We start from the raw sequence: 56,048 nt of genomic DNA, 5'->3' as shown, positions 1-56,048 counted from the left end.
GTCCGCGGCCTGCTCCGTGGCCGACAGCTTCACGCCCCACTTCTGCATGTTGTTGTGCGCGACGGTGGCCACGGAGTGGAACGTGATCAGGATGTCGCCGTTGCTGATCGGCTTCGGCTCGTCCGCGGTCGCCATGTAGTGCGACGAGGTCGGCAGCAGGTTGCGGACGGCCGAGTGGACCAGGCGCGTCTTGTTGGCGCTGACGACGAAGTGGCCTCCGGGCTGCCAGGCGGTCTCGCTGTGCAGGTCGTAGCCGAAGGTGAAGGTCTTGGCCGCGCGGGCCTTCATGTCGGCGCCGCCGGCGGACCAGTAGACCGCCCTGGACTCCCGCGGGATCACGGTGCTCAGGATGCCGCTGCCGAGGCTCTCGGACACGAACAGATAGCTGCTCAGGCGCTTGTAGAGCTTCTCCGATGCGGCGAGCAGGGCGGGGTCGGCCCACGACGGCAGCCGGTTGACCTCCTTGAGGTAGGCGGTCAGGTAGTCCGGCATGCCGGACGGCAGGGCGTCGCTGTTGTCCGCCCACGACTCCCAGGCCTTGTTGACCGCCGGGATCGAACCGTCGGCGAGGAGCCGGGCCGCGACTTCGTCCGCCGTGGGGTCCCAGACCGAGAACGGGTCGGTGACCGAGTCGGTGCCGGCGATCGAGCCCGACGACGACCAGGACCAGGCCTGGGACACGTCCGTCACGCCCACGAGGCCCAGCGCGGCGCCGAGCGTCAGGATGCGCCTTCTGCTGAGATTTCCCATTTACTTACCCACTTTCGAAGCGGAGCGGATGGCAGCTGTCACCTGCGCCTGAAGGCGACCTGACGCACAGGGTGCGAGCTGGCTTCATGGTTGCCCATGGATGTGATTTCTGATTAACATAACGATGCGTTACCTCGACGGCAAGACCTCTGCGCGCCCCGTGGAGCCACCGCATCCGTCCGGCACCCCAAGGAGCCTCATGAGCACGGAGCAGGACCAGATCGAAGCGCCTCCGCCGACGCCCTGTGAGGCGACGAGGCCTCGACCCGCATGGGTGACCGACGAACTGATCGGGCAATGGACCGCATGGATCCACCGGGCCGAGACGCGCGAAGTGAACGACAAGGCAGCGCCGTTGACGGCCCTCGCCCCCTACGACCTCTCCCCGATCGCCCCCGTCCCCTCCTGCACCCCCCAGGACGTCGAGTCCGCGGCCGCCGCAGCCCGCGCCGCCCAACTCGACTGGGCCCACACCCCGATCGCCCGCCGCGGCGCCGTCGTACTCGCCTTTCACGACCTCCTCCTGGAACGCCAGGACCAGGTCCTCGACCTCATCCAGTGGGAGACCGGCAAGGCGCGCTACCACGCCTGGCAGGAGGTCGCGCAGGTCGCGGCCATCGCCCGGCACTACGCGCGCCGCGCCCGCCGCTACCTGTCCACCCGTCACGTACGCGGGATGGTGCCCGGCCTGACGAAGGTCAAGGAAGTCCGGGTGCCCAAGGGCGTCGTCGGCGTCATCTCCCCCTGGAACTACCCCCTCTACCTCGGAGTCGGCGACGTCCTCCCGGCCCTCCTCGCCGGCAACGCCGTTGTCTCCAAGGCGGATTCGCAGGCTGTCCTGACCATGCTGTGGACGCGTGCCCTGCTCGCCGAAGCCGGTCTGGCCGCCGATCTGTGGCGGATCGTGGCCGGAGACGGAGCCGTGGTCGGGACGGCCGTCGTCGACACTTCCGACTTCGTCTGCTTCACCGGCTCGACCGCCACCGGACGTGCCGTCGCCGAGCGGGCCGCCCACCATCTGGTCGGCGCCTCACTCGAACTCGGCGGAAAGAACCCCCTCATCGTGCGCGCGGACGCGGACGTCACCGCCGCGGCGGCGGGCACGGTCGTCTCCGCCTTCGCCAACACCGGCCAGATGTGCATCCACACCGAACGCGTCTACGTCCACGAGCAGGTCTACGACGCCTTCCGCGACGCGCTCGTACAGGCGACGAAGGCGTTGCGCCTCGCACCGGCCTACGACTACTCGGCGGACATCGGCTCACTCGTCTCATCGGCCCAACTCGCCGCCGTTCAGGACCATGTCGACGAGGCGGTGGCCAAAGGCGCGACCGTACTCATCGGTGGCCGGACCCGGCCGGACATCGGCCCGCTGTTCTACGAACCGACCGTCCTCGAAGGCGTCACCCCCGAGATGGCCGTCTGCACGGCGGAGACCTTCGGCCCGGTCATCGCGCTTTACCCTTACGGCACCGACAACGACGCGGTGCGGCTCGCCAACCAGGGGACCTACGGCCTGTCCGCGTCGATCTGGTCCAAGGACACCCGCGAGGCCGACCGGATGGCCGGGCTGATCCGCGCCGGATCGGTCAACATCAACGACGGCGCCGCCGCCGCGGCCGGCAGCATCGAGGCCGGTATGGGCGGCATGGGCGACAGCGGACTCGGCCGACGCCACGGCGCCGAGGGGATCCGCAAGTACACCGAGAGCCAGACCGTCGCCGTACAGCGCCTCATGCCGCTCGGCCCTTCACCCGAACAGCCGGTGGAGAGCTTCGTCCGCCGCACCAACGGCCAACTGGCCCTGCTGCGAAAGCTGCGTGTGCGATGAGCGACCACGAAATGACGCCGTCCGTTGTAGAGCGGTGGCGCACCCTGCGCACAGCAGCCGGCCCCATCGACCCGACCGAACTCGACGCGTTGTGGGCGGACCTCAAGTCAGTTGACGTATCGTCAATCCTGGGCTCCTGGCGTGGGTTTGCGTTCCCCACGGGCCACCCCGTCGAGCGAGTCCTGGCCCGCAGCCGGTGGCACGGCAAGCGATTCCTCGCCCTCGATGACGCCCAACCCCTCATCTGCCGTGCGGAGGACAGCGAGGGCGGCGGGCTCTACTCCGACACCACCTCCGGCCGCGGCGAAGCCAGCCTCTGGAACATCGAGTTCCGCGGCGAGGTCACCGCCACGATGGTCTACGACGGCATGCCGGTGTTCGACCACTTCAAGCAGGTCGACGACGACACCCTCATGGGCGTGATGAACGGCAAGGCGGCCACCGTGGCCCCCGACGGCCACCTCTTCTACTTCGGCCTGGAGCGCGAGTGAAAATCTCCGCGCTGCTCACGCGCGGCACCGCGCCCAGCGAACTCGTCGAGGCCGAACTGGACGACCCACGCCCCGACGAGGTGATCGTCCGGATCGAGGCGGTCGGTGTGTGCCACACCGACCTCGTCACCCGCACCGAGCTCGGCGACCAGCCGGCGGTCCTCGGCCACGAGGGCTGCGGCACGGTCGAGCGCGTAGGCTCGTCCGTCGATCAACTCGCCCTCGGGGAAAGGGTTGTGATCTCCTTCGCCTCGTGCGGAGGCTGCACCCAGTGCCGGGCCGGCCACCCGGGATACTGCGCCTGGGCGACCGCCCTCAACGGCTCCGGACGACGCCTGGACAAGTCCTCGACCCTACGCGTCCGCAACGAGCCGGTCTTCAGCTCCTTCTTCGGCCAATCTTCTTTCGCCACGGCCGCGTTGATGGCCGCCGCGTCCTGCGTTCCGGTCGGCGACGTACCGCCGGAAGCCGTCGCACCCCTGGGCTGCGGCTTCCTCACCGGCGCGGGCGCGGTCCTCAACGTCCTGCGACCCCGGCCCGGTGACCGCCTGCTGGTGATCGGCGCCGGCGGCGTGGGCGCCGCCGCAGCGCTCACGGCTCGCTCCGAAGGCGTCGAGGTCATCGTCGCGGAACCCGTCGCCGCACGCCGAGCCCTCCCCGCCCGGTACGGCGTCACGGCCGTAGCGTCGCTGGACGATCCGATCCCACCGGTGACCCACGCCCTGGACACCACCGGCAGACCCGGGTCCATCGCCCGCGCACTCGCCCTGCTCCAGCCGCGCGGGGTGCTGGCCCTGGTCGGGCTGGGCCCGGCCGAAGTCACCTTCGACGTAAGGACGTTGATGCTGCGCGGGCTCCACGTACGCGGCTGCGTGGAGGGCGACGCCGATCCGTCGGTCCTGATCCCCGAACTCATCCAGCGCTACCGATCCGGCCTCCTGCCCCTCGACCAGCTGGTGACCACCTACCCCCTGGCCGCATTCGACCGGGCCGTGGCCGACCAGCAGGCCGGCCGGACGCTCAAGCCGGTGCTCGTGCCGACGAGTTGAACCCACAGCCGCCGGCCGCCCCTCGCTCGCGCCCTTCACCCCACCGACCGCGATCTGGAACAGGAACCTTCATGGCCGATGTGATCTCCGCGAAGCGGTCCCTCTACGACGACGAGCACGAACTCCTCCGCGAGACGGTCCGCGCGTTCGTCGACAAGCACGCCGCCCCGCACGCCGAGCGCTGGCGGGCCGAGGGCAAGGCCGACCGCCGGCTGTTCGAGGAGGCCGCCCGCGCAGGCATTCTCGGCTTCAACATCCCCGAGGAGTACGGCGGTGGGGGTGTCACCGACTTCCGCTTCAACGCCGTGATCGGTGAGGAGTTCTCCCGTCATCCCGTCTCGGACGGGCTCGCCGGGGTGGCGCTGTCCAGCGACATCGTCGTGCCGTACTTCACCGACCTCACCAACGAAGAACAGAAGGCCCGCTGGCTGCCCGGCATCGCCGCAGGGGAACTCGTCGTCGCCGTAGCGATGACCGAGCCCGGCACCGGCAGCGACCTGGCCGGCATCAGCACCGCCGCCGTCCGCGACGGCGACGACTACGTCGTCAACGGCAGCAAGGTCTTCATCTCCAACGGCCAGAACGCCGACCTCGTCGTCACCGCCGTCCGCACCGGCCCGGACCGCCACGGCGGGATCAGCCTGCTGGTCGTCGAGGCCGACCGCCCCGGCTTCTCGCGCGGACGCAACCTGGAGAAGATCGGCCTGCACGCCCAGGACACCAGCGAGTTGTTCTTCCAGGACGTGCGTGTGCCGGCCGCCAACCTCCTCGGCGAGGAGGGCTCCGGCTTCCAGGCCCTCATGCGCAACCTGCCGCAGGAGCGGATCTCGATCGCCGCCAACGCCGTGGCCTCCATCGAGGGAGTCCTCGAACGCACCCTGGAGTACGTCAAGGAGCGCAAGGCGTTCGGCAAGCCGATCGGCTCCTTCCAGAACACCCGCTTCGAACTGGCCGAGATGGTCACCACCGCCCGGGTCGGCCGCGCCTACCTCGACGACCTGCTCGCCCGGCACACCCGCGGCGAACTGACCGCGGTGGACGCCGCGGCCGCGAAGTTCTGGGCGACGGAACAGTACGTCGCCATCGTCGGCCGCTGCCTCCAACTCCACGGCGCCTACGGCTACATGCTCGAGTACCGCATCGCGCACGACTACCTCGACTCGCGCATCACCACCATCTACGGCGGCACCACCGAGATCATGAAAGAGATCGTCGGCCGCGACCTGGGCCTGTAGCCATCGGCCCCCACCCCTCTTCGCCCCCGCCTCCGCATCAAGAAAGGGTCCGTCGTGCCCGACGCCTACCTCTACGACGCCGTCCGCACCCCGCGCGGCAAGAACCGCGGCGGCGCCCTCCACGGCACCAAGCCCGTCGACCTGGTCGTAGGACTGATCCACGCGATCCAGGAGCGCACCCCCGCCCTCGACCCGACCCGCATCGACGACATCGTGCTCGGCGTGGTGTCCCCGGTGGGCGAGCAGGGAGGCGACCTCGCCCGCACCGCCGCCCTGGTCGCCGGACTGCCGCACACGGTGGCCGGAGTCCAGATCAACCGCTTCTGCGCCTCGGGCCTGGAAGCGGTCAACCTCGCCGCGCAGAAAGTCGCTTCGGGCTTCGAGAGCCTAGTCCTCGCAGGCGGCGTCGAATCGATGTCACGGGTTGCGATCGGCTCGGACGGCGGGGCCTACGCACAGGACCCCACCACCGCCTACGACGCCTACTTCGTGCCCCAGGGCATCGGCGCCGACCTGATCGCCACCCTGGAAGGCTTCGGCCGCGAGGAGGTCGACGCCTACGCCGCCCGCTCGCAGGAACGGGCCGACACCGCCTGGCGTGAAGGCCGCTTCGCCAGGTCGATCGTGCCCGTACGCGACCTCAACGGCGTCCTCGTCCTCGACCACGACGAACACCGCCGTCCCGGCACCACCGTCGAGAGCCTCGCCTCGCTGCCCGCGTCCTTCGCCGCCGCCGGCGCGCAGGCCGGCTTCGACGCGGTCGCGTTGCAGAAGTACCACCACCTGGAGCGCATCGACCACGTGCACCACGCCGGCAACAGCTCCGGCATCGTCGACGGCGCCGCGCTGACGCTGATCGGTACCCGGGAGATCGGCGAGCAGCTCGGCCTCGTCCCGCGCGCCCGCATCGTGGCGACCGCCGTCACCGGCGCGGAGCCCACCATCATGCTCACCGGTCCCACACCGGCCACCAGGAAGGCGCTCGCGGCCGCCGACCTGGACGTCGACGACATCGACCTGTTCGAGCTGAACGAAGCCTTCGCCGCCGTCGTCATGAAGTGGCAGCGCGACCTCAAGGCCCCCGACGAGAAGGTCAACGTCAACGGCGGCGCAATCGCCCTCGGCCACCCCCTGGGCGCCACCGGAGCCATGATCCTCGGCACGCTTCTGGACGAACTGGAACGCACCGGCGGACACCGCGGCCTCGCGACGCTCTGCGTCGGCGCGGGGATGGGCATCGCCACCGTCATCGAGCGCCTCTGACGCAGAGAAGAGAGCCACAGACACATGACCACGACCACAACCACGACGACGTCCACGACCAAAACCGACTCCGCCCTCACCTATGCCCGAGACGCGGACGGCGTCGTCACCCTCACCCTGGACGACCCCACCTCCTCGGTGAACACCATGAACGACGCCTTCATGACCGGCCTGGAGCGCTGCGTCCCACGCCTCGAGTCCGAACGCGACGACATCACCGGCGTACTCCTCGTCTCCGCCAAGAAGACCTTCTTCGCCGGCGGCGACCTGAACCGGCTGCGCGCGGGCAGCGCCGACAAGGCGGCCGAGGAGACCGCGTACATCAACCGTATGAAGGGCTGGATGCGCCGACTGGAGCAACTCGGCAGGCCCGTGGTCGCGTTGCTCGACGGCACCGCGCTCGGCGGCGGCCTCGAAGTCGCCCTCTGCGCCCACCATCGCATCGCCACCGACCTGCCCGGCAGCCGCTTCGGCCTGAACGAGGTCAGCTTCGGACTGCTTCCCGGCGGCGGAGGCATCACTCGCACCGTCCGCATGTTCGGCCTGCACAAGGCGCTGTCGGAAGTGATCCTGCCCGCACGGAAGTTCACGCCACAGGCGGCTCTCGCTCTCGGCCTCGTGGACGAGTTGGCCGTGGACCCGCAGGAGGCCGAGACGCGGGCCCGTGCCTGGATCGCCGAACACCCCGACGCGCGACAGCCCTGGGACGCCGAGGGCTTCGGCCTCCCCGGCGGAGACGTCCGCAGCCCAGCGGTCGCCGCGACCCTGCCCGCCCTGTCGAGCCTGTTGCGCCGGCAGACCAAGGGCGCACCGATGCCCGCGCCGCGCGCCGCACTCGCCGCCGCCGTCGAGGGCGCCTACGTCGACTTCGACACCGCCTCCCTGATCGAGACCCGGTACCTGGTCAGCCTGCTGACCGGCCAGGTCACCAAGAACATGATCAAGGCGTTCTTCTACGACCTCCAGCACATCACCTCGGGCGCCGGCCGGCCCCAGCACTTCGAGCGCCACACCACCCGCAAGGTCGGCGTCATCGGCGCGGGCATGATGGGAGCGGGCATCGCCCACGTCAGCGCGAAGGCCGGAATCGACGTCGTCCTCAGGGACGTCACGCTCGACGCCGCGGAGCGGGGCAAGGACTACGCCCGCGCCCTGGAGGCGAAGGCGATGGCAGCGGGCCGCACCACGCAGGACGCATCCGACGCCCTCCTCGAACGGATCCAACCCACCGCCGACGCCGCGGACTTCACCGCGGTGGACCTCGTCATCGAGGCGGTCTTCGAGTCGGTACCGCTCAAGCAGCAGGTCTTCCGGCAGATCCAGGACGTCGTGGAACCCGACGCGGTACTCGGCTCCAACACCTCCACCCTGCCGATCTCCCTGCTGGCCAAGGGAGTTGAGCGCGAGGGCGACTTCATCGGCATCCACTTCTTCAGCCCGGTGGACAAGATGCCCCTGGTCGAGATCGTCCGCGGCGAGCAGACGAAGGACGCGACCCTGGCCAAGGTCTTCGACTACGTCCTGCAGATCGGCAAGACGCCCATCGTCGTCAACGACTCGCGCGGCTTCTTCACCTCACGCGTCATCGGCCGCTTCATCGCCGAGGCCGTCGCGGCCGTGGGGGAGGGCGCCGAACCGGCGAGCATCGAGCAGGCCGCGCTCCAGGCGGGCTATCCCGCCGGCGCCCTCCAACTCCTCGACGAACTCACCCTGTCGCTCACCCAGAAGATCCGCATCGAGACCCGCGCCGCCGAGGAAGCCGAAGGCAGGACCTGGGTGGCGCACCCGGCGGACGAGGTCGTCGACTGGATGCTCGAACAGGGACGGATCGGCCGACGCGAGCGCGCCGGCTGGTACGACTACGACGCGTCCTCCGGCAGACGACTCGGCATCTGGCAGGGCGCCCGCGAGCGCTACGGCTCCGGACAGCGCGTACTGCCGCTCAAGGACCTCCAGGAGCGCATGCTCTTCGCCGAGGCCCTCGACGCCGTCGACTGCCTCGACGCAGGCGTCCTGACCAGCGTGGCCGAAGCGAACATCGGCTCCCTGCACGGCATCGGTTTCCCCGCCTGGACCGGCGGCGTCCTGCAGTACGTCAACCAGTACGACGGCGGGCTGCCGGGCTTCGTCGCCCGCGCCCGCGAACTCGCCGCGACCTACGGAGAACGCTTCCTGCCCCCCGCATCACTGGTGGAACGCGCCGAACGCGGTGAGTCCTTCGTATGAGGCCATGCCTTCCGCATCCCCCTCTCCGAGGCAGCCGGCCTGGGCGTCATCACGGCCCTGACCCGACCCACCCCGGCCGAGCCGGCGGTCCCGGGGCGATCCGACGCACCCGTATCGACGCCTTTCCCCGGGCCGCTCCTGCCGGACCAGGCGTAGTCTGAACGTACCGAGAGCTCTTCGCGCAGCGCGCCCGGCGGTGCCGTTCCCGGCGAGTGACGTCACGGGCGCCCGCCCTCGGCTCCCGGAACGGGACCGCACGATGGAACCCAGCAGCACCCCGGCCGAGGCCGCGTTCGCGGTCGACGCGCACACGTACCGCATGCCCCTGCCCCGCCTGGTCCTCACGCCGGGCGTCGGGCACGGCCCGCTGGACGGGGTGTGGTGGCCGCGCTGCGACGCACTGGAACTCGAGCTTCCCGCGCTCGTCGCCTCGCTGGAGCCGGGCCGGGGCACGACCGTACGCGTCACCGTGGACGCCACCCAATGGCCCGGCGCACCCCACACGGTCATGGCACCCGGTCGGGTGATCGCCGTGGAGCCGACCGAATCCGCCCGCGAGGCGCACCTGATCACCCTGGACTGCGACATCGTGGGACGCCAGGTGCTCCTGGTCGTCCCGCACAGGGAGTCTCCCGCCACAGCCGCACGGCTGCTCTCCGCCGCAGCCGACCCCACCGCGAGCACGCCGCCGACCCGCTGACGAAAACTGAGCTCTCGAAGGCAGAAATCGACAGGTGGAACGGGGAATATTCCCTCGCCGGCCGGTGGATGGCCCTTTTCCGCGGCGCACTGACGACTACGCCGTGCTACTGTCGAATCAGGTTGCAGTTGTGGTTGCCAAAAGGGTTCATTTTCCGACGGGTTGATCATCACGGCGACACGGAGTCCGCACAGGGCGGACTCTGAGCACCGTTTCCGAAGGAGAATGACATGGCCACCGGCACTGTGAAGTGGTTCAACGCCGAAAAGGGCTTCGGCTTCATCGAGCAGGACGGCGGCGGCGCCGACGTCTTCGCCCACTACTCGAACATCGCCGCCCAGGGCTTCCGCGAGCTGCAGGAAGGCCAGAAGGTGTCGTTCGACATCGCTCAGGGCCAGAAGGGCCCGACCGCCGAGAACATCGTTCCGGCCTGACACCGGCTCTGACGCATACTTCGCAGCTGGGGCCCGCACCTTGGGGTGCGGGCCCCAGCTCGTGCCATTTTCAGGGGGATTCTTTCCCGCTGTTTTTCGCTCGTTCTCGCGATTCTCTGCGCCGTTGACCGTGCTGCGGGAATTCCTTGGTACGCGCCCGCACCGAGGAAGGTTCGTAGCAATCGGGCGCGCGTTTTTCGTGCCGTATGCACCGCATCCATCACGCGCACCACCCGCACGTACGACCGCTTCGAGGGTTCTGCCCGCACCGATGCCGGCCGCCGGCCCGGGGGCGCCGTTCATCGAGCTGCGGCCTGTGCAGAGTCATCACGATCCGAACGTCAGCTCGTACCGCAGGAGGCAGCTGTGACACCCGTTCACACGCAACGACACCCGTCCGCTCCCGACGGCATGGCCAGGTTCGGGCATGTGGAAACGGCCGAGCTGCGAGTCCATGACGACATGACCGTCGAGGTGGCCCTGTCCGTCATGGCCGGTGCCGGTGTGGAGTACCTGCTGCTGTGCGACGGGGACGACGAGCGCACCGGCTCGGTCACCAGGGCCGAACTCGCCGTGCACCGCGACAGCTCCGCCTACACGGACCGCGTCCGGCTGCGGGACGTCCTCGGGGCACCGCGCCCGGTCGTGAGCCTTTCCACCTTCGCCATGTGAGGCTTCTCCCCGGGCTTCTCCTGAGGCTTCCCCCTGTGAGGCACCATGCGCCGCGTCATCGCCCGATACCCGTTCGAACATTCGGTGACCGTCGGCCGCCGCCGCTGTCCCGTGACGCAGGTCGGCGAGGTGACCGGGGCCATGTCCCGTCTTGGCTTCGCCCGCCACGGCCGCCCCGGGACCGTGCCACCGGCGGCCCCCGGTGCCCGCGACCCCGTCCAGGGAGCGTGACGTGCGGCGCCCTGGGGCGCGGCGTGCGGCGTTCGGTCGCGTGCCGTGAAGTGCTGATCGCACAGAGGAGTTGGGCCGCATGCGCCCTTGTCCCGACACGCCCGAGCGCTACCGTGTGCCGCCCGACCTGTTCGACGAGTGCCGGCTGGTGCGCGCCCACGGGGAGCTGAACCCGACCACCGTGGCGCCCCTGGCGCACGCCCTGGAGGAGGCGCGCACCGGACACGGGCGCCTCTTTCTCATCGTCGACCTGAGTGAAGTGACCCTCACCGACGGAAGCATCCTTCAGCCGCTGTGTGCGGCATGGGACGACTGCAGGGCCCGGCAGGGCTGGGTCCGGGTCGTCCACAGCAGCACGGCGATCGACCTCGTCCTGCTCGGCGGCGGCGTACTCGGCCGCTTCCCCGCCCATGCCAGCGCCCAGGACGCCTGGCGGGGGAGGGCTACGGCAGGGCGTGGCGCAGGACGCGCCCCCACATCGACGCGTACTGCCGGCGAAGAGGCCCCGTGACGTACGGCAGCCCGTACCGGGCGCAGATCTCGCGAACCCTGGGTGCGACCTCGGCGTAGCGGTTGCTGGGCAGGTCGGGGAAGACGTGGTGCTCGATCTGGTGGCTGAGGTTGCCGGTGAGGAGGTGCAGGAGCCGCCCGCCCTCGATGTTCGCCGAGCCCTGGATCTGGCGGAGATACCACTCGCCCCGGGTCTCACCCTCGATCTCGTCCTCCGTGAACGTCCGTACGTCGCCCGGGAAGTGGCCGCAGAAGATGACCGTGTGGGCCCAGACGTTGCGCAGGGCGTTCGCCGTGAGGTTGCCGAGCAGGCAGGGCAGGGCGGAGGGCCCGGCGAGGAGTGGGAAGAGGACGTAGTCCTTGGCGCACTGGCCCACCGCCTTACGGGCCAGGCCGGCGAGGTCGCCGAGAAGGGCCCGTACGCTCTTGCGCCCGGCCGGCACCGCCTCCGCCTCCAGGTCGTACAGGGCGATGCCCCATTCGAAGACCGGCGCGAGCAGGGCGGTGTAGAGCGGCTGGAACACGTACACCGGATGCCAGGGCTGGTCGGTGCTCACCCGCAGGATGGTGTAGCCGAGGTCACGGTCACGTCCGACGACATTGGTGTAGGTGTGGTGCAGGTGATTGTGGGTGCGTTTCCAGGCGTCGGCGGGGGTGGCGAAGTCCCACTCCCAGGTGGTCGAGTGGATCGCCGGGTCGCCCATCCAGTCCCACTGGCCATGCAGGATGTTGTGACCGAGCTCCATGTTCTCCAGCGTCTTGGCGACGGTGAGCATCGCGGTGCCGGCCAGCCAGGCGGGCGGCAGAAGCGAGACGGTGAGCGCGAGACGGCCTCCGGTCTCCAGGGAACGCTGCAGGGCGAGGACGGTATGGATGTAGCGAGTGTCGGTCGCGCCCCGCGATGCGACGACCTCGGAACGGATGCGGTCGAGTTCACGACCCAACGCCTCGGTCTGGTCGACTTCGTTGTTCGGCAGGGCAGTTGGTGCGGACATGGTGGGCCTCCTCGGGAGGGCCTAGACGTCGAGGACGAGCGGACCGGCGGCTCCGTTGACGCAGGTCTGGATCAACTCGCCCGGTGTTCCGTGCAGTTCGCCGGTGCGTAGATCGCGGATACGGCCGTCGAGAAGCGGAACGAGGCAACCGTGGCAGACACCCATACGGCAGCCGTACGGCATCGGCACGCCCGCGCGCTCGCCGGTCACCAGCAGTGGGCCGGATGCGGGCGCTTCGGCCTCGACGCCGCTGCGGTCGAACGACACCCTGCCGCCGATGGCAGCGGCGGACTGCGGCAGCGGCGGGACCAGCCGGAAGCGCTCCGTGTGCAGCCGCTCGCGCGCATCCGCACGCTGCCAATGGTGTTCGGCCGCGTCGAGCAGTCCCGCCGGGCCGCACATCCACGCCTCGCGCCGCCGCCAGTCGGGACAGAGCGCGGTGATGCGCTCCGGGCTGAGCCGGCCGTCCGCGCGCGTGTACGTCAGTCCGAGCCGGAACCAGGGTGACCGGGCCGCCAGTCCGGTCAACTCGTCGCGGAAAATGCACTGTTCGGCGTCGGGCGCGCTGTGCAGGAGTACGACATCACCGGGTGGCCGGCGCCGCCGTGCCAGCGTCCGGAGAATGCCCATCACGGGGGTGATGCCGCTGCCCGCCGTCACGAACAGCATCCGCTCCGGAACCGGCTCGGGCACCGTGAACTCCCCTTGTGCCGGGCCGAGTCGCAGTACCGTGCCGGGCGGAGTGCGGTGCACGAGGTGGGGGGAGACCCGTCCGCGCGGGTCCGCCTTCACGGTGAGGGTGAGCGTGTGGCCGCCGGGTCGTGCGGTGATCGAGTAGGTGCGCCAGTGCCGTACGCCGTCGATCTCCACCCCCACCGGCAGATACTGCCCGGCCCGGTGTCCGGTCCAGCCGCGCCCCGGCCGGATCGTCAGTGTGGCCGCGGCGGGACCTTCGGCGCGCACGGCGACGACCCTGCCCGCGGGCTGCCGGGCGGACAACAGCGGGTCGAGCAGGGCGAGATAGTCGTCGGGGGCCGAGGGGCTGGTCAGCGGGGAGACGACCCAGGACGCGGCCGTGAGGATCCGACCGCCGGTCCGTCCGGCACACCACCCGGTGAGCCGGTCCACGACGGGTGACGGCGACCGGAAGCTCGACACGGGCATACGGACGCCCCTTCTCATGGGTGTGGTCATCACGACGCTTCCCGGTGAGTGTCCGGGTCTCGCTGCCCGATGGGTCTCCGGGATGCGCATACGGCGGCGTGGGACCCGTCTGTCACGTACGCCCACGGATTGCCGGTGCCAGGGGCGACTACCCCGCACAAAGCGAAGCACACCGGACGGCCGGTCGACGATCGGGCGGAGACGGACTTTCGGTCACATTGCGCACGTCACCCATCGGCGGTGGCACGGAGCCCGTCCGGCGCGGGCGCGCTGACCTGGGCCGGCCCGGCATGCGCGGAAGGGCGGCCGCTTCTCGGAAGACCGAATCGCGGCGGGCGCAGGGACGCGGTCAGGAGAAAGCGGTGGAGGCGCCGATCACCCACGTCCGTCGGCCGTCACCGATGAGCATCCGGCCCGGCGGAGAGCACATTCTCTGCCGCGCGCTCCACGTCCGCCTCCGACACCAGCACCAACTGCGCGGCCTTTCCCAGGGGTACGAAGCTGTCCGCGCTCGTGACCCGGCGGATCGGGCCCGTGAATCCGGCGTCGACCAGGGCGGTGACGACTCCCTCCGAGACGCCACCCGTACGGCGGGTCTCGTCGACCACGAGGACGCGGCCCGTCGCGCGGGCCTCCCGGAGGAGGTCGCTGACGGGGAGGGGGGAGAGCCAGCGGAGGTCTACGACGCGGCAGCCGATGCCTTGTTGTTCCAGGTGGCGGGCGGCTCTCAGGGAGATGGGAACGCCGTTGCCGCACGTGACGAGGGTCAGATCGTCGCCGGAGCCGTAGGTGCGGGCGCGGCCGATCGGTACGTGCTGTGCCGGTTGCGGATATGCGGCCAGCCAGGCGTTGTCGCCCTCCTCGTGGAGGTCCCGCGTGTGGTAGAGCGCGATCGGCTCCAGGAAGGCGCAGACCGAGCCGTCCACCTTCGCCGCCGCCACGCACGTCCGCAGCATCGCGGCCGCGTCGTCGGGGCGGGAGGGGGAGGCGACGACCAGGCCCGGGATGTCGCGCAGGGCGCCGACCGCGTTGTCGTTGTGGAAGTGGCCGCCGAAGCCGCGCTGGTAGCCGTAGCCGGCGATGCGGACCACGAGCGGATTGCGGTACCGGCCCTGCGAGAAGAACTGCAACGTCGCTGCCTCGCCGCGCAGTTGGTCGGCTGCATTGTGCAGGTAGGCGAGGTACTGGATCTCCGGGACCGGAAGGAGGCCGGACAGGCCCGCCCCCAACGCGAGTCCCAGGATGGACTGTTCGTCGAGGAGCGTGTCGAAGACCCGCGCCGAACCGAAGCGGCGCTGCAGACCGCGGGTCACTCCGTACACGCCGCCCTTGCGGCCCACGTCCTCGCCGAAGACCACCATCTCCGGGTGGGTGCCCAGGAGATCGGCGAGGGTATGGGTGAGGGACTGGGCGACCGTGACGGACTCGCCCACCGGTGCGGTGGGCGGTTCGGCCGTACGGCGGGCCGTCGTCGCCACGAGGGCGGGGCGGCGAGGTGCGATGGGGGCGGTGATCTGCTCCGCCGTGGTCAGGGGCTCGCTCTCCAACGCCTCCTTGGCCACGGCGAACACCCGTCCGCCCACCTCGTCGTAGCGGTCGAGGACCTGAGGTGGGGTGAGGACTCCGGTCGCCGTGAGGAGGCGGGCCGTGGCCAGCAGCGGGTCGCGGTCCAGGTCCGCGGTGACCTCGGACGGTGTCCGGTAGGCCGCTTCGGCGTCCGAGCCCGCGTGGCCGAGGAAGCGCACCAACGACAGGTGCAGGAAGGCGGGTCGGCGGGTTCCGCGGACGTGGGCCGCCGCCTCTTGCGCCGCGTCGAAGGTGGCCTGCGGGTCGCAGCCGTCCGCGGGGAAGTAGGCGAGGCCGGGCCGGTCGCCGTACGCCTGCCGTACCCAGTCGTGGGGTGTCGGGACGCTGATGCCCAGGCCGTTGTCCTCGCAGACGAACAGGATCGGCATCGGCAGGCCCTGATAGGCCGCGTTGCAGGCGCTGTTGATCGCGCCCGTCGCCGTGGAGTGGTTGACCGAGGCGTCGCCGAAGGAGCAGCAGACGACGGCGTCTGCGGGCCAGGCGCACTCGGTGCCGAGGCGCCTGGCGCGGGCGATGCTCCAGGCCACGCCGACCGCGCGCGGGAGATGGGAGGCGATGGTCGACGTCTGCGGGATGACGGCGAGTTCGTGGCGGCCGTAGACCTTGTGCCGGCCGCCGGCGATCGGTTCGTCGGCTCCCGCGGCCACGCCCAGCAGCATGTCCCGGACCGCGTCCACACCACCCACTTGTCGGGCGCGGGCGGCGTAGAAGGCGCCGGAACGGTAGTGCAGCAGGGCCGGGTCGGTGGGGCGCAGCGCGAGGGCGAGCGCGGCGTTGCCCTCGTGGCCGCCGGATCCGATGGTGTAGTAGCCGCGGCCCTGCTGCTGCATCCAGCGCGCGGCGAAGTCGGCGTGTCTGCTGGTGAGTTGGGCGTCGAACAGCTCCAGTGCGGTGTGGGCGTCCAGGCCGCCGGCGGCCGCACGCGGCGGCGCGTCGGGAGACCGAAGACCGGCCACTGCCTCGCGGAAGTGCCGGTCCAGGTCGTCCACGGCGTTCACAGGCGGAAGGAGAGGTCGGGCTCGAGCGTGGCCACGTCCATCTGTGCCTTCTGCAGGCGCCCTGAGTAGTCCCAGTTCATCGACTGCCAGCGGGTGAACTGGTCGAGCACCCACTGCCCGGACTGCCGACTGCCGTTGCCCGACTTGCCGTTGCCGCCGAAGGGCAGGTGCGCCTCGGCGCCGGACGTCGTGTTGTTCACGCTCACCATGCCCGCCGAGATGCCGCGCCGGTACGTCCACACGTCGTGCGGATCGGTGGTGTAGATCGCGGCGGACAGGCCGTAGCCATGGGCGTTGGCTAGATCGAGGGCCTCGTCGAAGGTGCGGTAGGTGGTCACGGAGACGATGGGGCCGAAGGTCTCGTTGAGGAACAGGTCGTCGTCGCGGCGCACCCCGTCGACGATGACCGGGTGGTAGAACATGCCCGCCTCGGGGTCGCCCACGAAGCCCTTGCGCGGGTTGGCGGCGGTGATCCGGCCGACGCCGTCGGAGCCGTACGTACGGTGATGGTCCTTGATCCAGCCGAGGAAGGACTCGTAGCGCTCGGCGAAGCGCTCGTCGAGCATCGGGCCGTAGAGGACGTCCTCGAAAGCGTCGCCGACCCGGGCCGCGCGGCTCGCGGCGTCGAAGCGGGCGAGGAAGTCCTCGTGCACCGACTCGTGCACGATGAGCGTGCCGAGGGAGGTGCAGCGCTGCCCCGCGGTGCCGAAGCCGGAGAACAGCGCCCCCTCGACCGCCAGGTCGAGCTGCGCGCTCGGCGTGACCACCTGGGGGTTCTTGCCGCCCAACTCCAGGCAGGGGGTCTGGAGATGGCTGCCGCACAGGGCGCCGATCTTCTGCCCGACGACCGTGGAGCCGGTGAACCCGACCTTGTCGACGAGGCCGGCGTCGAGGGAGGCCTCCAGGCCGGCGTACGTCTGCTCGCCGTCGGCGAGGACGAGGTTGAGTACGCCGTCGGGCAGGCCGCCTCCGTGCACGAACAGGTCGAAGAGGGCCTTGGCGCCGGCGGCGGCGTACTCGGCGGGCTTCCACACCACGGTGTTGCCGGTCACGAGGGCCGGCACCAGGTACCACGACGGCACGGCCACCGGGAAGTTGCCGGCGGTGATGACCGCGACCGCGCCCATGGGGTTGCGGAAGGTGAAGAGCTGCTTGTCGGGCATCTCGGACGGCACCGTCTGGCCGTAGAGCCGGCGTCCTTCGCCCAGGAAGAAGTCGCAGGTGTCGATGATCTCCTGGACCTCGCCGAGCGCCTCGGCCAGCGGCTTGCCGATCTCCTCCGTAACGATGCGGGCGAGGCGTTCCTTGTTGGCCTCGACCAGCCGGCCGATCTTCCCGATCGCCGATCCGCGCACGGGTGCCGGGACGTCCGCCCACGCGCGCTGGGCCTCCTTCGCGGCCTTGGCGGCCTCGACGAAGGTCGAGGCGTCCCCGAGCGAGACCTCGCTGACCACCTCGGCGGTACGACCGGGATTGGGTCGCCGAAGAGTCCCGCCGGGAGCGCCGGCGACCGGGTGGCCGGCAACGATCGAGGCGACGGAACGGGCCATGTGTGTGCTCCTTGTCGGCGGGGCGGTGTTCTTGCGAGGTGTCGGGGCGGTCAGCGCAGACCGGTGAGGACCCGGTCGAGGGCGCGCAGGGCGAAGCCGAGCTCGTCCCGGGTGACGGACAGGGCGGGGCGGAAGCGCACCGTACGCTCGCCGCACGGCAAGGCGATCACCTGCTCCTCGGTTCGCAGGCGGCGCACCACGTCGTCGCGGACGCCGCCGTCCGGCAGATCGATGGCGCACATCAGTCCGCGTCCGCGTGCATTGGCCGCGACCGGTGTGTGCCGGGCTTCGAGATCACGTAGTTCGGTCAGGAACCACGCTCCCACGTCGGCGGCGTTGGCCACCAGATCGTCTCTCTCGATGATCTCCAGGATACGGCGGGCGCGCACCATGTCGACCAGGCCGCCGCCCCAGGTGGAGTTGATCCGCCCGGAGACCTGGAGGACGTTGTCGGGCACCAGGTCGACCCGGCGGCCGGCCATGATGCCGCCGAGCTGGACCTTCTTGGCGAAGGCGACGATGTCCGGCTCGAGACCGAGCTGCTGGTAGGCCCAGGTGGTGCCGGTCATCCCGACCCCGGTCTGCACCTCGTCGAGCACGAACAGCGCGTCGTACTCGTGGCAGAGCGCCTGCATCGCCTGCAGGAACTCGGGGCGCATGTGGTTGTCGCCGCCCTCGCCCTGGATCGGCTCGGCGATGAAGCAGGCGATGTCGTGCGGGTTGTCCTCGAACGCCTGGCGCGCCTGCGCGAGGGCGGCGCGCTCGGCCTCCTCGACCTCGGCGAGGTGGCGTTCGAGGGGGAAGCGGACGGCGGGTACGTCGATGCGCGGCCAGTCGAACGTGGGGAAGCGGGCCGTCTTGTTGGGCTCGGTGTTCGTCAGCGAGAGCGTGTAGCCGCTACGGCCGTGGAACGCCTTGCGGAGGTGGAGCACCTTGGTGCCGAGATCGGGGGAGCGGCCGGCGGCCTCGTTGCGGCGGCTCTTCCAGTCGAACGCCGTCTTCAGCGCGTTCTCGACGGCGAGCGCGCCGCCCTCCACGAAGAACATCCTCGGCAGGTCCGGGTCGCCCAGCACGCGGGCGAACGTCTCGACGAACTCCGCGTAGTGCGTGGTGTAGACGTCGGGGTTGGCGGGCTTGTTCGCCGCCACCTGCGCGAGCAGCGTCATGAACTCGGGGTCGTCCACGATGCCGGGGGCGTTGAGCCCGAGCGGCGCGGACGCGAAGAAGGAGTACAGGTCGAGGAACTTCTCACCGGTGCGCGCGTCCACGATCCACGAGCCCCGACTGGCGAGCGGGTCGAGCACCAGCTTGAAACCGTCGGTCAGCACATGCCGACCGAGTCTCTCGTGCACCTCGTCCGGGAGGACCGTCGACACAGCGGCAACCGTCATGGAGGCACCTACTCTCGTGAGCCGTCTACCGAAGAAACTTCGTTGAACGCGAGAATCAGCGAAAATATTTTAGATATGGGACGGGAGGGGCCGCAAGGTTTCGTGCAGTGGTGGGTGTGGGTGTGTCGGGCGGGGGTGCTGACCGCTTGGCGGCGGAGCTGCCGGCGGGCTTGGCGGGGACCCGGCTGCGGACCTGGGGAAGCCGGCGGGAGGGGGGCGACACGGGCGCCGTCAGTAGATGATCGACACCATCTGGCACGCGGCCTCGGCGAGTCGCCGATCTCCGTGCACGTGGGCGCGGGCCAGGGCGTCCGCGGGATCGATGCCCCGCGTGGCCAGCCGCCAGACGGTCTCCGTGTCCAGCAGTACGGCCGCGGCCGGCCGGCCGCTCGACGCTTCGGCCAGCGACCATCCCTCCGCCGTGGCGGTCGCCGTCCAGCTGCCACCGCCGGAGCCCTCGGCGACCACTTGGACCTGCGTCCCGGCGGGCGCGGACGTGTGGCGGAGCGTGTGGGGCAGGGCCCGCATGAAGGTGTCGAGGACCATGGCCAGGGCGCGCGGGTCCGGGTCGGTGTCACGGCCGGCGGCGTGGCGGATCTGCTGCCGGTGGGTCCAGTGCTCGGTGAATTCCCGGGCGATGTCCAGCCACGCCGGCGCGGGGTCGACGCCTGCCCACGACACGCCCAGAGCGGCGGCCGCGGCAAGGTCGGCCGTGGCGAATCGTCGGGCGAGCCGGGTGCCGGCCTCCGCCAGAGCGTCGATGAGTGAAGCAGGGCTGTCGTCGGCGTGCAGCTCGACCCATTCCTGATTCGTGCGGTGGATGAACGCCTCGAGCGTCTCGCCGTCGGCGAGGCCGTTCCGGTGGTCGTGGCCGAGGCGGCCGTAGTAGTCACCCAGGAGATGGGTGGCGACGTCGTGGACCGTCCAGTGCCCGGCCGCCGGCCTGCTCCAGTCGGCGGGTGCCAGACCACGCAGGGTACTGAGCAAAGACCTGAGCTCCGGACCGAACATCGCACGGGCGTCGACGGGGTCGCCCAGCCAGGGGATGTCGGCCGCGCCGTTGGACTCGGAACTCATGGCGGAAGCCTGGCAGGCAGGAACCGCGGCCGCCATCGAATACCCGCGGCCGGTGCCCCCGCGCGCCCACGCGCGCCGGGAACGATCGTCAATTACAAGTTGACGATAGAGAATCGTCAACTTAAGATTGACGCATGAGTCCACTCGACATCAGCCTCGCCGACCTGATCGCACGGCTCGACGAGGAACTCCCTGAGGCCGACCAACTGGCCCGTATCAGCGAGGCGCGACTCCGCGCCCAGACCCTGTCCGACCTCGGTGACCAGCTCATCGACCACTACGTCAGCAAGGCCAAGCGGGACGGCGCGTCGTGGACCGAGATCGGCGACGCCATCGGGGTGTCCAAGCAGGCCGCCCAGCAGCGCCACGCGCCCGCTGCGTTCGAGCGGTTCACCAACCTGAACCGGCACAGCATCGTGCTGGCGCAGGAGGCGGCGCGGACGCACAAGCACGACTTCATCGGCACCGAACACATGCTGCTCGGCCTGCTCGGCGAACCGCGGGGCCTGGCGTACGAGGTGCTGGTGGCGAAGACCGGGTCTGAGCAACGTATCCGCGAGGCGATCGAGCAAGCGCTGGCGCCGGCGGGGAAGAAGGCTCTGCGGGGGCACATCGCCTTCCGGCCCGAGAGCAAGGAAGCGATCGAGCAGGCACAGCGTGCCGCGGCCGACCTCGGCCACGACTGGGTCGGCACGGAACACACCCTCCTGGGCCTGATCCGCACCGAACAGGGCCTCGCCGCCCAGATCCTGCGCAACCTCGGCTTCACGTCGGAGGAGCTGCGGGAGACGGTCGAGGCCGAAATCACCAAGCGGCTCGCCGCGCGCGGGGAGTAGACAGGCGGACGACACCACCAGTCGTCATTCGAGCAGTCGTCATTCGAATGGGCCGGGCTGTCCGCCCGTCAGGACGCCCCCAGCCCCTTCAGCAGCGTGTCGACCACCACGTCCGCCGCCTGGCCCGCGGTCAGTTCGGGGAGCTGGCGGTTGACCAGGTGCATGAGTTGGGGCATGAGGGCGGCGGCCCAGCCTTCGGGGAGGTTGGGGCGGAGCAGGCCCTCGTCGGTGGCGCGTCGGAGGAAGACGTCGACCTCGTGGACGGAGGCGTCGCGGCGGGCGCGGACGTCGTCGTCGGCGAGCATGCGGGTCAGGTCGACCGGCCAGGTGCGGTTCACCGTGATGATGTTCTCGACGTAGCGGTGCAGGGCCACGGCGACGGGTGCCTCGCGCAGCCGTGCGTCCTCGATGGCGTGCTCGATGGCCGTGAGGCGGGATTCGTAGATGGCCGCCAGCAGGTCTTCGCGGGAGGCGAAGCGGCGGTAGACGGTACGCCGGTCGACGCCAGCCTCGGCGGCGATGCTCGCGATGCTGGCGCCGGGGTCGGCGGCGAGCATGCGGGCTCCGGTGGTCAGGACGGCTTCCAGGTTGCGCGCTGCGTCGGCTCTCACCGCACTGATTCTAGTGGCCGAATGTGAAGTCTGAGACATCTAGCGTCTCTGGGGAGTAGAGCCATGGGTAATAAGTGCTACAGTTAAGTGACAGATAAAGGCCTTAGTGCCAGGGCTGTGGGGTTGTCGCTCCGTGGTCGCCGGCGCGACGGCCATGTGTGGTGCGTCGTCCATCGCTCGCATGTATCGCGTCCAGAAAGGCACGTTCCTATGTCGAAGCAACGCAAGTCCTCCTCACCCAGGAAGGGCGGTGTCGCCGCTGCGATGAGTGCGCTGGTCCTGGCGGTGCTGCTCGCGGCCCTGGATCAGACGATCGTCTCGACCGCGCTGCCGCGGATAGCGCAGGACCTGAACGGGTTCGACGACATCGCGTGGGTCAGCGCCGCGTACCTGCTCGCCTCGACCGCGGTGACCCCGCTGTGGGGCAAGCTCGGCGACATGTTCGGCCGTAAGCGGCTGTATCTCGCCTCGACCTCGGTCTTCCTGGCCGCCTCGGTGGCCTGCGGCCTGGCGCGGAACCTGCCCGAGCTGATCGGGGCCCGCGTACTGCAGGGCGTGGGGGGCGGCGGCATGATCGTGCTGACCTTCGCCCTCGTCGGCGACATCGTCGCGCCGAGCGAACGCGGCCGCTATCAGGGCATGTTCGGCTCGGTCTACGGCGTCGCCAGCATCGTCGGCCCCCTGCTGGGCGGTATCTTCACCGACCAGTTGTCCTGGCGGTGGGCGTTCCTGATCAACCTGCCGGTCGGCATCGTCGCCCTGGCCATCGCCGCTCGCGCGCTGCCCGCGGCCACCAGGGGCGCGAAGGCCCGGATCGACTGCCTCGGGTCGCTGATCCTGGCCTCCATCGCCACCGGACTGGTCCTGATCACGTCCTTCGGCGAGCGCTGGGGCTGGGGCTCGCCGGCAATCGTCGGGCTCGTCGTCGCCACGGTGGCCTTGGCCGTGGTGCTGGTGCCGGTCGAGCGGCGCGCCGCCGCCCCGGTGCTGCCGCCGGCCATGTTCGCCTCGCGGACCGTCGTCTTCTCCTCGCTGATCGGGTTCTTCGCCAACGCCGCGATGTTCGCCGTGCTGGTGTACCTGCCGACGTATCTCCAGATCGTCCACGGGATCTCGGCCACGCTGTCGGGCGTCCACATGCTGCCCCTGGTCGCCGGTCTGGTCGTCAGCCAGTCCCTGGCCGGACGCTGGGCCGCCCACGTCGAACGCCTGCGGGTGATCCTCCTCGCGGGCCTGCTCGCCAACCTCGCCGGGCTGCTCCTGCTGGGCACCATCGGCGCGGCCACCAACGGCCTCGTGCTCAGCGTCTACTTCCTGATCACCGGCGTCGGTATCGGCATGGTGCCCATGGTCGTGCTGACCACCGTCCAGAACAGCGTGCCCGCCGCCGATCTCGGCGCCGCGAGCGCCGTGGTCACCTTCGCCCGTTCGATCGGCGCGGCCTTCGGTGTCGCCGTCTTCGGCACCCTCCTCAACGCGGGATTCGCCGACCGCACCCGCGGTCTGCCGACCGGCGGCGGCTTCGACGCCGCTCGTCCCGACACCGTCGGGCGGCTGCCCGGCGCCCTGCGCGACACCGCTCTGGACGCCTTCGCCCACGCCACGGCCATGGGTTATCTGTGGATTGCCCCGACCCTCGCCGTCGGCACCCTTCTCGCGCTGTTCCTCCGGAAGCCGGCCCGCCGGACGGAGGGGGAGGGCAAGGACAGCGGCAACGGCAAGGACGGCGGCCAGGCCAACGGCCAGGGCAAGGCCGAGGCCGAGGCCGGTTCTACGGCGTCGGTGAGTGCCGATGACGTTGTTCCGGCCGCGTGATGCACCGGACCCGAACGCCGCGACCGGCATGCATCCCCATTCGGGTGCCGGCCGGTCGCGGCGTTCGGCATGCGGTTCTACGGCGGCCCGCGGTCAGCGCACCGTCGCGTGCGCGGCCCGCTCGATCACGCCGGCCACCAGGTGGGGGTGCGAGACGGCGACCGAGTGGGAGGCGGCGACCTCGGTGGTGTGGGCGTGGGCGCGCTCGGCCATGAAGTGCTGGACGGCGGGCGGGATGTTGAGGTCCTGGGTGGTGACGACGTCCCAGCTGGGCTTGGTCTTCCAGGCCGCGGTGGTGGCCTTCTCCTCCAGGGCGGACTGGGCGATGGGGCGCTGCTCGGCGGCCATCAGGGCGGCCTGCCCCGCGGGCACGTCCGCGGCGAACTGGTGGTGGAACTTGGCCTGTTGGATGTACAGGTCGGTGGCGGTGGAGCCGTCCGGCTGCCGGTACGTCACCGGGTCGAGCACGTCGGGGAGCGTGGAGCCCGGGTACTTGCTGGTCAGCTCCAGCGCGCTCTCGCCAGGCGCGGGCAGGAAGGCCGCGACGTAGACCAGGGCCTTGACCTCGGTGTCGTCGGTGGCCGCCTGGCTGATGACGCTGCCGCCGTAGGAGTGGCCCACGAGGATCTTGGGGCCCTTGACGTGGTCGAGGACCGTGCGCAGGGCGGCGGCGTCGGAGGCCGGGCCGCGCAGCGGGTTGGCGGCGGCGACGACCGGGTAGCCGTCGGCGCGCAGGTCGTCGATGACGCCGTTCCAGCTGGAGGCGTCGGCGAAGGCGCCGTGCTCCAGGATGATCGTGGGCTTGGTACGGGCGGCGGTGTCCGCAGCCTCGGCGATCTTCGTCGCGCCGTCGGCGGTGCCGCTGAGGGCGAACGCCCCGAGCGCCAGCCCCGCCGTGACCGCCGGGACGGCGCCCGTCACCAGCCGCTTGCGGCCACCCTTGATGCTCATCACGACAAACCCCTCTCCAGCGTTCTGTCCATGTCCGTGTACGGGCGGTCGCGCCGGGCTCACCGATCCGACCGGCGTCACGGTCCTTACAGGTGGTCGGCGTCAACCACCGCCTGGGCGAAGGTGGTTGGCGCTTCCTGCGGAAGGTTGTGGCCGATGTTCGCGATGGTGCGGTGCTCATAGGCGCCGGTGAAGTGGTCGCGGTAGGTGGAGCCGTCGCCGGGCGGGGTGAAGGGGTCCAGGGCCGGGTCGAGGGTGATCGTGGGGACGGCGATGGGAGGCTGGGCCGCGAGCAGCTTCTCGTAGCGGTCGTAGCGGCGTTCGCCTTCGATCAGGCCGATGCGCCAGCGGTAGTTGAAGAGGACGATGGCGGCGTAGTCGGGGTTCTTGAAGGCCTCGGCGGTGCGCGCGAAGGTGGCGTCGTCGAAGTTCCAGTTGGGGGAGACGAGCGTCCATACGTAGCGGCACAGCGCGATGCGCTGATCCTCGTTCTCCATGGCCTTCTTGCCGCGGTCCGTGGCGAAGTACCACTGGTACCACCAGTTGTGCTCCACGGCCGGGAGGGCCGGTTCGAGCTGCGCGCTGACCTTGGTGATGACGTAACCGCTCGTGGAGACAAGGGACTTGACCCGATCCGGCCACAGCGCGGCGATGATGTCGGCGGTGCGTGAGCCCCAGTCGAACCCGGCGAGGACGGACTTCTCGATCTTGAGGGCGTCCATCAGGGCGATGATGTCCAGCGCGACGGCGGACTGTTCGGCGGTACGGGGGGTGTGGCGGGACAGGAAGCGGGTGCTGCCGTGGCCGCGCAGGTACGGGACGATGACGCGGTAGCCCAGGTCGGCGAGGAGCGGGGCGACGTCGACATAGCTGTGGATGTCGTACGGCCAGCCGTGCAGGAGGAGGACGACCGGGCCGTGGGCGGGGCCGGCCTCGGCGTAACCGATGTCCAGCAGACCCGCCTTGACCTGCTTGATCGTGCGGAACTCGGTGTGGGTGCCAGGAGTGATGGTCGGCACGGTGATTCCGGAGGTGCTGCCCTGTCCCTGCCCGCCGGCGCGTGCGGAATTCCCGGTGGACGCCGAACCCCCGGCGGGCGCGGCGGATGCGCCGGACTGCAGGCCGGACAGCGAGACCGCGGCCGCGCCGGTGCCCAGACCGACGGCCTTGCTGAAGGTGCGCCTGTTGATCATGAGAAGCCTTCCGTCATGCGATTCCGGTGACCCGGAGCCCTGGCTCGATGACCTTCGCACAGCGTGCGTCACCTGTCAAAGAGGTGACGCATGGCGGTGGCGCGTGTCGCCCGTGGGGGAGAGGGTGCGGGCGCCGATGCCCTGCAGATACATGTCGACCGCCATGTCGGCCGCCCGTCCGGGGCTCAGGTGTGCCTGCTGGTGCGATGCGAGCCTCACCAGTTGTGCCAGCAGTACGCCGGCCCATCCCTCGGGGAGGTCGGGCCGCAACAGGCCGTCGTCGGTGGCGCGTTGGAGGAAGACGTCGACCTCGTGGACGGAGGCGTCGCGGCGGGCGCGGACGTCGTCGTCGGCGAGCATGCGGGTCAGGTCGACCGGCCAGGTGCGGTTCACCGTGATGATGTTCTCGACGTAGCGGTGCAGGGCCACGGCGACGGGTGCCTCGCGCAGCCGTGCGTCCTCGATGGCGTGCTCGACGGCCGCCAGACGGGACTCGTAGATGCCGTCCAGGAGCTCCTCGCGGGAGCGGAAGCGGCGGTAGACCGTACGCCGGTCGACGCCCGCCTCGGCGGCGATGCTCGCGATGCTGGCGCCGGGGTCGGCGGCGAGCATGCGGGCTCCGGTGGTCAGGACGGCTTCCAGATTGCGCGCTGCGTCGGCTCTCACTCCGTAAAGGTACCTCCCGCGTAGAGGAACAGATGGTTGGCAGCTCTGTGGTGTGCAGCTAGCCCAATAGAAGTGCTACATTAATGTGACAGTTGATTGACGGTGTGGGTAGACCCCACCCGAAGCACCGGAGGAGAACGCACGTGATCACCTACGACCGGCTCTTCATCGCAGGCTCCTGGGTCAAGCCGAGCAACCCCGAGCTGCTCGACATCGCCTCACCGCACGACCGGACCGTGGTCGGCCGTGCCGCGCAGGCGCAGCCCGCGGACGTCGACCGGGCACTCGCCGCGGCGCGGGCGTCCTTCGAAGCGGGCGAGTGGCGGCAGACTCCACCGGCCCAACGAATCGCGCTGCTACGGCAGTTCAATGCGCTCCGCGAGGAGAACGCGGAGAAGATCGCACACCTGATCTCGCTGGAGAACGGCTCGGCCGGCTGGTTCACCCGCGCCGGACAGTCCGGCCTCACACGGCAGGCGAACGCCTACCTCAAGGCGGCGGAGGAGTTCGGCTGGGAGGAGACCCTCGTGCCCTCCGACCCCGCGTCCCCGGTGCGCAGCGTCGTGCGCCGCGAGGCGGTCGGTGTCGTGGCCGCGGTGATCCCGTGGAACTCGCCCTTCTCCTCGGCCACTTCGAAGATCATCCCTGCCCTGCTCGCCGGCAACTCCGTGGTTCTGAAGGTGTCTCCGGAGAACTCGCTGAGCATGGGCTTCCTGGCCGAGCTGCTGGAGCGGGTGGGGCTGCCCGAGGGCGTGATCAGCGTTCTGCCCGCGGACCGGGAGACCAGTGAGTACCTGGTGTCGCACCGGGAGGTCGACAAGATCGCCTTCACCGGCTCGACGCGCGCCGGCCGCCGTATCGCCGCGATCGCGGGTGAGCAACTCAAGCGGGTGAGCCTGGAGTTGGGCGGCAAGTCCGCCGCGATCATCCTCCCCGACGCGGACATCGAGAAGGCCGTCGCGGGCGTGAGGTTCGGCTCCCTGCTCAACAACGGCGAGTCCTGCATCGCCCAGACCCGGATCCTGGCCCCGCGCAGCCGCTACGAGGAGGTCGTGGCCGGACTGAAGGACCTGGTGGAGTCGCTGAAGGTCGGCGACCCGAACGACCCCGACACCTTCATCGGTCCGATGATCCGCCCCGACCAGCAGGAGCGGGTGCGCGGTTACATCCGGCTCGGCATCGATGAGGGTGCGCGCCTGGTCACCGGCGGCCCGCAGATCCCGGAGGGCCTGGAGGGCGGCAACTACGTCACGCCCACCGTCTTCGCCGACGTCGACAACTCCATGCGGATCGCCCAGGAGGAGGTCTTCGGGCCGGTCCTGGTGGTCATCGCCTACGACGACGAGGACGACGCCGTACGTATCGCCAACGACTCCGAGTACGGCCTCTCCGGCGGCGTCTGGTCCTCCGACGAGGCGCACGCGCTGGCCGTCGCCCGCCGCGTCCGCACCGGCACCATCACCGTCAACGGCGCGTCCGTCGCCTTCGACGGCCCGTTCGGCGGCTTCAAGGCGAGCGGCATCGGGCGCGAGTACGGGGCGGTCGGGCTCGGGACCTACACCGAGTACAAGACGATCACCGTCTGACGGCGGGCGAACCGTCCACCCGGCCGGCCGGCCGAGTGGCGTCACTGGCTTGACCGGTGACGAAATTTGCTGCCATGATGACGTCACCGCCTGAACAGGTGACGCATGAAGCGTCATGGTGCACAGGCGTGTGAAGACTTTCCACGTCACGTCCGATCAGCCGGGAGGCCAGTCATGGCAGTCAGCTACACCGCCGTTGTCGACGTCGAGGGGGAGGGCCGGAACGGCGGGCACGTCCGTTCCGCCGACGGTCTGCTGGAGACCGGCCTCGCCCTCCCCAAGGAACTCGGCGGCGCAGGCACCGCCACCAACCCCGAGCAGCTCTTCGCCGCCGGCTGGGCCGCCTGTTTCCTCGGCGCCCTCCGCCGCGCCGCCACCGTCCGCAGGATCCGGCTCACCAGCACCGACATCACGGCCGAGATCACGCTCACCCACGGCGACGACGACGAGTTCACCCTCTCCGCGGTCCTCAACCCCGTACTGGGCGGTGTCGACCAGGCGACCGCCGAGGAGCTGGCGCAGGCCGCCCATCAGATCTGCCCGTACTCCAAGGCCACGCGCGGCAACATCCCGGTCACCATCAACGTGAGCGTCGCGAGCATCGCCGCCGTCTGAGCCGAAGAAGGAGGGGTGGGGGAGGGCAGGTCATGGTCGCCATCACGTACGCGCGCGTGCGGGCCGGTGCGCGTCGTCGCCCGGGTCTTGAGCGGGTCTCCGGCGGGCGGCCGTCCCGGGGCGCGGCGAGGGCCGACGGGCGGGACTGGCCTGCAGGCGCAGAGGTGTGGAACTGGGCGGAGGGCGCGGCCGCGTTCGGCGGCGGACCCGCTGCTTCGAGCTTCCTGCGACCTGGCCGCGGCCCCGGCCGCTGAAAGCCGGTCCCGGCGTGGCGGCGAGGCCTTCCCCGCCGCGCCGGGACCATCAGAATTTCGAGCGTGCTGTCAGGGTCGGGTGCGTGCCCCCACACGACGGCGCCCGAGGTCGGCGTTCAGCGTGACGCTGCCGCGGGTGCCGTCTTCTTGCGTGCGCGGTACGCCGCCGCCTTGATCTTGTTGCCGCAGGACTCCATGCCGCACCACTGGCGCCGCATGCCCCGGGAACGGTCGATGTAGACCCGGGTGCACTCGGGGTTGCCGCACTCCTTCAGCAGGGGCACGTCCGGGCCGCTGAGCAGTTCGACGGCCTGGCGGGCGACCGTGGCCAGGGCCTGCTCGGGGGTCGCCTCGGTGTGCCGGCCGCCGAGCGTCAGCTGCGGTGTCGCGGGCGTCTTGCGCGCGGCGGCGTTGAGCACGGCCAGCGCCTCGCGGTTGAACTCCTCGCCGAGGCGGCGGTCGGTGACGAGGTGGTAGATGGCCTCGCGGACCGTCGTCGCCTCCCGGACGTCGTCCTCCCCGGCGGGCGTGATCGTGTCCACCAGGCCGGACTCCAGGTACCAGGCGTTGAGCCGCTCCGGCGTCGCGAACATCTCGAACCGGGTCGAGCGCCGGGCGCGGAGGGTGGCCGCGAAGTCGAGGGCCGGGTTTCCGCATACGAAGACATGGTCAAGGTTCACATCACCATCTTGAGGGGTGACTGGCGGGCAATGCAAGACTCGTCACCGCTTCAAGCGGTACTCACGTCTTGGCCTGGGGCGATGCCGTGTTCTCGCGCTACGCCACCAGCCTGATCTCGCGACCTTGCCACCTCCTCCGCAGCCAGCGGTCATGGCTCGCGACCACGATCGCGCCCGGGCCGGAGCCCAGCGCCTCCTCCAGTTCGTCGCACAGGCGCGGGGAGAGGTGGTTGGTCGGCTCGTCGAGCAGCAGGAGGTGAGCCGGGCGGGCCACGAGCAGGGCCAGCGCCAGTCGTCGGCGCTGGCCCACGGACAGGTGTCCCACCGGTTTGTCCAGGTCGGCCTCGTGCAACAGGCCGAGCGAGCCGAGCGGCACCTTCTCCGCCCGGGCCGGGCCCAGCGCCAGCTCGTACGTGTCCCGGACCGTACGCTCGCCCCGCTCGAACACCGTGTCCTGGGCCAGCAGCCCCACCGTCAGGCCGCGGTGCCGCCGCACCTCGCCCTCGGCCGGCAGAACCCCGGCGAGGACCGCGAGCAGTGTCGACTTTCCTGTCCCGTTGCCGCCGGTGACCAGCAGCCGGTCCGCCGCCGACACCTTCAGGTCGTCCAACGCGAGCCGCCCCGGCACTCGCACGTCCCGCAGCGACACCAGCGGCTGCGCATGCTCGTCGCCGTGGTCGGCCGTCTCTCCCGTGCTGTGGGCGGCCGGCTCTCCGGTCGCCGCGAACCGCAGCGGGCGCGGCGGCTCGGCGACCTGGACGCGCTCGAGCTCCTCCAGGCGCCGGGTGGCGTTGCGGACCCGCCGGGAGATCTGCTGCTGCACGCGTCCGCCCCGGTGGCCGTAGCCCATCTTCTCGTTGTCGCTACGGCCCCGGTTCGGCGCGACCCGGTGCGCCGTGACGCCCGCGGACTGCCGCAGCGCCGCCAGTTCCTCCTGCTCCTCGGCGTACCGCCGCTCCCAGCGCTCCCGCTCGGCGCGCTTCTGCGTCAGGTAGGCGCTGTAGTTGCCGCCGTACCGGACCGGGCCGTCCACCGCGGGGTCGAGGTCGATCAGATCGGTGCACACGGCGTCCAGGAACGCCCGGTCGTGGCCGGCGACCACCACCGTTCCGGGCAGGGCGCGCAGCTGCTCCTCCACGAATGCGGCGGCGCCGTCGTCGAGGTGGTTGGTCGGCTCGTCGAGCAGCAGCGCCGACGGGCGCCGTAGGAGCAGCGCGGCCAGGGCCAGCCGGCCGCGCTGACCGCCGGAGAGCGAACCGAGCGTGCGGTCGTGCCCGAACGCGCCGAGCCCGAGGCCGTCCAGGACCAGGGCCGCGCGACGGTCGGCGTCCCAGGACTCGCGGTCCTGGGCCTGCTCCAGGCGCCTGCCGTAGGCGTCGAGAAGAGCCTGCTGGCCGGGGTCGTCCGCCGGGACACGCGAGAGTTCCTCGCCGAGGCGGTCCAGCTCCGCGAGGTCCTCCCGGGCCTCACGCAGTGCCTCGTCCAGTACGGCGGCGATGGTCGCGTCGGTGTCGTACGGCATCTCCTGGTGGAGGAAGCCGAGGTCGGGCGGGCGGGTGATGCTTCCGGCGTCGGGGTCGTCCACGCCTGCCAGCACGCGCAGCAGGGTGGACTTGCCGACGCCGTTCTCCCCGATCAGGCCGATGCGGTGGCCCGGGGAGGCGGTGAGGGAGATGCCGTCGAGGATACGGCGGCCGCCCAGGTTGCGGACGAGGTCGTGGGCGAGGAGGGCGGGCTGGGGGAGGGCCGGTTCGGGCAGGGAGGGCTGGGTCACGGGAAACCGTCCAACGTGGTCGGTGATCAGTGATCGGTGATCGGTGATCGGTGATCGGTGGCGGGCCCGCCGGGCACGGAGCCTCGGACGCGGGCCACTCCGCGCGCCGGCGACTTACACCACCGGCGCTCCCGTCTCCTCCAACTCACCCTCCGCCAACCGCACCCACCGGCTCACCCCGATCTCCGCGAGGAACCGCTCGTCGTGGCTGACCACCATGAACGCGCCCCGGTAGGAGTTGAGCGCGCTCTCCAACTGGCCCGCGCTGACCAGGTCGAGGTTGTTCGTCGGTTCGTCGAGCAGCAGCAGATGGGGAGCCGGTTCGGCGCACAGCACGCAGGCCAGGGTGGCGCGCAGCCGCTCGCCGCCGGAGAGCACCCGGACCGGCAGATGGGCCCGCGCACCCCGGAAGAGGAAACGGGCCAGCAGGTTCATCCGCTCCGCCTCGGGCCGCTCGGGAGCGAACGAGGCGAAGTTCTCCGCCACCGTGCGGTCCAGATCCAGCAGGTCCAGGCGCTGCGAGAGGTAGGCGATGCGACCGTCGTTGCGCCGGATCTCCCCACTGTCCGCGGCCAGTTCACCGGTGATCAGCCGCAACAAGGTGCTCTTGCCGGCGCCGTTGGGACCGGTCAGTGCGATGCGCTCAGGCCCCCGGATGCTCAACTCGACACCACCCGGGGCGAACACGTCCGTCTGCGCGAGGCGGACCTGCATGTTCTGCCCGAGGAAGAGCGTGCGCCCGGCGGGGACCTGGGTGTCCGGCAGGTCCAGCGTGATGCGCTGCTCGTCGCGCAAGGCCCGCCCGGCCTCGTCGAGACGCGCCTTCGCCTCGCCGACCCGGGCCGCGTGCGTCTGGCCGGTCCGGCCGGCCGATTCCTGCGCGCCGCGCTTCATGTTGCCGGCGAAGATGCGCGGCAGACCGGCGTTCTTGAGGTTGCGGGCGGCGTTGCTCGCACGGCGCTCGGCGCGCTCGCGGGCCTGCTGCATCTCCCGCCTCTCGCGCTTGAGTTCCTGCTCGGCGTTGCGGACGTTCTTCTCCGCGACCTCCTGCTCGGCACGCACGGCCTCTTCGTAGGTGGTGAAGTTGCCGCCGTAGAAACGGAGTTCGTCACTGTTCAGCTCGGCGATGCGGTCCATGCGGTCGAGCAGGGCGCGGTCGTGGCTGACCAGGAGCAGGCAGCCGGTGAAGTCCGACAGGACGTCGTAGAGCTTGTGGCGGGCCTGGAGGTCGAGGTTGTTGGTGGGCTCGTCGAGCAGGAGGACGTCGGGGCGACGTAGCAACTGGGCGGCCAGGCCCAGCGATACGACCTGTCCGCCGCTGAGGGTGCTCAGGCCGCGGTCCAGGGTGAGATCGGCCAGGCCCAGACGGTCGAGCTGGGCGCGGGTGCGCTCCTCGATGTCCCAGTCGTCCCCGATGGTCGTGAAGTGCTCCTCGCCGACATCCCCCGACTCGACGGCGTCCAGGGCGCGGATCACCTCGGCGACGCCGAGCACCTCGGCGACCGTGAGATCGCTGGTCAGGGGAAGGCTCTGGGGGAGGTGTCCCAGGGTGCCACTCACGGTCAACGAGCCGGTGGTGGGCTGGAGTTCACCGGCGATCAGCTTGAGCAGGGTGCTCTTGCCGGAGCCGTTGGGGGCGACCAGGCCGGTGCGGCCGGCGAGCAGGGCGAAGGACAGGTCGTGGAAGACCGGGGTGTCGTCGGGCCAGGCGAAAGACAGGCTCGAGCAGACGACGGACGCGGCGTCGGACATGGAGATGACCTCGAACGGGTTGAGGGCAGAGCGCAGACCTCTGCCCCGGGCAGACGTGGGAAAAGGGGTACGACGAAACGGACCACCTCGGCGGCGGCGCACTGAAGCGCCGGCCGGTGGCCGTCAGACCCGGGTCTCACCCCGAGATGTCGTCGTCACCCGCCACGTCTGTGACTCCTCGTCCTCGGCTCGATACGTGGTCGACGTCGATACACGATCAACGCCGCCGACAGCGTAACCCAGCCCCCGCCCCGGTTGACAGCTCGAAGGAAGGCATGTCAATGTCGTCACCAGTTAAGCCGGTGACGTCGATCCCGACGGCGCAGCGGTGGCGGCAGTGATGGTGAACGGTGACGGCGGCGGTGGCGTTTGCCGCATCCGTCCGTATAAGAAGGGGGGAGCGTCCGTCATGGCGAAAAAGCCCAGGCAGAGAGTCGAAGGTGCGCCCGTGGGGCGCCGTGCGGTGCTGGGCATGCTCGGTGTGGGTGCCGCGGGGCTCGCCACCGCGCCGTATCTCCAGCGCGGCTGGGAGGGATTCCTCGGGGCCGCCTCGCAGTTCGACGTCACCGGCCTGACCGGTTTGCTACCCAATCCGGGCGGCTTCCGGTACTACAGCGTCGTCGGCTCGGTGCCGCACAAGGACGCGACGAACTACGAGCTCAGGGTCGGCGGACTGGTGGACCGGCCGAAGACCTACACGCTCGACGACCTGCGCGCGCTGCCGCAGACCCGGATCGTCCACGACGTGCTCTGCACGGACGGCTGGCGTGTGAACAAGACGCCGTTCGAGGGGGTCAGGCTGGCGGACCTCCTCGACGCCGCCGGAGTGCGCGCACCGGGGGCGGCCGTCCGCTTCACCTGCTTCGACGGCGCCTACACCGAGAGCCTCACCCTGGAGCAGGCGCGCCGCTCCGACGTCCTCGTGGCCCTGAACATGCAGGACAAGCCCATCACCCACGCCCACGGCGGCCCCGTCCGCCTCTACGTGGCACCCATGTACTTCTACAAGTCGGCCAAGTGGCTGTCCGGCATCTCGGTCACCGACACGGTCGTCCCCGGCTACTGGGAGGAGCGCGGATATGCGGTCGACGGCTGGCTCGACGGCGCCGACCGGCACGACGCCGCGGCCTGAATCCCAACTCGACGGCCGGGTACGCCGTTTCAGCACCGCCGAGCGTATGGTCCACCGGGTCACCGGCTACCTGATGCTCGTCTGCCTGGCCTCCGCCGCCTGCCTCTACCTCGGACCACTGGCCCAACTCGTCGGACGCCGGCACCTGTTGGTCACGCTCCACGAATGGACGGGCATCACGCTTCCGCTGCCCTTCCTGCTCGGGCTCCTTTCCGCCGAGTTCCGCGCCGACCTGCGCCGGCTGAACCGCTTCGCCGTCTACGACCGCCAGTGGCTGCGCGCGGTCCGCAGGCGCCGCACCGCGCCCGAGGCCCGCCCGGCCGGCAAGTTCAACGCGGGCCAGAAGCTCTACGCGGGCTGGCTCGCCGGCGCCGTGCTGGTGATGGCGTTCACCGGCCTGCTGATGTGGTTCACGGGCCTGCTGCCCTTCATCTCCCGCACCAGCGCGATCTTCATCCACGACCTCCTGGCCTGGGCCATCACGTTCGTCATTCTCGGCCACATGCGCAGGGCGTTCGCCGACCCGGAAGCGCGCCTCGGCATGCGTACCGGCCACGTCAGCCGGGCCTGGGCGGAACGCCATCACTCGCGCTGGCTCCGCGAAGGGCCCCCGAGCGGCGCCGCCCGCGCAGCGGACGGCAGCCGCCCGGGCGCCTGAACCACCCGCCATTCCTCACCCACTTCCCGGATGGAAAGCAATGAGACGACTCCTGCCTGTCCTCGCGGCCGCGGCCGCGGTGCCGCTCGCCGCGGCCGTCTACCTCCCGACCGCCTCGGCGGCGCCGCGGAGCGCCGACTCCTCGACGCAGCCATGCCGTTCGGTCTCGGTGAAAGCCCCCGCCGGCACGAAGGTCGAGGGCGTGACCGCGGTCGCCCATGCGGCAGGCACGGTGGACGTGCCCCCGGTCACTCCGCTGCCCGAGCAGCACATCCCCGACGTACCGGCGTTCTGCGACCTGACGGTGACACTGACCCACCCCGGCCAGGGCGACCACGCCAAGGTGCGCGTCTGGCTCCCCCTGAACACCTGGAACGGCCGCCTGCAGACGATCGGCGGCCAGGCCTACGCCGCCGGCGACTACGGGGCGGGCCTCGCCGCCGCGGTCAAGAACGGGTACGCCGCCGCGACCACCGACGCGGGCGTCAGCACGTACATCGACACCAACTGGGCCCTGGACGGCAAGAACCAGGTCGACACGACCCTGCTGAAGAACTTCGCGAGCCGCTCCGAGCACGAGGCCGCCGTCGTCGCCAAGGAGGTCATCGACGGCTTCTACGGCAAGCCCGCCTCCTACGCCTACTTCAACGGCTGCTCCACCGGCGGACGCCAGGGCTACATGGAGGCCCAGCGCCACCCCGACGACTACGACGGCATCCTCGCCAACGCGCCTGCGATCAACTGGGACGAGTTCGAAGTGGCCACCCTGTGGCCGCAGGTGGTCATGAACAACGAGAAGACGTACCCGACCGACTGCGAGTTCGCCGCCTTCACCGGCGCCGCCGTCAAGGCATGCGACTCCCTCGACGGCGTCCAGGACGGCCTGGTCGACGACCCGCAGCGATGCGACTTCGACCCGCGGCGGCTGATCGGCACGCAAGTGGACTGCAAGGGTGTGGAGTTGACCATCACGGCGTCCGACGCCGCCGTCGTACGCAAGATCTGGGACGGCCCGCGCGCCGCGTCCGGCAAGCGGCTGTGGTCCGGGGTCCCGGTCGGAGCCGACCTGTCGGCCCTGGCGGGCATCACTCCGCCGGACGCCGACGGGAAGGTGGCGGGAGCGCCGTTCCCGGTGCCGGCCGCCTGGGTCACCCAGTGGGTGGCGAAGGACCCGTCCCTCGACCTCTCGAAGATCACCTACGGCAAGTTCACCCGTCTGTTCCAGCAGTCCGAGGCGGCGTACGACAAGGTCATCGGCACCGACGACCCCGACCTGTCCGCCTTCCGCAACTCCGGCGGCAAGCTGCTGACTTGGCACGGCCAGGCAGACCAGTACATCCCCACGCAGGGCACGGTGCGGTACCGGCAGCAGGTCGAGCGCAAGCTGGGCGGCGCCCACCGGGTCGACGACTTCTACCGCCTCTTCCTCGCCCCGGGCACACCCCACTGCGGCCTGAACCAGGGCCACGGCACGACGGACGACCTCGCCGCCCTGACCGCGTGGGTCGAACACGGCAAGGCGCCTGCGACCCTGCCCGCCACTCTGATCAACGCGGAGGGCGAACAGGTCACCCGCAATCTGTGCAGCTACCCGGCCAAGTTCTGCGCACAGCACGCTGATTGATCCATAGGATCGTGGATCAGCGGCCTGACCAGCCGCTCTGTCGTCACGAGAAACTGGGGGACCGCATGGGACGAATGGGCTGGGGCATTCCGGTAACCCTCACCCTCCTCGTGTTGACCGGCTGCACCAGCGCGAGGTCCGATGGCGGTCACGCCTCCGTGGGCAGGACGCCTGTCGAGACGACCTCGTCGGGACATCCCTCCGCCGCTGCATCTCGCGCCGCCGCCGAACCTCAGCATGCACCCGAACTGCTGGACGCGCAGCGAACGTTCGTCGCAGCCGGCGGGCAGACCGGATCGCACTCGTTCTCGCCCATTTCCCATATTCGGCGAGGCACGCTGGAAGTGGCGGTGGTCTGTTCGGGCTCCGGGACGGTCGACGTCAATGTCGGTTCGCTGGTGAGCTACACCGCCGTCTGCGCACCAGGTGACCCCGGGCAGTACGACGAGGTGGGTCTCAGCCGGGGCCACGAGGACGTCGCCGTATCGGTGACGAGCAAGACCAGCGGATCCTGGGCGCTGTCGGTGGGGTGGACCGAAAACGTCACCCCCCGTGGCTAGGCCCACTTCATTCGTGGCGGCCCGCCGGCTTTCTCCGGTGGGCCGCTTCGGGTTTGCCGGTGCTCCGGTCATCGGCCAGTACCGTGCGATGCGGAACGGGGAGGGGGTTGGGCTGGTGCGCCCCGAACACCTTCGTCGCACCGGTCCTGGGACTGCCCAGACTGCCCTTCATCGCCTGGATCGATGACGAGATCAGCCTGGGCGACCGGCCCGCGTTGGCCGCCCGTGACATGACTGGCTCGCGCGCGTGGAGCATGCCGAAGGGGCCGGCAGCTTTCGCTGTCGGCCCCTCATGGTGTGTCCACTGCCCAACCGATGACGGCCCCGCGGATCGGAGCCCGCGCACGTGTCACTTCGCCCGCAGCGGGCCCGCGAAGGACTTGCGCAGGGAGGACGGTGCGGCGAGGGGGAGCAGGGAGGCGAGCATCTTGCCCTTGAGGGTGCTCGGCTGCCGCGTCAGTTCGACCTCGACCTTCGTGCCGTCGCCCTCCGGCGTCATGCGGAAGACCCAGCCGCCGCCCGCCCCGAAGAGCTTGGAGTCGAGGGTGGTGACGGTGACCGTGTCACCGTTCGGGTCCCACTCGTAGCGCGCCCGCTCCCACGCCGCGGCGGTCCCCTCGGTGACCTCGGCCCACGTGGCACCCAGCTCGTGGACCTCGAAGTGCTCGGCGTCGATCGTGGGCCAGGCCGCGGCGCGCGCGGGGCTGAAGTCGGTCAGGACCTCCAGCACGTCCTTCTGGCTGAGCCGGGAGACGAGTTCGAACCGTACGACTGTCATGGGGTGTCCTCACCGAAACGTAACCGCTCTGACTGGTGACGCAAGATTCTCAAGGAGTTACGTCACCTGTCAAGACGGTTATTCGGGAGAGGTTGGGGGTGGGCGGATTCCGATCACTCGATACCAAGGGGGCCGATGCCGAGGTCCTCACGCATGGCGGAACGCATCTGAGCCATGGCGGCTCGCCGCCTCGTTATCAGCTGCGCTTCCTCGGCGGAGCCGACCGCCGCTCCTCGGGCGTAGGCGTCTCGTATTGCGCGCAGGCAATGGAACGCCTCGTTCCCCGCCGCCACGACCTGTGGCGGGCCCACGAGCCAGAGGCGTTCACTGGCGGTATGGAGGCCGTTGCCGCGGACGGCTTCCCTCACGGCCGCACCGCGCGCCGCCTCCGACAGATGATCGCCCAGGGCGACGGCACGCATCTCCTCACCGGCGTCCTTGAGGGCGGAGACGAAGGCCGTGTAGGCCTCGCGCCGTACTTCCAGGGCGTGTCTGCTCTCCTCCCGCCGCCACCGGTTGCGATCGGCGAGCAGAGTGGCCGCGATGCCGATGACGGCACCAGCCAGCGTCGAGAGCAATGGCATCCAGTCCATGTGCCGCAGCTTGTCCCAAGGGGTGCACCGGCACCAGTGACTCTGGCCGCGGGCGCGCACATCCGGCGCCTGTCGAGGGGGCGGCCCCGAGCGCGTAGTTGCTCCACGCTCGGGGCCGATCAGCACATCACGGACACCACGGCATCTGCCGTAGTCGAAGACCTCAGGACGAGTTCGCGCTCGACGGGCCGAAGAACTCGATCTCCGCGATGGCCACCTGCTTCTTCGCCGACGTGCCGCTGGCCGACTCGATGGTGAAGCGGACCGAGCTGACCGTGCCGACGCGGAAGGGGATGCGCTGGCCGCCGGCGCCCGGGTCGAGGGTGACCTGGCGCTTGGTGGTCTTGCCGTTGGAGAGGGTGATGAGGGCCTCGAGGCGGTGCGGGCGGGCCGACTGCGAGATCTGGTCGGGGCGCGTGGAGACGCCCGGGGTGATGATCAGGTCCAGCAGGCGCGTCGGTACGTCGAACTTGGCCTGCAGCCACTGACCCTCGCCCGTCTCCGAGACGCCCGGGCCCCACCAGGTGTTGTTGAGCTTGTCGCCCGCCAGGTCCGGCTTGTGGCCCGGGTAGGAGCGTGACGCGCTCCAGGTGTCCGGCTCGACCGCGGCCCGCTTGGAGAAGTGGTCCTTCGTCGCCTGGACGCCCTTGGGGATGTTGAAGCCGAGCACGATCAGGAGCGTCAGGACGATCGCCGCGCCCAGCCAGGTCAGTACGCGATCGAACGTGCGGCGCAGGCGCGGACGGTCGCCGGCCCACGGCGTCTCACGGCTACCGGCGCCGAACAGCCGTCGCCACCAAGGCAGTCGGCCCGGCGTCTGCGCCTCGCCCGCCATCGGCATCGCGCACCGCGTGCAGAAGTGGCGGTCGGGGCGGTTGCGGGTGGAGCACCAGGGGCACGGGATGCCGCCGTTGGCTCCCAGCTCCTCGCCGGGGGCCCGGACCGTCTGCGGGCGCTGGGGCGCCGGGCGGCCGGGCAGCACCGGCGCCACGGACGGCTCCGCCGCCGGGCGCGGCTCCGGATCGGCCACCGGTACGAGCAGCTGACGGGCACGGTCCGTCATGCCGTCGGGGGTGGAGGACGGCGGCGGGGGTGTGGTGCCCGCGTCCGGGCCCACGGGCTGGGCGGGGGCGGGTGCCGGAGCAGGGGTCGGAGACGCGGTCGGCAGCGGAGTCGTCGTCGCCACGGCGGGGACCGGCTCCGTGGGAGCCGTGTCATCCGTCGGCGGGGTCTGGGGCCGCGCGGGTGCGCTCGGCGGTGCCGCCTCGGCGCGCGGCGTCGGCGTGGAGGCGGGCGCCGCCGATGCCGTACGGGCGCCGCTCGGTCCTGGTGCGGACGCCGTGGACGGGGCGGGCGCAGCCGTCGTGGCCGTCAGCGCCGCCGCCCCCTCCGCATCACTCCGGGCCGTCCCGCCGGAAGCCGAAGCCGAAGCCGGGGTCGAAGACGAACCCGACGTCGAAGCCGACGCCGAGCCGCCGGAGGCCGCGGCCGCCGCCCGGTCCGTCCAGCTCAGCACCGCCCCGCAGGCGTCGCAGAACGACTGGCCCGGTTCCGCGCGGGTGCCGCAGTCGGCGCAGTTGTGGGTGGTCGTCATGAGGACGATGTCCTTTCGGCGGGGGCGGCGGTCAACTCGACCGTGTAGGGCATGTGGGCGGGGCGGGCGGCTGCCACGAGGGTGTCCAGGCGGTGGTGGTCCGCCGGGGTCGGGCTGGGCAGCCGGAGGCGGACGTGGAGTCGGGGGCGGCGGGCGCCGGGGACCGGGCCCAGCGGGCGGGCGCTCCAGTCCGCCGCGCCGCTCTCCGTGATCTCCGGTTCGACGCCGAAGGCCAGACGCACCGCCTCCGACAGGCCACGCCTGGTGCCCCGGATGCGATGCAGGTACGCCGCTGCCGCGACCGCGGCCCGCAGCAGCGGCTCCGGTTCGCTGCCGTCCGTCTCCGCGCCCACCCAACTGCCCAGCCAGTGGGCGAAGTCGACCGGGGTCAGGGACGGGCGGAAGTACGTGTCCAGGCAGTCGAGGACGTTGTGGATCGGCGCGACCACCTCGTCCAGGCCGGCCACGAAGCGCTGGGCCAGGTCGTCGTCCGCGAACACCGCCGGCAGCATCAGGCCGATCGGCGCGGACGATTCGAGGCCGTCGATGGAACCCCTCATCCGCGGGCCCCCTCACCGTCTCCGATGACCCGGACGCGGTGGTCGAACGAGAACACCAGCGACGGCGGCGACAGGTCGATCCGGTCCGTGGCCTCACCGCGCTTGCCGGTCAGCGGGTCGGCCGGGTGCAGGACCACCTCGTCGACCAGCTCCACGCCCGGTACGCGCTGCAGCACCGCGAAGACCTCGCCCGACTGGACCGGACGGCCGAACGGCCAGCCCTTGCCGTTCGCGCCACCCGTCAGCGGGTCGAGGTGGCGGTACAGGGCGTCGTGCGCGTCGCGCCGCACCTTGTCCGTGTCCACCCCGCGGAACGCGTGCACCGTCGCCACGACCGTCACACCCTGGTAGAACGGTGGCCCCACCGCCAACCGTGTGCCGATCAGCCGCCTTTCGTCCAGGTGGCGGGTGATGCGTTCCAACAGCGCGTCACCCGGCACCAGTTGCTCGAAGCGCAGCCGTCCGCCCGGGTCCGGCACCGCCTGCGGGACCACCAACACCCGTACCGCGTAGGCTCCGTGCTCGCTCTCCTCGCCCTCCAGGCAGGTGATGCGGGCGGTCTCGGGCGCGGCGCGGCGCGCCAGCTCCTCGTAGTCCCGCAGGGTCACCGCACGCTCCTGGGCGCGCAGGGTGATCGGGGCGCGGACCTTGGCCTCCTCGACCGTCTCGCCGTCCACGCCGCCGCGCGCGGCCTCGCGGTTGACGACCTCGGAGACGTACGGGATGGAGGTGCGCAGGATCTGGACGGCGCCGCGCGCCACGTTGCCGGCCCGGCCACCGCCCGTGCGGTAGCGGCGGGCGCGGATCACGGAGCCCTTCGGGGCGACCATGCCGTACTGGCGCAGGGTGCCGTCCGCCTCCCGGACCGCCGGGCCGAAGGCGATCTCGCCGGAGGTGGCGTCGACCGTGATGTGGCGGTCGAGGGGGCCCGAGGCGGCGAAGTGCGGCACCACCTCCCAGTCCTCCCAGCCGTCGTGCTCGGCGGTCTGCAGCAGCACCGGCGGGTCGTCGCCGACCACGGGCGCGTGCGCGAGGCGGAGCCGCTGTCCGGGCAGGCCCGTCGACTCGCCGAGCGCCTCGTCGTGGACCGCTTCGGCGTGCACCGCGGGGGTGGTGCCGCCCATGGTGAAGGCCTCGGCGGCGCGGATGGTCGGCGAGGTGGTGTAGAAGGGCTGGTGGGGCAGGGGGTCGGTGACCCGGCAGCGGATCCAGCCCGCCTCCTGGCCGGCGTTGCGGGACAGCACGTGGCCGCCGGGGATGTGCAGGATCACCTCGCCCGGCCGGTTGAGGCCGCCGGTGCCGTCCCGCTCGACCTCGCAGGTCTGCCAGCCGTCCGCGGTCCACGCCTCCCACACCAGCGGGGGCTGGCGCGGGTCCACGCCGACGCCGTCGACCCGGCTGTCCAGGTCCAGCGCGACCGCGCAGTGCGGCACCGCGTTGGTCAGCCCGAGCAGCATGCAGTCGCCGGGGTCGGGGGACTCCGAGAAGCACAGGACGTCCTTCTCGCCCTCGGCGAGGTCGGGGGTCCGGTCGGCCGCCGGCTCACCCTTGTGCTGCACCAGCAGATGACCCAGCTCGCACGGTACGACGCTCAGTTCGCGCTCGGTGGCGAAGACGACCGCCTCCTCGCTCTCGGTGCGCATGGTGGCCACCTCCGTGCCCACCGGCACGGCGATCGCCTCCTCCTGGGGCGCCGAGAGCCAGAACGTCACGTCCGTACGGGCCGCCGACGGCGGGAAGAGCGTGATGCCGACCAGGTCCAGGAAGGCCAGATGGTTCTTCTCCGGCACCCGGTTGAGCCGGTAGACGATCTGGTCCGCCATGTGGGCCACCGTCTCGACCAGGGTGACGCCGGGGTCGGAGACGTTGTGGTCGGTCCACTCCGGGGCGCGCTGCTGGATGTAGCGCTTGGCGTCGTCCACGAACTGCTGGAAACGGCGGTCGTCGAGGTTGGGGGAGGGCAGGGCCATCAGCGGTCGCTTTCAGGAGCCGAACCGGCGGTGCCGGCCGCACCGGGGCTGTCCGGCTCGTCGTGGGACGGAATGACGTAGAACGGGAAGACGAGGCTGCGCGGGTTGTTGGTGCCGCGGATCGAGTAGCGGACGTCGATGAACAGCACGCTCTGGTCGCCGCCGGCCGTCACCTCGACCTCCTCGACCTCGATGCGCGGCTCCCAGCGATCCAGGCTGACCAGCACCTCGTGCTGGATGCGGCCCGCGGTCTGCTCGTTGACCGGCGCGAAGACGAGGTCGTGGATCGCGCAGCCGAAGTCGGGACGCATCGGCCGCTCGCCCGGCGAGGTCGACAGGACCAACCGGATCGCCTCCTCGATCTCCCGCTCCCCGCTGACCAGCGCGATCCCGCCGGTCGGCCCGATGCGCAGCGGGAACGACCAGCCGGACCCGACGAACTGCTCGGCCATCAGCAACCCACCTGCCCACCACGGACACGGACTCGGACACACATACGGCTACGGCGCTGGGTCACGGGATCACCATCGGCACCGGGATGGTGGTGACGCCGAAGACGGGCGAGGCGACCAGGGTGGTCGGCGCCTTGATCGTCGTGTTGGCGGCCGAGTTGATCTGCACGGTGCCCGCGCCGGTGAGGCTCGCGGCGCCGACGGCGCTCATGTTGAGCGCGCCCAGCGCGTTCAGCCCGATCTCGCCCGCGGCCCGGACGTTGACCATGCCGCCGCCCTGGATGCTCAGCGGGCCGCCGCTCTTGATGGTCAGCGAGCGTCGGGCGGTCAGCGACAGGTCGGTACCGGCCTCCACCGAGACCGAGCGGCTGCCCTTGATGGTGACCGAGCCCCTGCTGTCGATGACGATCTCGGTCTTCGTCCGGTCCAGGTTGATGGTCAGCTGCTTGTCGCCGGAGATCAGCCGCACACCCTGCTTGCGCAGGCCGGTCTTCTGGCTGAGCAGGTCCATGCGGTTGCCGTCCCGGTCGGAGACGGTGTGCCGGCTCGCCTTCTTGCGCACGGTGTCGTGCAGCGGCACATCGCTCACGACGGTCGGCTTGTCCCGGCCGTTGTAGAGCCCGCCGATCACGAACGGATGGTCCAGCGCGCCCCGGTCGAAGGCCACCAGCACCTCGTCGTTGACGTCCAGCGGGAAGATCCCGCCGCCGCCCAGGCCGCCCAGCTGCACGGTACGGGTCCAGTCGCTGACGTACGTGTCGTCCAGCCACGGGAACTGCAGGCGCACCCGACCCTGCTTCAGCGGGTCGTTGACGTCGGTGACCAGGGCGTTGGCCACGCTGGGCAGCCGGGGAGCGGTGTCCGCGCCGCCCGAGGCCAGCCCGTACAGCGAACGCCACTGCCGCCCGCTGACCGTCACCCACGACTCGTAGTGCTTGCCGTCGCCGAAGACGTGCCGCACGGAGGTGACGGTGTACTTGCCCTCGAACGGCACGCCCACGTCGGCGAGCGCCACCGGAACTCCCGGGCGCAGCTTGGGATTTCCGCGCGCGACGACCTCCAGCTCGGCGAACGAGCCGGTCACGTCGTCGGCGAGGGCGTCCGCGGCGAACTTCACCTCGGTCTGCTTGTCGTAGGGCGTGCCCGTCTCGACGAGCTTGGCCGAGGTGAACTTCCCGGCGGCCGCTCCCGGCGAAGTCCCGATGGTGATACCGGGGTTGGAGGCCGCCGCCGCGGTGGCGGTGAGCTTCTTCTTCGTCGTCACGTCCCAGCCGCGGGACTCGACCTTGCCCACCTGGTCGGCGGCGGTCACCGCGGCCCGCAGCCGCAGGATGTCGTGCCCGGCCTGCAGCACGAACGGGCTCTTCTCGCCGTCCGTGCTCGGCGACGGTGCCCCCGAGGCCGACTTGGGCTTCACGAACTGGAACTTGCCGTCCGCGTCGACCGACATGACCATCTCGTTCTCGTCGGCGAGCCGCGCGAGGAAGTCCCAGTCGGTCACGTTGGACTGGGAGATGAACTCGTAGACCGTCTTCGTCGACTCGATCCGCCCGATCGGCACACCGTCCTTGGCGGCCAGCTTGCGGGCGATGTCGGAGGCGCTCTGGTTGCGGTAGGCGGCCACCCGGCGCTGGCGCAGCAGGCGGTGGCCGAGGTCGTAGCCGCGGATCACGGTGTAGCTGCCGGTGCCGTCGTAGTCGGCCTCCAGGCCGGTCACCTCGCCGGTCAGCAGCGGATCGCCGGCCCCCTCGCCGTCGGCGACGGGCGAGAACACCACCTTGGTGCCGAAGGTGATGTTCAGCTTGCCGAGCAGCAGCCGGTACGGGTCGCGGAAGGTGAGCCGGAACGCGGCCGGCACGCCGACGCCCTGGTCGACGTAGCTGTCCACCAGGTCGGGCGCGAACTCGGGCGGCAGCTTCGCGCCGCCGATCTTGACGTCGACGACGCTGGAGAAGGCGGACTGCACCATCAGGTACGCACCTCCTCGGCGGCCGGCAGCACGAGTTCGGTGCCGGTCGTCAACTGCCCCGGGTTGTCGATGCCGTTGGCCTCGGCGATGGAGCGCCAGGCGGCGGCGTTCCCGTACTCCCGCCAGGCCAGCGACTGCAGCGAGTCGCCCGCGACGACCCGGTGCACCCGCTGCGCGGTCAGCGCGCCCGAGGTCGGGTTCTGCCCCTTGGTCTTGCTGGGGATCTCGTGCAGCTGAAGCCGGCAGGTGGCGCGGATGGGCACGCCGGTCGTCGAGAACAGCGTGTAACTGGCCTCCACGGCACTGACGTACGCCGTGAAACGCGCCGTCGAGAACGACCCCCACTGGAAGACCACCCACGGCGGCGACGGCTGCTTGGCGGCGATGCTCCTGGTCGTCACCTCGCAGCAGGCGAGCAGCGACTCGACCTTCTTCAGAACGGTGTTGCTGGTCGGCTCGTCGGAGGAGTCGAGAAAGATCTCCACGCCCATCTCACGCGGCTCGGCACCCATGAACTCCGGGAGCGGGCCGTCCCGTTCGATCTGCGCGGGGGTCACCTTCCACTGGGCGCGGCGGGTCAGGGACAGCTGCGCCGGGTTGAAGTCGAAGCTGAACGTCTTGATGATGCCGCCGGGGGTGCGGCTCTTGCCCTTCGGCGGTTCGTGGATCGCGAGCGTGGCCCGTACGAGGCTCTTGCCCGCGCCGCCCCTGCTGCCCTTGGCCATCTTCGTCCTGCCCCTCAGTCCGTGAACCCGTGGTGGGTGATCTCCAGCACCTCGGTCGCCACGGCGGGGCTCGCCGGGTCGAGGGAGGGGCCGGTCCAGCTGACCGGCAGCACGTCGATGAGGCCCCAGCGGGCGACCTCCGAGCCGTCCGCGCGCAGCGCGGCGATCTGGGCCGTGGGCCGCTTGATGCCGGTCTGCACGGACGAGATCCACTTGGCGACCTTCGTGGTGTCCGGAGTCAGCGGCCGGGTCAGCCGGATGTTGGAGAACGTCACCCGGGTCGGCAGCTGCCACACGAACCCGTTGTTGCCGCCCTCCTGGCGCTGCTCGACCTCCACCTGCGACGACAGCCCTTCACATCCGTTGAAGTAGCCGAGGCTCTCGCCGTCGATGCTGAGGGAGAACCAGATGGTGGAGCCCGGGTCCTGGCGGGACATCTCGGCCTTTCCGTCGTTCAGTGGGTTGCTGGGCGGGTCAGTTGCGGGGGTCGCGGAGCTTTCCGATCCGTTCGCGGTCCATGCGGAGTTCGGTGCGGATCAGGCGGGTGATGCGGCCGATGATCCGGTGCACGAGCTCGTCGAGCTGGAAGTCGGTGAGCTCCCGCGGGTCGAAGCCGCCGGCCGGGACCGCGGCGTACTCGGGCGGTGGCGCGGACGCCGCGTGGGCGGGCGGTGGTTCGTACGGCGGCGGGTTCCCGGAGGAGGGCGTGTACGGCGGCGGAGCCTCGGCGCGGGGCGGTGAGGGCGGCGCCGGCGGCGAGACGCGAGGGGTGAGCGCGGACCCGACCGCCGCGGCGGCGGCCGCGGCGAGGGCGCCGGTGGCGCTGTGCGCCGGAGGCGTGGGCGGCGTCGTGTCCTTGGACTTGGACTTGCTCAGCCGCCCGAGGCGCTGGACGGGCGGCGAGGTGGTGGTGGCCGCGCCGGGGAGGGCGGGCGTGGGAGCGGCTGACCCCGGACGCGGGGGAGGGGTCAGGGACGCCACGGGGAGGGGGGAGTCGGTGGCGGGGTACGCCGATGAGGCGGTCGCCGGGGATGCAGGAGGCGTCGGCTTGCGCAGGGGGGTGGGCGCGACGGCCGGGGCGGCCAGACGCTGAACCGGCGGTGTGGAGAGAGGAGTTGGCGAGGTGGACGCGGGGCCCGGGGGGTTGGGCGTGGGTCCCGGGTGGTTGGGCGCGGGTCCGGGGGGATTGGCCGTCGTGGGGAAGACCGGCGTCGTGGCGGGGCCGGGCGTGGAGGAGCCAGGGGTGGCAGGGCCGGTCGTGGAGGGGCCGGTCGTGGAGGAGCCAGGCGTGGTGGGCGGTGCGTCCGTGGGGAGCTGCACGGGGGAGCGTTGCGCTACGACGGGGTCGGGCGCCGCGGGCACGGACGGTGTCGCCGCGGCGGGCGAGCCGATGAGGGGCGTGGCGTCGGCCGGGGCCGCGGTCACCGGGGCGCCGAGGGGGGAGCGGCGCGCGGGGGAGGAGACGGACCGGGCGCGCTGGACCACGGGAGCGACCGGGGCGACCGAGGGCGGGGTGGCGGGGGCGCCGAGGCCGGAGGGGTGGGGTGCTGAAGCGGGGGTGGGGGTGCTTGGGGTGCGGGGGCTCGCGGTGGGAGTGCTGGCGGTGCTGGCGCTCGGGGTGTGGGCGCTCGCGGTGCGTGGGACCGTGGGGGCGGCTGCCGGGGCCGGGGTAGGGGCGTACGGAGCGGGCCGCTCGGCGGGAAGGGCCGTCGGTGTTGCAGGGGCCGTCGTGCGCTGGACGACGGGGCCGGCTGCCGTCGTCGGGGCGGGTGCAGTGGGCTGGTCGGCGGGACCGGTTGCCGCCGAGGTCGAGGGCGAAGTCGTCGGCTGAGTAGGGGCGTTGGCTTCCGACTTCGGGGTGGACGGAGCCGGGCGTGCCGGCGTCGCGGGGGCCGCTGCGCGCTGAACGACGGGGGCGGCTGCAGTGGGCTGAGCGGCGGGGACGGCCGCCGGTGCCGAGGGGGCCGCCGTGCGGTGGGTGGCGGGCTTGGCTGCCGACGTGGGGGTGGACGGAGCGGGCCGATCCGCCGGGAGAGCCGGTGTCGAAGGGGCCGCCGCGCGCTGGAGGGTGGGGTTCGCTGTCGACGTCGGCGTGGACGGAGCCGAACGGTCGGCGGGGGTGGTCGCCGGTGCAGAGGGGGACGCTGCGCGCTGGACTGCGGGAGACGTCGTGGACGCGGCGGGCGACGAGGTGGTGCTGGTCGAACCCGGGCGGGTGGCTGAGGGGTTCGGGTTCGGGCCGGCCGACTGGGACAGCGGGTTCGTGGACGCAGTGCCCGGCGCTGTCGCCGAACTCCGCTGTACGGCAACGGGCTGCGAGGCGATCGGCGCGCCGAGGCCGGGACGCGGCCTCGGGCCTGTCGCGCTCCGCTGGACCGGCGGCGTCGCGGCACGCGAAGTCGACGCCGGGCGGGGGGTGGTGGCCTCGGTCGACGTGACCGGTTGAGCGGCATGCCGGACGGGGGCGGCGTCGGCCGAAGGAGTGCTCGGAGCCGAGGCGTCCGTAGACGCGGGCGGTGCTTGCGGAGCTGCGGCCGGTCGCGGCGCGGTTGCCGGGGTGCCACTTGGGGTGGACCGTGGCCGGACGTGTACGGGCCCGGAGCCGCCAGGTGTCGGGCTCTGAGGTGCGGAGCCGGTGCGGCTGGTGGCAGTCGCCGACTTCCGCTGCACGGGCGGCGGAGGCGTGGCAGCAGGCCCCGGCACGACGGCAGGACCCGGAGCAACAGCAGGACCCGTGCTCGGCGTCCTCTGCACCGCCGTACCACTGCGTGCTCGAACCCCCGCGTCATCACCGTCAGTTGAAGCCGATGCCGATGCCGAAGCCGAAGATGCAGACGACCCCGGCGCGACCGCCGACTCGCCCGTCCCCCCGGAAACCCGCGGAGCGACCGGCAACGTACGCCGCTGTGCGTGCGCAGCCCCTCCCGCCGGTGCCCGCGTGAGAGGCGCCCCCGGTCGCGGTGACGACGCCGCACCGGACGGTACGGGCGTCACCCTGACCCCGGCAGCAGGCGCGACCGGCGCCGGGCCGACCGCCGCCCGCTGCACCGAAGGCGCGCTCGATCGGGGAGCCGTAGCAGCCGGAGCGGCCGGAGCTGTCGTACCGGACGGCGCAGCCGGTCCACTCCGCACGACGGGAACACTCCCCGTCCCGGCCTGCCGAGGCGGAAGCATCCGCAGCGGAACCGCCGGTGCTCGCTGCACCACGGGCTCGGCGCCGGCCAACGGCAGCGGGCCGGAGGGGCGTTCGAGGCCGGAGACGGGATGCGCCGTCCCGCGACCCACCGCGTCACCGAGCAGCGCGCTCGACCGCCCGTCCAGGACCGAGTGGGACGCCGTCCCCATGAACGACGGGTTCTGCCACGTCGGCAGCCGCCCGCCGAACCCGGAGTCCGCGACCCCGCCCTGCCCTGCGGTCAGCGTCCGCTGGATCGGCGGCAGCGCGGGCCAGGAGGCCGCGACGACGGGACGTGCAGTTTCCGGTGCCGCCGACACGCCCTGCTCCGACGCACCCGACGACGCAACCGAGGACGCAACCGACGAGGGAGCCGCGTCAGCACCCCCGCGCTGCCGCCCCCGCACCCGGTCCAGAAACCCCACCGCTCAGCCCTCCGTTCCGGCGGCCCGCGTCACCAGGGACGCGATCTCCGCCGTGAACCGCCGGCGGTCGTGGTGCTCCAGATCGAGGATCTCGTCCATGCTCCAGTGGAAGTGGTAGGCGACGTACGCGATCTCCTCGTGCAGCCGGTCGGTCGCGTACGTCACGATTCCCCCAGGCGGCTCCCGCCGAGTTCCACCTCGAACGGCTCGGAGCAGTGCGGGCACTGCACGGCGGCGCGGGTGTGTCCCTCCGCGTTGATCTGGCGGTAGAAGTCCTGCAGGAACGCCAGGTCGGAGGCGAACATGTTCTCCACGATCCCGTCGTGCACCATCGGCAGCGTGCCGAGCCGGGAGATGACCCGGCCCAGCAGCACCACCGACAGGTACGCCGGGTTCTCCTGCACACGCACGTCCCGCAGCGGCACCAGTTCGTCCCGCGCGGTCGACAGGCGCATCACGCCGTCGCGGTGGACGGTGCCCGACTCGTCGACGTAGCCGCGCGGCAGCTGGAAGGGGAACTCCGTGCGCAGGGACTGCTGTTGCTGCACCGGCGCGGGAGTGGGCACGGGAGCCGCCGTGGCCGGTGTCGCCTCCGGCCCCGGCAGCTCCACGCCCGCCTCCGGCGCGGACGCCGGGTCCGCGCCGGAGTACGCCACGGCGGCTCCGGCCCTGGCAGCCGTACGCCGCATTACTCGATGACCAGTTCTTCGAACGTGATGGTCACGGTCTCGGTCAGCGCGGCCGCCTCGCCCGCCTTCACCGTGCTCGCGTCGATCTTGCTGCACCAGGCGTTGCGCAGGTGGTAGCGCTTCACCGGGTTGTTCTGGAAGTCCATCATGATGATCGACGCGTTCTTGCGGGCCGGCGTCATCTGGCCGGTGATGGACTGGTTGATCCACTGCGTGAACGACGCGGACTGCGTCATGCCGCGGACCACGGTGCAGGTGCCGTTCTTCTTCACGCCCGGCAGGTTCTTGACCACGTTCTGGCCGCCCGGGGTGTTCTGCTGGTACGTGATGACGTCCTGCTCGATGCTCAGGCCGCTGACCTCGGCGAGGTACTCGACCATCACGCCGTCGATCTGCAGGCCGAAATTGTGTGAGGTGAGGGCGTCACCCGGCTGGAGACTCATGCGTTCGCTGTCCTTCTAAGCGTGTGGAAACGACGTCTGGGGAGGGCGAGCCGGGCGGCCTACTCCTCCAACTCTCCGCTGCCGCTGGAGAACTGGGCCAGTCGGAAGATCACGAACTCGGCGGGCTTGACCGGGGCGATGCCGATCTCGCAGACGACGCGGCCGACGTCCACCGACTCCGGCGGGTTGGTCTCCTCGTCGCACTTGACGTAGAACGCCTCCTCGGGCCGCTGGCCGAACAGGGCGCCGCTGCGCCACTCGTTGACCAGGAACGCCGAGATGTTGCGCCGGATCCGGGCCCACAGGGCGTGGTCGTTCGGCTCGAACACCACCCACTGGGTGCCGATCAGGATCGACTCCTCCAGGTAGTTGAAGTACCGGCGGATGTTCAGGTAGCGCCACGCCGGGTCCGACGCCAGCGTCCGCGCGCCCCATACCCGGATGCCCCGGCCGGGGAAGGCGCGGATGCAGTTGACGCCGATCGGGTTGAGCAGGTCCTGCTCGCCGCGGGTGATCTGGGTCTCCAGGTCGACCGCGCCGCGTACGACCTCGTTGGCGGGCGCCTTGTGCACGCCGCGCTCGGAGTCGTTGCGGGCCCAGATGCCGGCCACGTGACCGCTCGGCGGGATCAGCCGGGTCTGGCCGCCCGCCGGGTCGAAGCTCTTGATCCAGGGGTAGTACAGGGCCGCGTACTTGGAGTCGTAGCCGGCCGTCTCCTGCCGCCACACCCGGATCTGACGGGCGTTCAGGCCGGGCGGCGGGTCGATGACCGCGACGCGGTCGCCCATCAGCTCGCAGTGCGCGATCAGACCGAGCTGGACGGCCTTGACGGACTCCAGGTCGATCGCGCCGCGCTGGTAGGCGGCCATCAGGTCGGGCACCGCGACCATGGAGATCTCGTCGACGGCCTCCAGACCGCCGAAGCCGGTGCGGTCGGCGGAGTCGCCGAGGTACTGGGCGGGACCCGGGTGCGAGCCGTCGGCCTTCTTGTCCACCACGGCGGGCGCGGGCGCCGGAGCGGCCAGGGCCACCGTCTGGTTGTCGGGGCGCACCAGCTGCGCGGCCGGCGCCGCCTCGGTCACGGTGATGAGCTTCGAGCGCTCCTTCACCTGCGTGACGACGTAGTTGCGGCCGCCCTTCTTGGCGGTCACGTCGAAGTTCTCGACGGCCTTGTCGCCGTCCTTCACGATGAGCTTGAACCGCTCGGCCGGGCCCTCGCCCTCCGGGTCGGCGACCTCGACGCTCAGCGAGCCGTTGCCGCCGGAGGCGATGGACGCCACCTTGAAGGTGCCGAGCTGCGCGGGCTCCGCGGCGGGCAGTTCGCGCTTGGCGGCGGAGCCGGTCACGGCGGCGGGCGCGGACGCGCCGGTGGCGGCGTCCTCGGCGGAGCCGCCCACACGGACGACGTACGCGGCGCTGCCGCCGTTCTGGAAGAAGCCGTAGACGGAGTGCGCGAGGTAGTACCCGTCGGTGAACTCACCGAAGCTCGCCACGTACTGGGTCCAGTTGGTCACCAGCGTCGGCTCGTTCAGCGGGCCGGTCGGGGCGAGACCCACGAAGGCGGCGACCGACGTGCCCACACCCTCGATGGGGCGCGAGCCGCTGGCCACCTCCTCGACGTAGACGCCGGGCGACAGGTAGGACGGCATGCTCTGCTCTCCTCGGGGTACGAGACAGGAACACCCACCAGGCTCACGCGCGCGCAACGCCGGGGAAACGGCCTGCGGTGCCGAGGTGGGGGCAACCTCCTTGCCCGCAAGGGCAGTTCGTCGCGCCCCGATGTCCGCGAGGCCGCCGACGCTGCCCTTGGGGGTGCCCTTACGGTCCTTCCGTAGCCGTCCCAGGCACGCTATCTGGTGGAGGCAGACGTCCTGCCGGCGACCGGGAAGGCCCATGCGCGCACACGAAGAGAACCACTCCTCCGCCGACCGCAAAGCCGCCCCGGCCCGTTCCTCCGCCCCCGTGCCGCCGCTCCTCGCCCTGCAGCGGGCCGCCGGCAACGCCGCCGTGACACGGGTGGTCCAGGAGGCGCGGCACGAGCACGGGCCCGACTGCGGCCACCAGGCGGCGCGGAGCGGGCAGGAGACGGCCGGGCAGCCGGCCGTGCAGCGCCGCGCCTCGGTGTACGACGCGGTCAGCTCGCCGGGCAGCCCGCTGGCCCCGCACATCCAGTCCAAGGCGGAGCAGGCCTACGGCATGAGCTTCTCCCATGTGCGGGTGCACTCCGGTCCGGTCGCGCAGCGGTCGGCGCTGGAGTACGGCGCCCGTGCCTACACCACCGGCTCCGACATCGTGGTGGGCGACCAGGGCCTGGACGACGAGACGCTGTTCCACGAGATCGACCACGTCCATCAGCAGAGCAGCGGGCCCGTGTCCGGTGCCGACGACGGCTCGGGAGCGCGGGTCTCCGACCCCGGCGACTCCTTCGAACGCCGGGCCGCGGCCAACGGCCGCCGGATGGCCCAGGGCCAGGCCCCCGACCTGGGCGCCTGACCCCCCCGGAACGTCCACTCGCCCTACTCGTCGTCCATGCCGAAGCTCAGCAGGTTCGCGTTCGGCTTCTTTTTCTTCTTCGCCGGCTTCTTCACGACGGGCTCGGCGGCCTCGTCCGGCCGGGTCGGCGACTGCGACGCGGGACGGCGCCTGCTCGCCGGTGCGGGCGCGGCCTCCTCGGGCTCCTCCTGGAGATGCGCGAAGTAGTGCTGGAGGTGCTCGGGCACGTTCCGCCGGAACATCGCGTCGAACTCCTCCGGGTTGGCGTCCCTGCGGCCGTACCGGAAGTCGCTCTCCATGAGCTTCCTGCGGGCCTCGAGATCCATGGCCTTGATGGAGTCCTCGACGCCGTGCACCTGCGTGATCGCGCCCGACGCGATGGTCCCCTTGATGAGGACCTCCTGGTCGCTGGTGGCCATGGAGCCGATGTCCGAGCGCTCCGCGAGGTTCGTCTGCCCGTGGATGCCGGGGTTGCCGAGGTTCACCAGCCGGGCCCCGGAGCCGAGTTTGGTCACGTCGATCTCGATGACCGGGGCCCAGTTCTTCACCAGACGCGGCTTCTGGACGTAGTCCAGGTTCTCGGCGGGACCCTCCTTGAAGTTGTACCGGGAGTAGTTGACGGCCCGGTCGCGGCTCGGGCTGAAGGAGATGTACTGGGTGCCGTAGTTGTCCCCCGCCACATGGTGGGCCACGGTCAACGTCGACGTCGGGTCGACGGGTTCGATGTCCCTTCCCTCGGGCCACTCCCGGAGGGTCTGGTAGATCCTCGTCACCTCCTTGGAGGTCGAGATCCCCTCACCCAGGTTTCCGTCGGCCGTGGCGGTGATCGCCGACGTGTCCTGACGGCGCTTGACCTGCGACTCGACCCGGATCGCCCGGTACAGCTTCTGCGGCCCGCCGGCGGCGAGGTATTCGGCGACACTCTGCTCGTACGAAGCGTGCTGGGCCGCCGGCTGCTGGGCGGTCAGCATCCGCTGGACCATCAGCGAGGCCGCCGAGTTCCCCGCCGAGGTCTGGATCGTGGCCATGGACCCCGGGCTCAGCGCACCCTTGGAGCGGGGGTCGATCGCCGGGACGGGCTGGGTCGGCGTCGTGGCGCGAGGCGGCTTCACCTGCGCGCCACCGGCCCGATGCTCCGTGGCTCTTGTGCCGTCCTGGGTGTGCATGCAACCTCTTCCTGGGCGGGAACACGGTGGGGCTACTCCTCGATACCCGGGACGGACGGCCGCCGCCAGGTACGGGAGGTCAGCGATCGCGGCCGAACGGGCAGATGTCGCTGCACGGCCCGCGCGGAGCCCGCCGCGTCTCGCCGGCGATGACCCGGAGGGCAACGAGCTCTGCACCGACGGCTCCTGACGTCACGTCGGAGAATCCGTAGCGTCGACGCGTGAGCCTGTGGACTTCCCTGGAACCCGCCTCCGCGACCGTGGACCCGGGTGGCAGCACCCGTGTCCGGCTGCGGCTGCGCAATACCGGCGACATCGTGGACGAGTACCGCTTCGAACCGGTGGGGCCCATCGCCCCCTGGACGACGGTCGAGCCACAGACGTTGCGGCTGTATCCGGGGACGACCGGCACGGTGGAGCTGACCTTCGCGCCGCCGCGCACGCCGGACGCGACCGCCGGTCCGAATCCGTACGCGGTCCGCATCACGCCCACCGAGCATCCCGAGGCGACGACGGTCCCCGAGGGGAACCTGACGATCACGCCCTTCACGGAGATGCGGGCCGAACTCGTCCCGCCCACCGTCAAGGGGCGCTTCCGGGGGCGGCCCAAGCTCGCCGTCGACAACCTGGGCAACACCAAGCTCACGGCGTCGGTCAGCGGCAACGACACCGGCGACCAGCTCTCCTACGAGATCTTCCCGAGCAACGTGCAGATCGAGCCGGGCCGTGCGGCGTTCGTGCGGACGACGCTCAAGCCGCGCCGCATCATCTGGTTCGGGCCGAAGGAGCAGCGGCCGTACACGCTGAACGTGCTGCGCTCCGGCGTCAACCCCACGCCCGTGGAGGGGACTTATGTGCAGCGCGGCTTCCTGCCCCGCTGGCTCGCCACCTTCTTCGGCATCTTCGTCGGACTGGCGATCACCTTCGTGATGCTGTGGATCGCCTACAAGCCCGGTGTGACCAGCGGCGCCACCGAGAAGACCGCCGAGGCCGGCGCCACCCTCGCCCCCAGCCCCTCTGCGAGCGCGTCACCGGCCCTGCCGCCCGCCCCGGCGCCGACCACCACACCCTCGCCCGCCGCCGGTGACGGGGGCGCGGGCGGAGCCGGAGGCGGGGGCGGCGGGGGCAAGCCCACGGTCACGGCCAAGCCCAAGGCGGACACCGCGGCGACCGCCGTGAACCGCCTGGCCGCCAGCGACCCCAGCGGCCGGCACGTCTGCTACCGCGCCTTCGTGCAGGGCGAGGGCTGGCAGAAGCCGGTGTGCGACGGCACCGTCGCCGGGACGGTCGGCCAGGCCCGTGCGGTCAAGGCCCTCAACGTGGCGGTGTACGGCGTCCAGGGCTCCGCCGGCAGCGCCATGGTGCACGACGACCAGTCCACCAACGGGCAGGGCAGGTGGCTGCCGAACTGGACCGCCATCAAGGCGGACGGCAAGGACAACTACATCGGCAGCACGAAGAAGGACGCCCCGTACCTGGTGACCTTCGTCTGGAACGTCGGCTCCGGTCAGGCCTGCAACGTGGTCAAGGTCCGCGACCAGGACTGGCGCGACCAGTCCTGCAACAACGCCCGCCCCGACCTCAACACCGCCGGCGCCTTCGACAACTCGCGCTGGATCGAAGCCATCAAGCTGACGGTGTGACCGCATGACTCTCTGGACCTCCCTCGAACCCGCCTCCGCGACGGTGGATCCGGGCGGCAGTACGCGCGTCCGGCTGCGGCTGCGCAATACCGGTGACGTCGTGGACGAGTACCGCTTCGAGCCGGTCGGGTCCATCGCGCCGTGGACCACCGTGGAGCCGCAGACGTTGCGGCTGTATCCGGGGACGACCGGCACGGTGGAGCTGACCTTCGCGCCGCCGCGCACGCCGGACGCGGTCGCCGGTCCGAATCCGTACGCGGTCCGGATCACGCCCACCGAGCATCCCGAGGCGACGACGGTCCCCGAGGGGAACCTGACGATCACGCCCTTCACGGAGATGCGGGCCGAACTCGTCCCGCCGACCGTCAAGGGGCGGCTCCGCGGGCGTTCGAGGCTCGCGGTGGACAACCTCGGCAACACCAAGCTCACGGCGTCGGTCAGCGGCAACGACAACGGCGACCAGCTCTCCTACGAGATCTTCCCGAGCAACGTGCAGATCGAGCCGGGCCGTG

The 56,048-nt window shown here is 71.1% G+C and carries 51 protein-coding genes (2 of these 51 cut by a window edge); 22 read left to right on the top strand and 29 right to left on the bottom strand.

Going from position 1 to position 56,048, the window contains the following annotated elements:
- Positions 1 to 750, bottom strand: partial view of an oxygenase MpaB family protein gene (locus ACFU97_RS00755; RefSeq protein ID WP_384248972.1) — the 5' portion only. The gene continues 459 nt to the left of window position 1, outside the view; only the first 750 of its 1,209 coding nucleotides appear in the window; its start codon is at positions 748 to 750; the stop codon falls past the left edge of the window.
- Positions 751 to 949: 199 nt separating this feature from the next.
- Between ACFU97_RS00755 and ACFU97_RS00750 the strand changes: the two genes are divergently transcribed.
- The 10 genes from ACFU97_RS00750 (at position 950) to ACFU97_RS00705 (ending at position 11,393) form a co-directional block, all read left to right on the top strand.
- Positions 950 to 2,581, top strand: a complete 1,632-nt coding sequence (locus ACFU97_RS00750) for a succinic semialdehyde dehydrogenase (RefSeq protein ID WP_384248969.1) — start codon at positions 950 to 952, stop codon at positions 2,579 to 2,581.
- The gene (locus tag ACFU97_RS00745) at positions 2,578 to 3,072 is read left to right on the top strand and encodes a DUF4334 domain-containing protein (protein ID WP_384248967.1); all 495 of its coding nucleotides are present in this window, start codon (positions 2,578 to 2,580) and stop codon (positions 3,070 to 3,072) included. The genes ACFU97_RS00750 and ACFU97_RS00745 overlap by 4 nt, the downstream gene beginning before the upstream one ends.
- A complete protein-coding gene (locus tag ACFU97_RS00740; protein WP_384248964.1) occupies positions 3,069 to 4,121 on the top strand; it encodes an alcohol dehydrogenase catalytic domain-containing protein in 1,053 nt (350 codons plus the stop codon). Before ACFU97_RS00745 ends, ACFU97_RS00740 begins: the two co-directional genes overlap by 4 nt.
- A 71-nt stretch (positions 4,122 to 4,192) precedes the next feature.
- A complete protein-coding gene (locus tag ACFU97_RS00735) occupies positions 4,193 to 5,356 on the top strand; it encodes an acyl-CoA dehydrogenase family protein (RefSeq protein ID WP_384248961.1) in 1,164 nt (387 codons plus the stop codon).
- Positions 5,357 to 5,410: 54 nt separating this feature from the next.
- Complete coding sequence (locus tag ACFU97_RS00730; RefSeq protein WP_384248958.1) at positions 5,411 to 6,619, top strand: acetyl-CoA C-acetyltransferase; 1,209 nt, start codon at positions 5,411 to 5,413, stop codon at positions 6,617 to 6,619.
- A 24-nt stretch (positions 6,620 to 6,643) separates the two neighbouring features.
- Positions 6,644 to 8,845 (top strand): 3-hydroxyacyl-CoA dehydrogenase NAD-binding domain-containing protein, encoded by a 2,202-nt coding sequence (locus tag ACFU97_RS00725; protein WP_384248955.1) that lies wholly within the window; start codon positions 6,644 to 6,646, stop codon positions 8,843 to 8,845.
- Between the two features lie 259 nt (positions 8,846 to 9,104).
- Positions 9,105 to 9,545 (top strand): DUF5994 family protein, encoded by a 441-nt coding sequence (locus ACFU97_RS00720; protein ID WP_384248952.1) that lies wholly within the window; start codon positions 9,105 to 9,107, stop codon positions 9,543 to 9,545.
- Positions 9,546 to 9,775: 230 nt separating this feature from the next.
- Positions 9,776 to 9,979, top strand: coding sequence for a cold-shock protein (locus tag ACFU97_RS00715; RefSeq protein WP_030224351.1), 204 nt, complete (start codon positions 9,776 to 9,778; stop codon positions 9,977 to 9,979).
- A 411-nt stretch (positions 9,980 to 10,390) separates the two neighbouring features.
- Positions 10,391 to 10,651 carry a CBS domain-containing protein gene (locus ACFU97_RS00710; RefSeq protein WP_384249476.1) on the top strand — a complete coding sequence of 87 codons (261 nt, stop codon included), beginning with the start codon at positions 10,391 to 10,393 and terminating at the stop codon, positions 10,649 to 10,651.
- Positions 10,652 to 10,961: 310 nt separating this feature from the next.
- Positions 10,962 to 11,393 carry an STAS domain-containing protein gene (locus ACFU97_RS00705; RefSeq protein ID WP_384248948.1) on the top strand — a complete coding sequence of 144 codons (432 nt, stop codon included), beginning with the start codon at positions 10,962 to 10,964 and terminating at the stop codon, positions 11,391 to 11,393.
- Here ACFU97_RS00705 and ACFU97_RS00700 read toward each other — a convergent pair.
- From ACFU97_RS00700 to ACFU97_RS00675, 6 genes are all read right to left on the bottom strand, one after another.
- Positions 11,326 to 12,387 carry a fatty acid desaturase family protein gene (locus tag ACFU97_RS00700; RefSeq protein ID WP_384248945.1) on the bottom strand — a complete coding sequence of 354 codons (1,062 nt, stop codon included), beginning with the start codon at positions 12,385 to 12,387 and terminating at the stop codon, positions 11,326 to 11,328. The genes ACFU97_RS00705 and ACFU97_RS00700 overlap by 68 nt on opposite strands.
- A gap of 21 nt (positions 12,388 to 12,408) precedes the next feature.
- Positions 12,409 to 13,551 (bottom strand): ferredoxin reductase, encoded by a 1,143-nt coding sequence (locus tag ACFU97_RS00695; protein ID WP_384248942.1) that lies wholly within the window; start codon positions 13,549 to 13,551, stop codon positions 12,409 to 12,411.
- A gap of 395 nt (positions 13,552 to 13,946) precedes the next feature.
- On the bottom strand, positions 13,947 to 16,136 hold the full coding sequence (locus tag ACFU97_RS00690; protein ID WP_384248939.1) for a transketolase C-terminal domain-containing protein: 2,190 nt from the start codon (positions 16,134 to 16,136) through the stop codon (positions 13,947 to 13,949).
- Positions 16,133 to 17,686 (bottom strand): aldehyde dehydrogenase family protein, encoded by a 1,554-nt coding sequence (locus tag ACFU97_RS00685; RefSeq protein WP_384248936.1) that lies wholly within the window; start codon positions 17,684 to 17,686, stop codon positions 16,133 to 16,135. Before ACFU97_RS00685 ends, ACFU97_RS00690 begins: the two co-directional genes overlap by 4 nt.
- 50 nt (positions 17,687 to 17,736) lie before the next feature.
- The gene (lat, locus tag ACFU97_RS00680) at positions 17,737 to 19,077 is read right to left on the bottom strand and encodes an L-lysine 6-transaminase (RefSeq protein ID WP_384248933.1); all 1,341 of its coding nucleotides are present in this window, start codon (positions 19,075 to 19,077) and stop codon (positions 17,737 to 17,739) included.
- Between the two features lie 231 nt (positions 19,078 to 19,308).
- On the bottom strand, positions 19,309 to 20,154 hold the full coding sequence (locus ACFU97_RS00675; protein WP_384248931.1) for a maleylpyruvate isomerase family mycothiol-dependent enzyme: 846 nt from the start codon (positions 20,152 to 20,154) through the stop codon (positions 19,309 to 19,311).
- A gap of 134 nt (positions 20,155 to 20,288) precedes the next feature.
- Between ACFU97_RS00675 and ACFU97_RS00670 the strand changes: the two genes are divergently transcribed.
- On the top strand, positions 20,289 to 20,990 hold the full coding sequence (locus tag ACFU97_RS00670) for a Clp protease N-terminal domain-containing protein (RefSeq protein ID WP_384248928.1): 702 nt from the start codon (positions 20,289 to 20,291) through the stop codon (positions 20,988 to 20,990).
- 68 nt (positions 20,991 to 21,058) lie between these two features.
- Here the strand turns inward: ACFU97_RS00670 and ACFU97_RS00665 are convergent, their stop codons facing one another.
- Positions 21,059 to 21,547, bottom strand: a complete 489-nt coding sequence (locus ACFU97_RS00665) for a TetR/AcrR family transcriptional regulator (RefSeq protein WP_384249474.1) — start codon at positions 21,545 to 21,547, stop codon at positions 21,059 to 21,061.
- A gap of 264 nt (positions 21,548 to 21,811) precedes the next feature.
- Between ACFU97_RS00665 and ACFU97_RS00660 the strand changes: the two genes are divergently transcribed.
- A complete protein-coding gene (locus ACFU97_RS00660) occupies positions 21,812 to 23,416 on the top strand; it encodes an MDR family MFS transporter (RefSeq protein ID WP_384248926.1) in 1,605 nt (534 codons plus the stop codon).
- 93 nt (positions 23,417 to 23,509) lie between these two features.
- Here the strand turns inward: ACFU97_RS00660 and ACFU97_RS00655 are convergent, their stop codons facing one another.
- The 3 genes from ACFU97_RS00655 to ACFU97_RS00645 form a co-directional block, all read right to left on the bottom strand.
- Entirely contained in the window at positions 23,510 to 24,367 is an 858-nt protein-coding gene (locus ACFU97_RS00655; RefSeq protein ID WP_384248923.1) for an alpha/beta fold hydrolase, read from the bottom strand.
- An 86-nt stretch (positions 24,368 to 24,453) separates the two neighbouring features.
- Positions 24,454 to 25,560, bottom strand: coding sequence for an alpha/beta fold hydrolase (locus tag ACFU97_RS00650; protein WP_384248920.1), 1,107 nt, complete (start codon positions 25,558 to 25,560; stop codon positions 24,454 to 24,456).
- Between the two features lie 75 nt (positions 25,561 to 25,635).
- The gene (locus ACFU97_RS00645; protein ID WP_384249471.1) at positions 25,636 to 26,172 is read right to left on the bottom strand and encodes a TetR/AcrR family transcriptional regulator; all 537 of its coding nucleotides are present in this window, start codon (positions 26,170 to 26,172) and stop codon (positions 25,636 to 25,638) included.
- 197 nt (positions 26,173 to 26,369) lie between these two features.
- On the opposite strand from ACFU97_RS00645, the gene ACFU97_RS00640 reads away from it, so the two are divergent.
- Entirely contained in the window at positions 26,370 to 27,812 is a 1,443-nt protein-coding gene (locus ACFU97_RS00640; protein WP_384248917.1) for an aldehyde dehydrogenase, read from the top strand.
- 174 nt (positions 27,813 to 27,986) lie between these two features.
- On the top strand, positions 27,987 to 28,427 hold the full coding sequence (locus ACFU97_RS00635) for an organic hydroperoxide resistance protein (RefSeq protein ID WP_384248914.1): 441 nt from the start codon (positions 27,987 to 27,989) through the stop codon (positions 28,425 to 28,427).
- Between the two features lie 370 nt (positions 28,428 to 28,797).
- Here the strand turns inward: ACFU97_RS00635 and ACFU97_RS00630 are convergent, their stop codons facing one another.
- The 3 genes from ACFU97_RS00630 to abc-f all read right to left on the bottom strand — a co-directional run bounded on the left by ACFU97_RS00630 (position 28,798) and on the right by abc-f (position 32,887).
- Positions 28,798 to 29,361 carry a CGNR zinc finger domain-containing protein gene (locus ACFU97_RS00630; RefSeq protein ID WP_384248911.1) on the bottom strand — a complete coding sequence of 188 codons (564 nt, stop codon included), beginning with the start codon at positions 29,359 to 29,361 and terminating at the stop codon, positions 28,798 to 28,800.
- A 97-nt stretch (positions 29,362 to 29,458) separates the two neighbouring features.
- Entirely contained in the window at positions 29,459 to 31,135 is a 1,677-nt protein-coding gene (locus tag ACFU97_RS00625) for an ABC-F family ATP-binding cassette domain-containing protein (RefSeq protein ID WP_384248908.1), read from the bottom strand.
- Positions 31,136 to 31,249: 114 nt separating this feature from the next.
- Positions 31,250 to 32,887 carry a ribosomal protection-like ABC-F family protein gene (gene abc-f, locus ACFU97_RS00620; protein WP_384248906.1) on the bottom strand — a complete coding sequence of 546 codons (1,638 nt, stop codon included), beginning with the start codon at positions 32,885 to 32,887 and terminating at the stop codon, positions 31,250 to 31,252.
- Positions 32,888 to 33,296: 409 nt separating this feature from the next.
- On the opposite strand from abc-f, the gene ACFU97_RS00615 reads away from it, so the two are divergent.
- The 4 genes from ACFU97_RS00615 (at position 33,297) to ACFU97_RS00600 (ending at position 36,861) form a co-directional block, all read left to right on the top strand.
- Complete coding sequence (locus ACFU97_RS00615) at positions 33,297 to 34,019, top strand: molybdopterin-dependent oxidoreductase (RefSeq protein WP_384248904.1); 723 nt, start codon at positions 33,297 to 33,299, stop codon at positions 34,017 to 34,019.
- On the top strand, positions 33,967 to 34,677 hold the full coding sequence (locus ACFU97_RS00610; protein ID WP_384248901.1) for a cytochrome b/b6 domain-containing protein: 711 nt from the start codon (positions 33,967 to 33,969) through the stop codon (positions 34,675 to 34,677). Before ACFU97_RS00615 ends, ACFU97_RS00610 begins: the two co-directional genes overlap by 53 nt.
- Positions 34,678 to 34,717: 40 nt before the next feature.
- Positions 34,718 to 36,301: a tannase/feruloyl esterase family alpha/beta hydrolase gene (locus ACFU97_RS00605; protein WP_384248899.1), complete on the top strand. Its 1,584-nt coding sequence runs from the start codon at positions 34,718 to 34,720 to the stop codon at positions 36,299 to 36,301.
- Between the two features lie 65 nt (positions 36,302 to 36,366).
- On the top strand, positions 36,367 to 36,861 hold the full coding sequence (locus tag ACFU97_RS00600; protein WP_384248896.1) for a hypothetical protein: 495 nt from the start codon (positions 36,367 to 36,369) through the stop codon (positions 36,859 to 36,861).
- Between the two features lie 349 nt (positions 36,862 to 37,210).
- Here ACFU97_RS00600 and ACFU97_RS00595 read toward each other — a convergent pair whose 3' ends face one another.
- From ACFU97_RS00595 to ACFU97_RS00550, 10 genes are all read right to left on the bottom strand, one after another.
- Positions 37,211 to 37,639 (bottom strand): hypothetical protein, encoded by a 429-nt coding sequence (locus tag ACFU97_RS00595; protein ID WP_384248894.1) that lies wholly within the window; start codon positions 37,637 to 37,639, stop codon positions 37,211 to 37,213.
- 113 nt (positions 37,640 to 37,752) lie between these two features.
- Positions 37,753 to 38,232 (bottom strand): hypothetical protein, encoded by a 480-nt coding sequence (locus ACFU97_RS00590; RefSeq protein ID WP_384248892.1) that lies wholly within the window; start codon positions 38,230 to 38,232, stop codon positions 37,753 to 37,755.
- A gap of 163 nt (positions 38,233 to 38,395) precedes the next feature.
- A complete protein-coding gene (locus tag ACFU97_RS00585) occupies positions 38,396 to 39,826 on the bottom strand; it encodes an NADase-type glycan-binding domain-containing protein (RefSeq protein ID WP_384248889.1) in 1,431 nt (476 codons plus the stop codon).
- Positions 39,823 to 40,386, bottom strand: coding sequence for a phage tail protein (locus ACFU97_RS00580; RefSeq protein WP_384248887.1), 564 nt, complete (start codon positions 40,384 to 40,386; stop codon positions 39,823 to 39,825). The genes ACFU97_RS00585 and ACFU97_RS00580 overlap by 4 nt, the downstream gene beginning before the upstream one ends.
- A complete protein-coding gene (locus ACFU97_RS00575) occupies positions 40,383 to 42,356 on the bottom strand; it encodes a putative baseplate assembly protein (RefSeq protein ID WP_384248885.1) in 1,974 nt (657 codons plus the stop codon). Before ACFU97_RS00575 ends, ACFU97_RS00580 begins: the two co-directional genes overlap by 4 nt.
- Positions 42,356 to 42,808: a GPW/gp25 family protein gene (locus tag ACFU97_RS00570; RefSeq protein ID WP_384248882.1), complete on the bottom strand. Its 453-nt coding sequence runs from the start codon at positions 42,806 to 42,808 to the stop codon at positions 42,356 to 42,358. Before ACFU97_RS00570 ends, ACFU97_RS00575 begins: the two co-directional genes overlap by 1 nt.
- 61 nt (positions 42,809 to 42,869) lie before the next feature.
- On the bottom strand, positions 42,870 to 44,777 hold the full coding sequence (locus tag ACFU97_RS00565; protein WP_384248880.1) for a VgrG-related protein: 1,908 nt from the start codon (positions 44,775 to 44,777) through the stop codon (positions 42,870 to 42,872).
- The gene (locus ACFU97_RS00560) at positions 44,777 to 45,502 is read right to left on the bottom strand and encodes a LysM peptidoglycan-binding domain-containing protein (RefSeq protein WP_384248877.1); all 726 of its coding nucleotides are present in this window, start codon (positions 45,500 to 45,502) and stop codon (positions 44,777 to 44,779) included. Before ACFU97_RS00560 ends, ACFU97_RS00565 begins: the two co-directional genes overlap by 1 nt.
- Before the next feature lie 14 nt (positions 45,503 to 45,516).
- Positions 45,517 to 45,939 carry a phage tail protein gene (locus ACFU97_RS00555; RefSeq protein WP_384248875.1) on the bottom strand — a complete coding sequence of 141 codons (423 nt, stop codon included), beginning with the start codon at positions 45,937 to 45,939 and terminating at the stop codon, positions 45,517 to 45,519.
- Between the two features lie 37 nt (positions 45,940 to 45,976).
- A complete protein-coding gene (locus tag ACFU97_RS00550) occupies positions 45,977 to 46,987 on the bottom strand; it encodes a hypothetical protein (RefSeq protein ID WP_384248873.1) in 1,011 nt (336 codons plus the stop codon).
- Between the two features lie 502 nt (positions 46,988 to 47,489).
- Between ACFU97_RS00550 and ACFU97_RS00545 the strand changes: the two genes are divergently transcribed.
- Complete coding sequence (locus tag ACFU97_RS00545; RefSeq protein WP_384248871.1) at positions 47,490 to 47,948, top strand: hypothetical protein; 459 nt, start codon at positions 47,490 to 47,492, stop codon at positions 47,946 to 47,948.
- 1,157 nt (positions 47,949 to 49,105) lie between these two features.
- On the opposite strand, the gene ACFU97_RS00540 is transcribed toward ACFU97_RS00545, so the two are convergent.
- Genes ACFU97_RS00540 through ACFU97_RS00525 form a run of 4 tightly spaced genes read right to left on the bottom strand, consistent with a single transcriptional unit; the run spans position 49,106 to position 51,883 of the window.
- Positions 49,106 to 49,267 (bottom strand): DUF6760 family protein, encoded by a 162-nt coding sequence (locus tag ACFU97_RS00540; RefSeq protein ID WP_384248870.1) that lies wholly within the window; start codon positions 49,265 to 49,267, stop codon positions 49,106 to 49,108.
- Positions 49,264 to 49,791 (bottom strand): hypothetical protein, encoded by a 528-nt coding sequence (locus ACFU97_RS00535; protein ID WP_384248867.1) that lies wholly within the window; start codon positions 49,789 to 49,791, stop codon positions 49,264 to 49,266. Before ACFU97_RS00535 ends, ACFU97_RS00540 begins: the two co-directional genes overlap by 4 nt.
- Entirely contained in the window at positions 49,791 to 50,234 is a 444-nt protein-coding gene (locus ACFU97_RS00530; RefSeq protein WP_384248865.1) for a phage tail protein, read from the bottom strand. Before ACFU97_RS00530 ends, ACFU97_RS00535 begins: the two co-directional genes overlap by 1 nt.
- 59 nt (positions 50,235 to 50,293) lie before the next feature.
- Positions 50,294 to 51,883 (bottom strand): phage tail sheath subtilisin-like domain-containing protein, encoded by a 1,590-nt coding sequence (locus ACFU97_RS00525; RefSeq protein ID WP_384248863.1) that lies wholly within the window; start codon positions 51,881 to 51,883, stop codon positions 50,294 to 50,296.
- A gap of 244 nt (positions 51,884 to 52,127) precedes the next feature.
- Between ACFU97_RS00525 and ACFU97_RS00520 the strand changes: the two genes are divergently transcribed.
- On the top strand, positions 52,128 to 52,727 hold the full coding sequence (locus ACFU97_RS00520) for a DUF4157 domain-containing protein (RefSeq protein ID WP_384248860.1): 600 nt from the start codon (positions 52,128 to 52,130) through the stop codon (positions 52,725 to 52,727).
- A 23-nt stretch (positions 52,728 to 52,750) separates the two neighbouring features.
- On the opposite strand, the gene ACFU97_RS00515 is transcribed toward ACFU97_RS00520, so the two are convergent.
- Positions 52,751 to 53,893: a hypothetical protein gene (locus ACFU97_RS00515; RefSeq protein ID WP_384248858.1), complete on the bottom strand. Its 1,143-nt coding sequence runs from the start codon at positions 53,891 to 53,893 to the stop codon at positions 52,751 to 52,753.
- A gap of 221 nt (positions 53,894 to 54,114) precedes the next feature.
- On the opposite strand from ACFU97_RS00515, the gene ACFU97_RS00510 reads away from it, so the two are divergent.
- Entirely contained in the window at positions 54,115 to 55,536 is a 1,422-nt protein-coding gene (locus ACFU97_RS00510; protein WP_384248855.1) for a hydrolase, read from the top strand.
- A gap of 4 nt (positions 55,537 to 55,540) precedes the next feature.
- Positions 55,541 to 56,048: the 5' portion of an RICIN domain-containing protein gene (locus tag ACFU97_RS00505; RefSeq protein WP_384248852.1), read on the top strand. The gene runs 923 nt beyond the window's last position; the window shows 508 of its 1,431 coding nt (coding positions 1-508); its start codon is at positions 55,541 to 55,543; its stop codon lies beyond the right edge, outside the window.

Origin of the sequence: Streptomyces sp. NPDC057616 (assembly GCF_042800575.1) — a bacterium.
In the GTDB taxonomy this organism is placed as follows: domain Bacteria; phylum Actinomycetota; class Actinomycetes; order Streptomycetales; family Streptomycetaceae; genus Streptomyces.
Note: the sequence above shows the minus strand (reverse complement) of the source record. Positions and strands in the feature narration are given on the sequence as shown.

Bases quoted from the DNA above. Each gene is read 5' to 3' on its own strand.
- ACFU97_RS00750 (WP_384248969.1), top strand. From the start codon at position 950: ATGAGCACGGAGCAGGACCAGATCGAAGCGCCTCCGCCGACGCCCTGT.
- ACFU97_RS00745 (WP_384248967.1), top strand. From the start codon at position 2,578: ATGAGCGACCACGAAATGACGCCGTCCGTTGTAGAGCGGTGGCGCACC.
- ACFU97_RS00735 (WP_384248961.1), top strand. From the start codon at position 4,193: ATGGCCGATGTGATCTCCGCGAAGCGGTCCCTCTACGACGACGAGCAC.
- ACFU97_RS00725 (WP_384248955.1), top strand. From the start codon at position 6,644: ATGACCACGACCACAACCACGACGACGTCCACGACCAAAACCGACTCC.
- ACFU97_RS00720 (WP_384248952.1), top strand. From the start codon at position 9,105: ATGGAACCCAGCAGCACCCCGGCCGAGGCCGCGTTCGCGGTCGACGCG.
- ACFU97_RS00715 (WP_030224351.1), top strand. From the start codon at position 9,776: ATGGCCACCGGCACTGTGAAGTGGTTCAACGCCGAAAAGGGCTTCGGC.
- ACFU97_RS00710 (WP_384249476.1), top strand. From the start codon at position 10,391: ATGGCCAGGTTCGGGCATGTGGAAACGGCCGAGCTGCGAGTCCATGAC.
- ACFU97_RS00705 (WP_384248948.1), top strand. From the start codon at position 10,962: ATGCGCCCTTGTCCCGACACGCCCGAGCGCTACCGTGTGCCGCCCGAC.
- ACFU97_RS00700 (WP_384248945.1), bottom strand. From the start codon at position 12,387: ATGTCCGCACCAACTGCCCTGCCGAACAACGAAGTCGACCAGACCGAG.
- ACFU97_RS00695 (WP_384248942.1), bottom strand. From the start codon at position 13,551: ATGCCCGTGTCGAGCTTCCGGTCGCCGTCACCCGTCGTGGACCGGCTC.
- ACFU97_RS00685 (WP_384248936.1), bottom strand. From the start codon at position 17,686: ATGGCCCGTTCCGTCGCCTCGATCGTTGCCGGCCACCCGGTCGCCGGC.
- lat (WP_384248933.1), bottom strand. From the start codon at position 19,077: ATGACGGTTGCCGCTGTGTCGACGGTCCTCCCGGACGAGGTGCACGAG.
- ACFU97_RS00675 (WP_384248931.1), bottom strand. From the start codon at position 20,154: ATGAGTTCCGAGTCCAACGGCGCGGCCGACATCCCCTGGCTGGGCGAC.
- ACFU97_RS00670 (WP_384248928.1), top strand. From the start codon at position 20,289: ATGAGTCCACTCGACATCAGCCTCGCCGACCTGATCGCACGGCTCGAC.
- ACFU97_RS00665 (WP_384249474.1), bottom strand. From the start codon at position 21,547: ATGCTCGCCGCCGACCCCGGCGCCAGCATCGCGAGCATCGCCGCCGAG.
- ACFU97_RS00660 (WP_384248926.1), top strand. From the start codon at position 21,812: ATGTCGAAGCAACGCAAGTCCTCCTCACCCAGGAAGGGCGGTGTCGCC.
- ACFU97_RS00655 (WP_384248923.1), bottom strand. From the start codon at position 24,367: ATGAGCATCAAGGGTGGCCGCAAGCGGCTGGTGACGGGCGCCGTCCCG.
- ACFU97_RS00650 (WP_384248920.1), bottom strand. From the start codon at position 25,560: ATGATCAACAGGCGCACCTTCAGCAAGGCCGTCGGTCTGGGCACCGGC.
- ACFU97_RS00645 (WP_384249471.1), bottom strand. From the start codon at position 26,172: ATGCTCGCCGCCGACCCCGGCGCCAGCATCGCGAGCATCGCCGCCGAG.
- ACFU97_RS00635 (WP_384248914.1), top strand. From the start codon at position 27,987: ATGGCAGTCAGCTACACCGCCGTTGTCGACGTCGAGGGGGAGGGCCGG.
- abc-f (WP_384248906.1), bottom strand. From the start codon at position 32,887: ATGTCCGACGCCGCGTCCGTCGTCTGCTCGAGCCTGTCTTTCGCCTGG.
- ACFU97_RS00615 (WP_384248904.1), top strand. From the start codon at position 33,297: ATGGCGAAAAAGCCCAGGCAGAGAGTCGAAGGTGCGCCCGTGGGGCGC.
- ACFU97_RS00610 (WP_384248901.1), top strand. From the start codon at position 33,967: ATGCGGTCGACGGCTGGCTCGACGGCGCCGACCGGCACGACGCCGCGG.
- ACFU97_RS00605 (WP_384248899.1), top strand. From the start codon at position 34,718: ATGAGACGACTCCTGCCTGTCCTCGCGGCCGCGGCCGCGGTGCCGCTC.
- ACFU97_RS00600 (WP_384248896.1), top strand. From the start codon at position 36,367: ATGGGACGAATGGGCTGGGGCATTCCGGTAACCCTCACCCTCCTCGTG.
- ACFU97_RS00595 (WP_384248894.1), bottom strand. From the start codon at position 37,639: ATGACAGTCGTACGGTTCGAACTCGTCTCCCGGCTCAGCCAGAAGGAC.
- ACFU97_RS00590 (WP_384248892.1), bottom strand. From the start codon at position 38,232: ATGGACTGGATGCCATTGCTCTCGACGCTGGCTGGTGCCGTCATCGGC.
- ACFU97_RS00585 (WP_384248889.1), bottom strand. From the start codon at position 39,826: ATGACGACCACCCACAACTGCGCCGACTGCGGCACCCGCGCGGAACCG.
- ACFU97_RS00580 (WP_384248887.1), bottom strand. From the start codon at position 40,386: ATGAGGGGTTCCATCGACGGCCTCGAATCGTCCGCGCCGATCGGCCTG.
- ACFU97_RS00575 (WP_384248885.1), bottom strand. From the start codon at position 42,356: ATGGCCCTGCCCTCCCCCAACCTCGACGACCGCCGTTTCCAGCAGTTC.
- ACFU97_RS00570 (WP_384248882.1), bottom strand. From the start codon at position 42,808: ATGGCCGAGCAGTTCGTCGGGTCCGGCTGGTCGTTCCCGCTGCGCATC.
- ACFU97_RS00565 (WP_384248880.1), bottom strand. From the start codon at position 44,777: ATGGTGCAGTCCGCCTTCTCCAGCGTCGTCGACGTCAAGATCGGCGGC.
- ACFU97_RS00560 (WP_384248877.1), bottom strand. From the start codon at position 45,502: ATGGCCAAGGGCAGCAGGGGCGGCGCGGGCAAGAGCCTCGTACGGGCC.
- ACFU97_RS00555 (WP_384248875.1), bottom strand. From the start codon at position 45,939: ATGTCCCGCCAGGACCCGGGCTCCACCATCTGGTTCTCCCTCAGCATC.
- ACFU97_RS00535 (WP_384248867.1), bottom strand. From the start codon at position 49,791: ATGCGGCGTACGGCTGCCAGGGCCGGAGCCGCCGTGGCGTACTCCGGC.
- ACFU97_RS00530 (WP_384248865.1), bottom strand. From the start codon at position 50,234: ATGAGTCTCCAGCCGGGTGACGCCCTCACCTCACACAATTTCGGCCTG.
- ACFU97_RS00525 (WP_384248863.1), bottom strand. From the start codon at position 51,883: ATGCCGTCCTACCTGTCGCCCGGCGTCTACGTCGAGGAGGTGGCCAGC.
- ACFU97_RS00520 (WP_384248860.1), top strand. From the start codon at position 52,128: ATGCGCGCACACGAAGAGAACCACTCCTCCGCCGACCGCAAAGCCGCC.
- ACFU97_RS00515 (WP_384248858.1), bottom strand. From the start codon at position 53,893: ATGCACACCCAGGACGGCACAAGAGCCACGGAGCATCGGGCCGGTGGC.